Annotated in this window: 50 protein-coding genes (2 of these 50 cut by a window edge); 30 read left to right on the top strand and 20 right to left on the bottom strand. The window is 42.8% G+C overall.

Annotation, left to right across the window (positions count from 1 at the left end; genetic code table 11):
• A protein-coding gene (locus Q9G97_RS05840; RefSeq protein ID WP_201573157.1) for a Smr/MutS family protein crosses the window boundary here: on the top strand, positions 1-184 show its 3' portion. The gene continues 554 nt to the left of window position 1, outside the view; 184 of the gene's 738 nt are visible here — the last part of the coding sequence; its start codon lies off the left edge, out of view; the stop codon is at positions 182-184.
• Between the two features lie 98 nt (positions 185-282).
• Complete coding sequence (locus Q9G97_RS05835; protein ID WP_305900102.1) at positions 283-915, top strand: DNA-3-methyladenine glycosylase; 633 nt, start codon at positions 283-285, stop codon at positions 913-915.
• Between the two features lie 22 nt (positions 916-937).
• On the opposite strand, the gene Q9G97_RS05830 is transcribed toward Q9G97_RS05835, so the two are convergent.
• Complete coding sequence (locus Q9G97_RS05830) at positions 938-2,890, bottom strand: mechanosensitive ion channel family protein (protein WP_305900280.1); 1,953 nt, start codon at positions 2,888-2,890, stop codon at positions 938-940.
• A 433-nt stretch (positions 2,891-3,323) separates the two neighbouring features.
• On the opposite strand from Q9G97_RS05830, the gene Q9G97_RS05825 reads away from it, so the two are divergent.
• From Q9G97_RS05825 to Q9G97_RS05790, 8 genes are all read left to right on the top strand, one after another.
• A complete protein-coding gene (locus tag Q9G97_RS05825; protein WP_305900101.1) occupies positions 3,324-5,228 on the top strand; it encodes a TonB-dependent siderophore receptor in 1,905 nt (634 codons plus the stop codon).
• Positions 5,229-5,488: 260 nt separating this feature from the next.
• Positions 5,489-6,913, top strand: a complete 1,425-nt coding sequence (gene ahcY, locus Q9G97_RS05820; RefSeq protein WP_305900100.1) for an adenosylhomocysteinase — start codon at positions 5,489-5,491, stop codon at positions 6,911-6,913.
• A 47-nt stretch (positions 6,914-6,960) separates the two neighbouring features.
• The gene (locus Q9G97_RS05815) at positions 6,961-7,821 is read left to right on the top strand and encodes a methylenetetrahydrofolate reductase (RefSeq protein ID WP_305900099.1); all 861 of its coding nucleotides are present in this window, start codon (positions 6,961-6,963) and stop codon (positions 7,819-7,821) included.
• Between the two features lie 187 nt (positions 7,822-8,008).
• Positions 8,009-8,953, top strand: a complete 945-nt coding sequence (locus Q9G97_RS05810) for a 16S rRNA (uracil(1498)-N(3))-methyltransferase (protein WP_305900098.1) — start codon at positions 8,009-8,011, stop codon at positions 8,951-8,953.
• Between the two features lie 270 nt (positions 8,954-9,223).
• Entirely contained in the window at positions 9,224-11,017 is a 1,794-nt protein-coding gene (locus Q9G97_RS05805; protein WP_305900097.1) for a bifunctional diguanylate cyclase/phosphodiesterase, read from the top strand.
• Between the two features lie 340 nt (positions 11,018-11,357).
• Complete coding sequence (locus tag Q9G97_RS05800) at positions 11,358-13,151, top strand: acyl-CoA dehydrogenase C-terminal domain-containing protein (protein WP_305900096.1); 1,794 nt, start codon at positions 11,358-11,360, stop codon at positions 13,149-13,151.
• Positions 13,152-13,572: 421 nt separating this feature from the next.
• The gene (locus Q9G97_RS05795; protein ID WP_305900095.1) at positions 13,573-15,357 is read left to right on the top strand and encodes an acyl-CoA dehydrogenase C-terminal domain-containing protein; all 1,785 of its coding nucleotides are present in this window, start codon (positions 13,573-13,575) and stop codon (positions 15,355-15,357) included.
• A gap of 225 nt (positions 15,358-15,582) precedes the next feature.
• A complete protein-coding gene (locus Q9G97_RS05790) occupies positions 15,583-18,051 on the top strand; it encodes a site-specific recombinase (RefSeq protein WP_305900094.1) in 2,469 nt (822 codons plus the stop codon).
• 109 nt (positions 18,052-18,160) lie between these two features.
• On the opposite strand, the gene Q9G97_RS05785 is transcribed toward Q9G97_RS05790, so the two are convergent.
• Both Q9G97_RS05785 and rsmA read right to left on the bottom strand, forming a co-directional pair.
• Positions 18,161-18,997, bottom strand: coding sequence for a symmetrical bis(5'-nucleosyl)-tetraphosphatase (locus Q9G97_RS05785; RefSeq protein ID WP_305900093.1), 837 nt, complete (start codon positions 18,995-18,997; stop codon positions 18,161-18,163).
• A 32-nt stretch (positions 18,998-19,029) separates the two neighbouring features.
• Positions 19,030-19,899: a 16S rRNA (adenine(1518)-N(6)/adenine(1519)-N(6))-dimethyltransferase RsmA gene (gene rsmA, locus Q9G97_RS05780; RefSeq protein WP_305900092.1), complete on the bottom strand. Its 870-nt coding sequence runs from the start codon at positions 19,897-19,899 to the stop codon at positions 19,030-19,032.
• 1,180 nt (positions 19,900-21,079) lie between these two features.
• Here rsmA and Q9G97_RS05775 point away from each other — a divergent pair.
• Positions 21,080-21,535: a hypothetical protein gene (locus tag Q9G97_RS05775; protein WP_305900091.1), complete on the top strand. Its 456-nt coding sequence runs from the start codon at positions 21,080-21,082 to the stop codon at positions 21,533-21,535.
• A 259-nt stretch (positions 21,536-21,794) separates the two neighbouring features.
• Here Q9G97_RS05775 and pdxA read toward each other — a convergent pair whose 3' ends face one another.
• Positions 21,795-22,871 (bottom strand): 4-hydroxythreonine-4-phosphate dehydrogenase PdxA, encoded by a 1,077-nt coding sequence (gene pdxA / locus Q9G97_RS05770; RefSeq protein ID WP_305900090.1) that lies wholly within the window; start codon positions 22,869-22,871, stop codon positions 21,795-21,797.
• Positions 22,872-23,187: 316 nt separating this feature from the next.
• Between pdxA and dnaB the strand changes: the two genes are divergently transcribed.
• From dnaB to argF, 3 genes are all read left to right on the top strand, one after another.
• Positions 23,188-24,588 carry a replicative DNA helicase gene (dnaB, locus tag Q9G97_RS05765; protein WP_201573126.1) on the top strand — a complete coding sequence of 467 codons (1,401 nt, stop codon included), beginning with the start codon at positions 23,188-23,190 and terminating at the stop codon, positions 24,586-24,588.
• A gap of 134 nt (positions 24,589-24,722) precedes the next feature.
• Complete coding sequence (alr, locus tag Q9G97_RS05760; RefSeq protein ID WP_305900089.1) at positions 24,723-25,841, top strand: alanine racemase; 1,119 nt, start codon at positions 24,723-24,725, stop codon at positions 25,839-25,841.
• Between the two features lie 129 nt (positions 25,842-25,970).
• A complete protein-coding gene (gene argF / locus Q9G97_RS05755) occupies positions 25,971-26,891 on the top strand; it encodes an ornithine carbamoyltransferase (RefSeq protein ID WP_305900088.1) in 921 nt (306 codons plus the stop codon).
• 259 nt (positions 26,892-27,150) lie between these two features.
• On the opposite strand, the gene rpiA is transcribed toward argF, so the two are convergent.
• Positions 27,151-27,810 carry a ribose-5-phosphate isomerase RpiA gene (rpiA, locus tag Q9G97_RS05750; protein ID WP_305900087.1) on the bottom strand — a complete coding sequence of 220 codons (660 nt, stop codon included), beginning with the start codon at positions 27,808-27,810 and terminating at the stop codon, positions 27,151-27,153.
• Positions 27,811-28,138: 328 nt separating this feature from the next.
• On the opposite strand from rpiA, the gene ilvA reads away from it, so the two are divergent.
• From ilvA to Q9G97_RS05710, 8 genes are all read left to right on the top strand, one after another.
• The gene (gene ilvA, locus Q9G97_RS05745; RefSeq protein WP_305900086.1) at positions 28,139-29,692 is read left to right on the top strand and encodes a threonine ammonia-lyase, biosynthetic; all 1,554 of its coding nucleotides are present in this window, start codon (positions 28,139-28,141) and stop codon (positions 29,690-29,692) included.
• Between the two features lie 57 nt (positions 29,693-29,749).
• The gene (locus Q9G97_RS05740; RefSeq protein WP_305900085.1) at positions 29,750-30,133 is read left to right on the top strand and encodes an excalibur calcium-binding domain-containing protein; all 384 of its coding nucleotides are present in this window, start codon (positions 29,750-29,752) and stop codon (positions 30,131-30,133) included.
• A gap of 129 nt (positions 30,134-30,262) precedes the next feature.
• On the top strand, positions 30,263-30,703 hold the full coding sequence (locus Q9G97_RS05735) for an RNA-binding S4 domain-containing protein (protein ID WP_305900084.1): 441 nt from the start codon (positions 30,263-30,265) through the stop codon (positions 30,701-30,703).
• A gap of 181 nt (positions 30,704-30,884) precedes the next feature.
• Positions 30,885-31,382 (top strand): low molecular weight protein-tyrosine-phosphatase, encoded by a 498-nt coding sequence (locus tag Q9G97_RS05730; protein WP_201573113.1) that lies wholly within the window; start codon positions 30,885-30,887, stop codon positions 31,380-31,382.
• Positions 31,383-31,441: 59 nt separating this feature from the next.
• Positions 31,442-32,566, top strand: a complete 1,125-nt coding sequence (murB, locus tag Q9G97_RS05725) for a UDP-N-acetylmuramate dehydrogenase (protein ID WP_305900083.1) — start codon at positions 31,442-31,444, stop codon at positions 32,564-32,566.
• Complete coding sequence (locus Q9G97_RS05720) at positions 32,556-33,326, top strand: YdcF family protein (protein ID WP_305900082.1); 771 nt, start codon at positions 32,556-32,558, stop codon at positions 33,324-33,326. Before murB ends, Q9G97_RS05720 begins: the two co-directional genes overlap by 11 nt.
• Positions 33,327-33,509: 183 nt before the next feature.
• Positions 33,510-33,806 carry a cbb3-type cytochrome oxidase assembly protein CcoS gene (gene ccoS, locus Q9G97_RS05715; protein ID WP_305900081.1) on the top strand — a complete coding sequence of 99 codons (297 nt, stop codon included), beginning with the start codon at positions 33,510-33,512 and terminating at the stop codon, positions 33,804-33,806.
• A gap of 43 nt (positions 33,807-33,849) precedes the next feature.
• Complete coding sequence (locus Q9G97_RS05710) at positions 33,850-34,683, top strand: sulfite exporter TauE/SafE family protein (protein WP_305900080.1); 834 nt, start codon at positions 33,850-33,852, stop codon at positions 34,681-34,683.
• 146 nt (positions 34,684-34,829) lie between these two features.
• On the opposite strand, the gene Q9G97_RS05705 is transcribed toward Q9G97_RS05710, so the two are convergent.
• Together Q9G97_RS05705 and Q9G97_RS05700 are read right to left on the bottom strand one after the other, a co-directional pair.
• On the bottom strand, positions 34,830-35,984 hold the full coding sequence (locus tag Q9G97_RS05705; protein ID WP_305900079.1) for a DEAD/DEAH box helicase: 1,155 nt from the start codon (positions 35,982-35,984) through the stop codon (positions 34,830-34,832).
• 26 nt (positions 35,985-36,010) lie between these two features.
• Positions 36,011-36,226, bottom strand: coding sequence for a cold-shock protein (locus Q9G97_RS05700; RefSeq protein WP_305900078.1), 216 nt, complete (start codon positions 36,224-36,226; stop codon positions 36,011-36,013).
• Between the two features lie 350 nt (positions 36,227-36,576).
• On the opposite strand from Q9G97_RS05700, the gene aroQ reads away from it, so the two are divergent.
• Both aroQ and Q9G97_RS05690 read left to right on the top strand, forming a co-directional pair.
• On the top strand, positions 36,577-37,128 hold the full coding sequence (gene aroQ / locus Q9G97_RS05695; protein WP_305900077.1) for a type II 3-dehydroquinate dehydratase: 552 nt from the start codon (positions 36,577-36,579) through the stop codon (positions 37,126-37,128).
• A gap of 261 nt (positions 37,129-37,389) precedes the next feature.
• Entirely contained in the window at positions 37,390-38,697 is a 1,308-nt protein-coding gene (locus Q9G97_RS05690) for an AarF/ABC1/UbiB kinase family protein (RefSeq protein WP_305900076.1), read from the top strand.
• Between the two features lie 45 nt (positions 38,698-38,742).
• On the opposite strand, the gene Q9G97_RS05685 is transcribed toward Q9G97_RS05690, so the two are convergent.
• Entirely contained in the window at positions 38,743-39,594 is an 852-nt protein-coding gene (locus Q9G97_RS05685; protein WP_201573098.1) for an ion transporter, read from the bottom strand.
• Between the two features lie 414 nt (positions 39,595-40,008).
• Between Q9G97_RS05685 and Q9G97_RS05680 the strand changes: the two genes are divergently transcribed.
• Positions 40,009-40,764: a YebC/PmpR family DNA-binding transcriptional regulator gene (locus Q9G97_RS05680; RefSeq protein ID WP_305900075.1), complete on the top strand. Its 756-nt coding sequence runs from the start codon at positions 40,009-40,011 to the stop codon at positions 40,762-40,764.
• Positions 40,765-40,846: 82 nt separating this feature from the next.
• On the opposite strand, the gene Q9G97_RS05675 is transcribed toward Q9G97_RS05680, so the two are convergent.
• Together Q9G97_RS05675 and ftsY are read right to left on the bottom strand one after the other, a co-directional pair.
• Positions 40,847-41,434, bottom strand: coding sequence for a methylated-DNA--[protein]-cysteine S-methyltransferase (locus Q9G97_RS05675; protein WP_305900074.1), 588 nt, complete (start codon positions 41,432-41,434; stop codon positions 40,847-40,849).
• 45 nt (positions 41,435-41,479) lie between these two features.
• On the bottom strand, positions 41,480-42,811 hold the full coding sequence (gene ftsY / locus Q9G97_RS05670; protein WP_227680382.1) for a signal recognition particle-docking protein FtsY: 1,332 nt from the start codon (positions 42,809-42,811) through the stop codon (positions 41,480-41,482).
• A 249-nt stretch (positions 42,812-43,060) separates the two neighbouring features.
• Here ftsY and Q9G97_RS05665 point away from each other — a divergent pair, with 249 nt between their 5' ends.
• The 3 genes from Q9G97_RS05665 to Q9G97_RS05655 all read left to right on the top strand — a co-directional run bounded on the left by Q9G97_RS05665 (position 43,061) and on the right by Q9G97_RS05655 (position 46,524).
• Positions 43,061-43,219 carry a hypothetical protein gene (locus Q9G97_RS05665; RefSeq protein WP_201573092.1) on the top strand — a complete coding sequence of 53 codons (159 nt, stop codon included), beginning with the start codon at positions 43,061-43,063 and terminating at the stop codon, positions 43,217-43,219.
• A gap of 217 nt (positions 43,220-43,436) precedes the next feature.
• Positions 43,437-44,867 carry a pitrilysin family protein gene (locus Q9G97_RS05660; RefSeq protein WP_305900073.1) on the top strand — a complete coding sequence of 477 codons (1,431 nt, stop codon included), beginning with the start codon at positions 43,437-43,439 and terminating at the stop codon, positions 44,865-44,867.
• A gap of 91 nt (positions 44,868-44,958) precedes the next feature.
• A complete protein-coding gene (locus Q9G97_RS05655) occupies positions 44,959-46,524 on the top strand; it encodes a pitrilysin family protein (protein ID WP_305900072.1) in 1,566 nt (521 codons plus the stop codon).
• 29 nt (positions 46,525-46,553) lie between these two features.
• Here the strand turns inward: Q9G97_RS05655 and Q9G97_RS05650 are convergent, their stop codons facing one another.
• Both Q9G97_RS05650 and Q9G97_RS05645 read right to left on the bottom strand, forming a co-directional pair.
• A complete protein-coding gene (locus Q9G97_RS05650; protein ID WP_305900071.1) occupies positions 46,554-47,132 on the bottom strand; it encodes a hypothetical protein in 579 nt (192 codons plus the stop codon).
• A gap of 161 nt (positions 47,133-47,293) precedes the next feature.
• Entirely contained in the window at positions 47,294-48,259 is a 966-nt protein-coding gene (locus Q9G97_RS05645; protein ID WP_305900070.1) for a D-Ala-D-Ala carboxypeptidase family metallohydrolase, read from the bottom strand.
• 354 nt (positions 48,260-48,613) lie between these two features.
• Between Q9G97_RS05645 and rodA the strand changes: the two genes are divergently transcribed.
• On the top strand, positions 48,614-49,756 hold the full coding sequence (gene rodA, locus Q9G97_RS05640; protein WP_305900069.1) for a rod shape-determining protein RodA: 1,143 nt from the start codon (positions 48,614-48,616) through the stop codon (positions 49,754-49,756).
• 392 nt (positions 49,757-50,148) lie between these two features.
• A complete protein-coding gene (locus Q9G97_RS05635; RefSeq protein ID WP_201573080.1) occupies positions 50,149-50,754 on the top strand; it encodes a septal ring lytic transglycosylase RlpA family protein in 606 nt (201 codons plus the stop codon).
• A 146-nt stretch (positions 50,755-50,900) separates the two neighbouring features.
• On the opposite strand, the gene radA is transcribed toward Q9G97_RS05635, so the two are convergent.
• From radA to miaA, 8 genes are all read right to left on the bottom strand, one after another.
• Complete coding sequence (gene radA / locus Q9G97_RS05630; protein ID WP_305900068.1) at positions 50,901-52,349, bottom strand: DNA repair protein RadA; 1,449 nt, start codon at positions 52,347-52,349, stop codon at positions 50,901-50,903.
• A 309-nt stretch (positions 52,350-52,658) separates the two neighbouring features.
• A complete protein-coding gene (lptB, locus tag Q9G97_RS05625) occupies positions 52,659-53,369 on the bottom strand; it encodes an LPS export ABC transporter ATP-binding protein (protein ID WP_305900278.1) in 711 nt (236 codons plus the stop codon).
• 212 nt (positions 53,370-53,581) lie between these two features.
• Complete coding sequence (gene lptA, locus Q9G97_RS05620; RefSeq protein ID WP_305900067.1) at positions 53,582-54,109, bottom strand: lipopolysaccharide transport periplasmic protein LptA; 528 nt, start codon at positions 54,107-54,109, stop codon at positions 53,582-53,584.
• 67 nt (positions 54,110-54,176) lie between these two features.
• Complete coding sequence (lptC, locus tag Q9G97_RS05615) at positions 54,177-54,758, bottom strand: LPS export ABC transporter periplasmic protein LptC (RefSeq protein ID WP_305900066.1); 582 nt, start codon at positions 54,756-54,758, stop codon at positions 54,177-54,179.
• A 2-nt stretch (positions 54,759-54,760) separates the two neighbouring features.
• Entirely contained in the window at positions 54,761-55,363 is a 603-nt protein-coding gene (locus tag Q9G97_RS05610) for an HAD family hydrolase (protein WP_305900065.1), read from the bottom strand.
• Positions 55,364-55,480: 117 nt separating this feature from the next.
• A complete protein-coding gene (locus Q9G97_RS05605; protein WP_201573070.1) occupies positions 55,481-56,473 on the bottom strand; it encodes an SIS domain-containing protein in 993 nt (330 codons plus the stop codon).
• Positions 56,474-56,690: 217 nt separating this feature from the next.
• Positions 56,691-57,218, bottom strand: coding sequence for an RNA chaperone Hfq (gene hfq / locus Q9G97_RS05600; RefSeq protein ID WP_201573067.1), 528 nt, complete (start codon positions 57,216-57,218; stop codon positions 56,691-56,693).
• A gap of 429 nt (positions 57,219-57,647) precedes the next feature.
• A protein-coding gene (gene miaA, locus Q9G97_RS05595) for a tRNA (adenosine(37)-N6)-dimethylallyltransferase MiaA (RefSeq protein WP_305900064.1) crosses the window boundary here: on the bottom strand, positions 57,648-57,671 show its final stretch. 1,104 nt of this gene lie beyond the right edge of the window; the window shows 24 of its 1,128 coding nt (coding positions 1,105-1,128); its start codon lies off the right edge, out of view; its stop codon occupies positions 57,648-57,650.

Below are 57,671 nucleotides of genomic sequence, written 5' to 3'. Positions count from 1 at the left end.
TGAAACATCCGTCAAAATTGTCCATGGCAAAGGCTCTGAGGCTATCCTAAAAACTTGCGTTAATGGCTGGTTGCGTCAATTGCCAGAAGTATTAGCGTTTTGTTCAGCGCCACCAAAAGATGGTGGTAATGGTGCGGTTCTAGTACTGCTTAAAAAAACTAAAACTGATGAAAAAGATAAGTAAAGGCTAAGCCTTTTGCACAACGTAAAAAGGACTGCTTAGGCAGTCCTTTTTTGCATATACTGATTGGGCATTTATCACACTATTTAGGATAAAACATTATGACTGTGCAAACGATTAAAACCCTAACAGAGCTAAAAGCACATATTACCTCCCTCATCGCTATCGAACCTAGATTTGCACCAATACATGAACAAGTTGGCGTGCCAAGCTTACGACGTAATACGGGTGGTTTTGATCAACTCATGCGAACGATGGTCGGTCAACAGCTATCGGTTGCGGCGGCCAGTAGTATTTGGAACCGTTTAGTAGATGCTGATCTAACTTCCCCCAAAACTATAAGCCAAGCAGAAGATGATGATTTGAGGGCGCAAGGATTATCCAGACAAAAGATTCGCTACATTCGCTCATTGATTGAGCATGATATAGACTTTATAGCTCTAGAAGCTATGAGCGATGACGAGGTTATAGAAACTCTGACGCAGGTAATAGGCATTGGGCGCTGGACGGCTCAGATGTATCTGCTTTTCTCATTAGGACGCGCGGATATCTTAGCCGTTGATGATTTAGCCATTCGCGTTGCTGCAATGGAGATGCTAGGACTAGCGGAACGTCCAACGCCTAAGCAATTAAAACTTGCCACTCAAGACTGGTCACCTTATCGAAGTGCCGCAAGTCTACTGCTATGGTCGTACTATGGAAAAATGCGCGATCGTCTTGCAGTGCCAGGTTAACACTAGGTTAGGGATTGGCAAATCAGTGCCATGGCTGATTCCAGATAGAGAGACTGTTACTTTTGCCTTTAGGTTTATTGCTAAGCTTAAAATGCTTAAATTTATGTTTTGCTAGTCGAAAGCCACTGCTTTTTTTAGGTTTATCCTTTTTAAATTTATTTAAACTTAAGCCACTTTTATTTTTTGCTACGTTATCGGTCTGCTTATCATCCTTTGTGTTTTTATGTTCAACAGAACTGAACTTCTCACTGAGCTTCTCATTGGTACTTTGACTACTGAGGCGATGCTCATTATCAATACTGCTATGAACATCAGATTTGTTGTTGTCATCTTCAGGTGGCAAATCATCACTAGAATCTACCTTTTCACTAGTGTGCTCAAGCTCGCCTTGATCAACAATGAGCTGCTGCGTTGGCAGCGCATGTTCAACTTTATATTTTTTTACCTGCGTCAATATATTAACCAAAAGCAAGTCTTGCTTGCCATAAAACTCTATAACATCTAATGCGTTAACGTAAGCCCGTAGCTGAATCACATAACAGTCTTGACGTAGCTCCAAAATGTGGGCTTGATTCCACTCTTTGTTGGTGAGCTCATGCTCATCTAGCAGCTTTTCTAAGTCATTAACCATTTTAAATATAACGTCAATATCAGCGCTTCGCTTAATATATAAATTATGCAAGAAGTGAAACATATCTCGTGAGTTAAAATTTTCAATTTGCATCGATGAGAAATCACCATTGGGCACCGTGACGACGGTACGGTTTAAAGTACGTACCCGTGATGAGCGAATGCCAATATCGATGACCGTACCTTCTTGAGTCCCAAACTTACAGTAATCCCCTATGCGCACGGGCGAGTCTGCTACCACGACCACACTACCGACCAAGTTCTCAATGGTTTTTTGTGCACCCAATGCCAATGCCAGACCACCAACCCCAAGTGCGGCGATACCTGTGGTCAGATCAAACCCTAAATTACCAAAGATCACAATCACCGCAAATATCAATAGCAATGCTTTGACGACTTTACGTAGCAGTCCAAGAATTGAAACCCGCTCGGTGTGATTCTTTTTATAGCTTAAATTGACTGCACGCGTAAATAGAACGTCAATGATGCGTAATAGTAGCCAGGTGATAGCTAGCCACGATGCTATCTCCGTAAAACGATTAATCGGCTCTCGCAGGGTTACCGATATTCCAGCGTAAACCATAATCTCCGACAGCATCAGCGCCATAACAACCACTGATAAGGGCAATATTATTTTGTCTGGTAGCGGCAGTGGCTCTTGGCGAAAGTAAGGGTAGACAATCCTCAAAAAGTGATATAACAGCCATACTGCAATATAAGTTAATAAAAAACTACTTACCGTCATTAGTATCGCAGCGATTAAGTCTGTCAACTGATAACCAAATAATTTAGTACCCTCTAACGAGTCAAAAGTATATTTGGAAACTAAAGTGGGTTCGGTATTTTCTAATACCTCAGGTATCGAGGTTAAGGTATCAGTTCCAAACTGCCAATACTGCTCGCCCTTCTCAGAGACCACTCGCTCTAATATGATAGGTACAGACTTGTCATCGATATTGATCGTACCGACTTTTTCTTGACTGGGCTGAAGCTGATCGGTCAAATAACCCTCAGGGGAATTGCTCAGCTGCAAATCAGGTAAAAATCGTCCCCCAGTATCAAGGGCTCGCTTTAGCTGACGTACCGCTATTGTTGGGTTATCGGATTTGGACAAGTTAAGATAATTACTTGCCAGCAGATAGTCGTTTTCACCTAAGGCGCTGATAAACCCTTGTACCGTCTGACGCGGCGTATCACGACCAAATGAGTCTGGTATCGGTGTGCGCACGCTCTCCTCAGAGTTTGTGCTACCAATACCTAATAGACCCGCCTCCGCAGCCAATGCGCTAGTCGGTGATAGACTCAATACTGTCGTTAGTAGTAATATAGCTAACCACAAATACACCTTTATAAATAACATGAACGTAGGTGTTTTAACCGGACTCAAATTGCGCTCAGTAGACAAGACAAACCTCTTAACTTAACAGATTAGACAAAATTATAGGGCTAATGACAAAACTAGGCGCTATGATAACAATTATTTATAACAGTAATGATTTTGATTGTGGCTTTTTATCATAAACAGTTAGCATAAACTGCAAGATTTAGACCTATAAATGAATATTCAAAACCTTCTTTTTTAAAATTCATAGTACTTAATCCTCTATCATGAAATTTTCTCATCATCTGATGAATATTCATTAGGTTAAAAGTGGTTTATATCTATCCTCGTTTTGTAGATAATGAACGCAGTTTTGCTTAATTGCTATCTTTTGTAAAGTTGTCTTTATAACTAGCCATCTTAACGCTACTTTTAACTCTATTTTTTGGAATCCCTTATGGTTTTGTCATCTTTCAACACTTACTTAAGATTGTGTATTTTAGGTGCGCTTAGCGTCTCTGCTATGAATGCTACAGCAGCAACGATTGATTTGATAGCTGTTGGTGATGATGGCCTGCCACAGGTTGAGCTTGATGAAATCGTCGTTACCGCTACGCGCACACCGACCAAAATTAGCAATACGATTGCGCAAACGCGTGTCATTAACAGTGAAGAGCTGCAACAATTTCAAGGTCAAAGTGTAATAGAAGTTTTAAAGCGCCAGCCAGGGTTTAGTTACTATGGCAACGGAGGTATGGATAAAAAAAGTAATTTTTATATGCGCGGCTATGACGGTAAGCAAATTTTAGTCCTTATTGATGGTATTCGTTATAGCTCATTAAATGATGGTAGCGCAACGCTCAATTTATTACCTGCTGATCAAATTGAGCGTATTGAAATATTATACGGAGCCTCAGGTTCAAGCATTTATGGCGCTGATGCTATGGGCGGCGTTATTCAAGTATTTACTAAAGGCAATAATGTAGACAGAAGTAACTTTTCTGTTACAGCTGGTATTGGCTCAAATGCTCAATACCTTTATGGTGCTAGCGCTCAGCTTGCCAATACTAATGGCACATCTTTGAGCTTGTCAGCCAGCCATAATGAAACGAATGGCATAAACGCAACACTACCAACAAATACTTTTAATTACAATGAAGACGATGACGGTTTCGAGAGCAATAACTTTAGTATTGCTCTCAATCAACGCATTAATGAGCAATGGCTTGCAGGCGCTAGTGCCTTATATAGCAAGTCGACCTCTGAATTTGATTCAGGTGCTCAAGATGCCTACACAGATCAGGAAAATGGTGCAGCTCAAGTATTTATTGACTGGCGTTACCTGCCAAGCTCTTCAATAAAGCTACAATACGGCTATGCTATGGATAGCATAAACACTAAAAGCAACTTTAGTAGTGTTTATGATAGCAAGCAAGATCAAGTCAGCTTGTTAGGACAACACCAGCTACCCGTTGGGCAAGGTATATATGGACTTGAATACTTAAAACAGGATCTTGAATCTACTGTATATGATGATGCCAATGATCGCGATGTAAAAAGCGCCTTCTTAGGTTATGTATTGGCCAATAATCAATTTGATGCGCAGGCTAATTTACGTTTTGATGATAATTCACAATATGGAAACGAGACTACATATAACTTAGGTGGTGCTTATAACTTCAATACTAATTTTCGTATCGGTGCTAGCTATGCTAAAGGTTTCCGTGCTCCTAGCTTTTATGATATTTATTCTGGGACTGAAAGTAATATTGATTTAAAAGCTGAAACCAGTGATAATTATGAGGCTTTTATTGAGTATGATACTTTAATGCAAAGCACTCGATTGACAGGCTATCAAAATAAAGTTGATGATCTGATTAATTTTGTAGCTCGATACGATGATGATAATAACTATATTGGCGGCAATAGCCAAAATATTGAAGAAGCAAAAATAAAAGGGCTAACACTGACATCGGATTGGGAAATTGATAGCTATTTATTCGGTGGTAGCTATGACTATCAAAAAGCCAAAGATAATAGCGGTGGCGCTAATGATGGTAATTTTTTACCTATCCGTCCTGAACATAAAGGGTTAGTTTATATTGGTTATCGCTTACCAAGTCTAGACATTCGCGCTGAATACCAATACGTAGATGATTATTATTACAGTATTTCTAATGCTGATTCACAACTTGTTGATAGCTATGGTCTGCTTAATATTAGTGGAAATTATCAACTTACAGATAACTTATCGATGACTGCAAGATTAAATAATATCACTAACGAAAAGTATGTAACCGCGCCAAACTACAATACTGACGGCACTAACTTCTTTACCTCTTTAACCTATAACTGGTACTAAAGTTGTTTGCTCTATTGTTACAAGAGACCATCGATTGATGGTCTTTTTTATGGGTGACAAATTAACGCTCATCTATTACAATAGTGTCCTCCGAGAGGTGTTGCACCATGACCACGAATATTGCATTGAGAGCTAAAATCATGCAAATCATAGGTTGTGTTAGGCTCGGTTAACTGTCGAACGTCCTATTTTTGGTCGCTTACAGCGCAAATAACGGCACCTGCTTTTTATCATACATCTATTAACAATAGGAGCATATGATGGACGCAGTGTCTAATATCCCATCTGTCCATACGATCGACCCCACTTTCACTGATTATAAAGTTGCTGACATTAGCTTAGCAGAATATGGTCGCCGCGAAATCACTCTTGCTGAAGCCGAAATGCCAGCCCTAATGGGTTTGCGTCGTCGCTACGAAGCCGATCAGCCATTACAGGGCGCGAAGATCGTCGGCTGTATTCACATGACTATCCAAACTGCTGTGCTTATCGAGACGCTAATCGCGCTTGGGGCCGAAGTGCGCTGGACTTCATGCAATATTTTCTCAACCCAAGACCATGCTGCTGCTGCTGTCGCTGCTGCTGGCACGCCCGTATTCGCTTGGAAGGGTGAGACGGACGCGGAGTACGAATGGTGCTTACGTCAGCAAATCTTTGTAGGCGGTGAAGAGTCAGGTCAACTTTGGGATGCCAACTTAATCCTAGATGATGGCGGTGATTTAACGGCACTTATTCATAACGAGTATCCGCAAATGCTGGATATCATTCATGGTATCTCTGAAGAGACTACCACTGGTGTACATCGTTTAATCGAGATGTTGAATCAAGGCACGCTAAAAGTACCTGCTATCAACGTCAACGATGCGGTTACTAAGTCTAAAAACGACAACAAATACGGCTGCCGTCATAGCTTAAATGATGCGATCAAACGCGGTACGGATATGTTCCTCGCTGGTCGTCGCGCTTTAGTGATCGGTTATGGTGATGTTGGTAAAGGTTCAGCCCAGAGCTTACGTCAAGAAGGCATGATCGTACGCGTATCAGAAGTCGATCCTATCTGTGCGATGCAGGCTTGTATGGATGGCTATGAAGTATTATCACCCTATATCGATGGCGATAACACTGGCGGTGCTGAAGGCATCAATACCCGTCTGCTAGAAGATACGGACATGATTGTTACTACAACGGGTAACTACCATGTGTGTGACAAACACATGCTAGCGGCTCTAAAGCCTGGCGCTGTGGTCTGCAACATCGGTCATTTCGATACCGAAATCGATACCCAATTCATGCGTGACAACTGGCGCTGGGAAGAAGTTAAGCCACAAGTGCATCAAATCTTCCGCTCAGAAGATGTTAATGATTATCTCATTCTGCTTGCTGAAGGTCGTCTAGTCAATTTAGGTAATGCAACGGGTCACCCATCACGCGTGATGGACGGCTCATTCGCTAACCAAGTACTAGCGCAGATGTATCTGTTCGAAGAAAAATTCGCTCAGCTACCCGTCGATGAGCGTTTTGACAACTTATACGTCAGAGTACTACCGAAGAAGCTTGATGAAGAAGTTGCTGCCGCTATGGTTGCCGGCTTCAACGGTACGCTGACTAAGCTCACCACTAAGCAAGCTGAATACTTAGGTGTGCCTGTTGAAGGTCCGTTCAAACCTGAAGCTTATAAATACTAATATGAATGCTTATTTAACTGTTGGTATTAATAACAAGGAGCGCGACTGTGAGTAAGCCTGCTTTCTCTTTTGAATTTTTTCCTGCAAAGTCGGAAGTTGGCCATGAAAAGCTGCTTGGCACTTACGATGAGCTAAACAAGCTAGCACCAGGGTACTTTTCAGTCACTTATGGCGCTGGCGGCTCTACTCGTAGTCGTACGCTAAAGATCGTCAAGGAGTTGTGTGCGCGTGGCACGACTCCTGTGGCGCCGCACATCTCCTGTATTGGCGATGATAAACACGAGGTTGCCGAGCTATTAGAACTCTATAAAAGCTTAGGCATTGATCGATTGGTTGCGTTGCGTGGCGATTTGCCCTCAGGTCAAGTGGGTATGGGTCAGCTACCTTTTGCCCTAGATTTGGTCAAGTTCATTCGTGAGCATTCAGGAGATCATTTCCATATCGAAGTCGCTGCCTACCCTGAGATGCATCCGCAAGCCAAAAGCTTTTTGTTCGATATTGAGAATCTAGTTAATAAGTACAAGGCTGGCGCTAATGCTGCTATTACTCAGTTCTTTTATAATGCGGATAGCTACTTATATTTGCGTGATGCCTTAGAGCAACGTGGTATCGATATGGACACACAGCCATTGGTTGCTGGTATTATGCCCATTACTAACTCTAGCAATTTAATGCGCTTTGCCGATAGCTGTGGTGCTGATATACCGCGTTATATACGCAAGCAGCTTGCTGATTTTGGCGATGACCGCACGGCTATTCGCGAGTTTGGCTTTGAGGTAGTCCATCGTTTGTGTGAGCGTTTGATATCTGAAGGTGTGCCTGCCATGCACTTTTATAGCATGAACAAAGTCAATCCTAACAAGCGCTTAGTTGAGTCTTTAGGACTAGTGCCTGAGTTACTCGTATAAGCATTAGACGTTCAAGCTATAAAACTTTTGTCGCTATCAAAGACTGGTCCTCCTAGGAGCGCCAGTTTTTTTATGGCTCTTCAAACCCATAATGATAACTTTATAGAATACTGATTATTGTGTTTATCATAATTATCGTATATTTTGTTATATATTCAAATAACATAAATAATAGGAATAAGATAACGTGCGACGTTTTTTTTATGCAGCTACTGACGTTAATAAAGATGGCGAGTGCGACTTTGCAGCCTTGAGTACTTTCGCTATGGGCACTACCCTGACTTTGACAGAGAGCATCACTCATCACTGGTGTCGTGTATTGCGAGCTAATAGTGGTGATCAAGGTGTTTTGTTCGACGGGTTCGGTGGTGAGTACTTGGTTGAGCTGGCAACTATCAGTAAAAAACAAGCAACCGCTACTGTATTAGCTCATGACGCTGACGATCATACAGCACCTATTATTAGCAAAATAGCGCTAGTAATGAGTCGCGGCGAGCGTATGGATTATGCTATTCAAAAGGCCACCGAGCTTGGCGTTACCGCTGTTCAACTATTGACCAGTCATCATGGTGAAGTCACGCTAAAGCCTGCGCAGGTTGACAAAAAGCTTGCCCACTGGCAACAGATCGCCATTGCCGCTTGTGAGCAGTGTGGACTTAATCGGCCGCCCCTTATACTTGCGCCTATCGCTATCAGTCAATGGTTGCAAAATCCTGATACTGAATTAAACGCTGAAATAAATGACAGTATTGAGCTAAATGATGACTCAAACAATAAAGCGATGTCGACTGATAAAGCCGTGTCAGTGAGCGTTATTGTCGCAAAACTCAGTCAAGATAGTTATTATCAAATATTAGGTCACAAAGCGGATATTAGGCTGATGCTCAGCGTACCATCAGCGGATCAACCGCGCGCGCCTGCGACTCTTAGCTCAGTACTCACATCAGTACTCACACAACCATTACCCTATATTGAGTTACTGATTGGGCCTGAGGGCGGATTGAGTCCAGCTGAATGCCAGCAAGCCGAGCAAGTTAACTTTTTACCTTGGCAAATCGGTAATCGTGTCCTGCGCACAGAGACTGCACCTGTGGTTGCATTGGCTACTTTGCACGCGCTTAGCCATTATTGATAACCAATACTTTAGGGTCAACATATATAGTTCATTTATTTTAGACACACAACCACTTGAGGGGTATGATTATTATGAGAACCTAGGTTTTGTAGTCTCTGTCAGCGTAGGTAGTAAGCCATAACATCTGTACTAGTCACGCGATACCAGAGTGCCTGTCTGTTTTACTTAGCATCCATTAAGAACTAATTAAACTTTTGTCTGTATTTAATGTTCAAAATGTGGTCTAATTGGTCAAATTATTTTACACTCATTTTGTGAGCTTAGATTATGAGTACTATATCCCCACTCTCAAACTCTATTAAGCAGCAGTTGTTTGCGCAATTGTGTGAGCAATTTGATGACGGCATATTCATTTTGGATGCTAATCTTTGTTATATAGGCATTAATCCAGCTTATGAGCTAATGATGGGCTATGATTTAGAGTTCTTACTGGGACGAACCATTGGGGTTTATGCGGCTGAATTTTTATCTGAGTCAGAACGCACACTTTTAAATAGTGTTATTCACCTCCTAAAAAGCACAGGATTTTATGAGCAGGAATTTTCATTGGCGACGCGCTATGGTCAAATGATAGAGTGTCAGATTAGCTGTCGCAGAATAGACGCAGATGGTGAGATTTATTATGTGGGTACGATTCGTGATACCTCAACACTCGTCAAAGATCAAAAAAAAATTACACACTTGATTAACTTTGATCAGGTTTCTGGATTACCCAATCGTAAGTTATTTTTAACTCAGGTCAGCGAGCTATCGCTTAATAGTAGCGACGAGATCGTTATTGTGCGCTTTGATATCGATAATTTTCGCACGCTTACTAATACTCTAGGGATCAGCTGGATAAACCTTTTAATCACTCAATTTGTAAAGCGAGTGACTGCGCAAGAGCTAGAGTATTTAAAATGCTTTTCTCATTTTGGTAGTAATGATTTTGCTATGGTATTTCAGTGTAGTGATGGGCAGATGGTTCAGTATCAGCTTGATAGATTAACGCAAATTTGCGAACAACCCTTTGTATTAAGTAACGCCTCGGATAATGCTTCTACTAACAGTGATACAGTATCGAAAGCTTATGATCCAATAGCTGCTTATGATGTCGTTGATACAGACAATACTCTTGAGGGTAGCTATGTTTATTTGCATCTATCCATTGGCGTTAGCCGTTACCCCAAAGATGATAATCAGCTGCCGAGTCTACTAGCTAAAGCGGAAAAAGCGCTGCATTATGTCAAAGAGCATGATGGGGTAAATATGAGCTGGTATCATGACGAGCTCAATGAGCTAAGCGTAGATGATTTACTGTTAGAAGCAGAATTGCGCAAAGCAATCGCTGATCAGCAGTTTATTCCGCATTATCAACCAAAAGTCGCTTTAGCAACAGGGCAAATCACAGGATTTGAAGCCCTAGTACGCTGGCAACACCCTACCCGTGGCCTGCTTAAGCCTGCTAAATTTATTGAAGCTATTGTCAAACACAAGCTATCCTTTGAGCTGTTTTGTCAATTGGCTAAGCAAATTTCTGAGCATCTAAGCGAGTGGAAGATGTTAGGATTTGAGCAATATATCAGTATCAATGCTGATGCTGCTGAGTTTAATCATCCTGATTTTTTTGGCTTTGTCAGCCATCTGTTTAGCGAGTACGCTATTGATCCTATTCAGTTGCACATAGAAGTCACTGAATCCTCTTTAATGCTACGTCACTCAAAGGTTAAACGGCAACTAACTGCCCTCAAAGACTTAGGCGTCTGTTTAGCACTTGACGACTTTGGTACAGGCTACGCCTCCCTAAGCTACTTGCAAGAGTACCCGTTTGACTTTATCAAAATTGACAAAAGCTTTATGTACAGTATTGTTGATAATAAAACGCAGCAGGCTATCGTAAAAGCTATTTTAGATTTAGCAACAGCTTTAGATATGAGTGCTATTGCTGAGGGTATTGAGACTATAGAGCAGCGTGATATGCTCGCTCAAATGGGCTGTCGCTATGCTCAAGGATATTGGTTTAGTCGCGCTGTCGATGCCAAAGTCGCAACCCAATTGCTAACTGATCAGGTGAGCTACTAGCCTAAATTCTAAGTTCCTTATACCAATCTATAAATTAGTTATGTTCATTATAAAAACCTCTTAAATCATCTATCCCTTTGTACTACCCGCGAATAGCTGTGACTATCAGTACACGCCATAATTAGTATGCAAGTTTGGTTGATGACTTATCAGTATTATCTGCAAACTTGTAAAATCCTCTGTTAACGCCTATCTTTTACACTGTATTTATTACTCTTAATGTAAATCGTATATCCAAGTATCGAATTTAAGCTATTGGTTTAATTATCATAATAATGATTTCTGATAGCTTTTTCGTAATTATCGATACGATTATATAGTCAATAAAGGATAGGACAACATGCAATATAAAGCGCCCTTACGTGATATGAAATTTGTCATGCATGAACTGCTAAATACTGAAGCGCATTATCAATCTATCGATGCTTTTTCCCATATTGAGTCGGACATCGTAGACAGCTACTTAGAAACTGCTGCTAGTTTTGCTGAGAACGAATTATCACCCCTCAACCAAAGCGGTGATGCAGAAGGTTGTCATTTCGATAATGGCGTGGTCACAACGCCCAAAGGTTTTAAAGAAGCTTATAAGCAGTATTGTGAGCTGGGCTTTACCTCGTTGACAGCTGAAGAAGAATTTGGCGGTCAAGCAATGCCGGTGTCACTCAACTCAGCTATTTCTGAGTTTATGGGTACAGCGAACTGGTCATTTGGCATGTATCCTGGACTCTCAGAAGGCTGCATCTCGACCCTTGAGCATCATGGCACTGACGCGCAAAAACAAAAATATCTGCCTAAATTAGTCGCAGGCGTTTGGTCTGGTGTTATGTGTTTAACTGAGCCGCAGTGTGGCTCGGACCTTAATCAAGTACGTAGTAAAGCTGAGCCGAATGGCGATGGTAGCTATAGCATTACAGGTGGTAAGATTTGGATTTCAGCAGGTGAGCATGATATGTCTGAGAACATCATTCATATCGTACTCGCGCGCCTACCAGATGCTCCAGCGGGCACTAAAGGCTTGTCGCTATTCGTTGTTCCTAAGTTTATGGTCAATGAAGACAGCAGCTTAGGCGAGCGCAATGCGGTCTCTTGTGGTTCAATTGAGCACAAAATGGGCATCAAAGCCTCAGCCACTTGTGTTATTAATTATGATAGCGCAACAGGCTACTTAATTGGTGAAGAAAACCGTGGTCTAAACTGTATGTTCACCTTTATGAATGTGGCGCGTATTGGCACGGCTATTCAAGGGGTTACTGCCTCACAGTTTGCCTTTCAAGGTGCATTGGCATTTGCCAAAGAGCGCTTAGCCTTTCGCTCGCTAGATGGTGCTAAGTTCCCTAATAAAGCAGCTGATCCTATCATCGTCCATCCGGCGGTTCGCGATATGTTACTGACGACCAAAGCCTTTGCTGAAGGTGGTCGTGCTTTGATCTGCTATATGTCGCAGTTTGCTGACACCGTTGCCAAAGGTGAAGGCGAGGCGCTTGAATACGCCAATCAAATGTTGTCATTACTGACCCCTATTGGTAAAGCATTCTTGACTGAAACGGGTCTTGAGTCCGCGCATCATGGTGTGCAAGCATTAGGTGGCAGCGGTTATTGTGTTGAATATGGTCTTGAGCAAAACGTTCGTGATACCACGATTGCCTGCATCTATGAGGGTACTACTCAGATTCAATCCCTTGATCTAATCGGTCGTAAAGTACTGAACTCACAAGGTAAGCTATTGGCTAACTTTATCAAAGTTATTGAGCAGTTCTGTGAAGACAACGATAACAATGAGCAAATGAGCCAGTTTACAGCGCCACTTGTGCAGCACCTTGAGCAATGGAGCGAATTAACCGCAGACATCGCTAATCAAGCGGAAGAGAATCCTGAAGCCGTTGGCGGTGCAGCGGTCGATTATATGTACTTTAGTGGTTATGTCACTCTCGCTTATCTATGGGCTCGTATGGCAAAAGTTGCGCAAACTGAGATTGCTAACGGCAATAGCGAAAAAGCGTTTTATGATGCCAAAGTTAAGACGGCACAGTTCTTTTTCGCAAAACTGCTACCGCGTACCTCTACTTATGCTGAGCGTATCGCGACAGGTGTTGAGCCGTACATGAGTATGGATGTTGAGCAGTTTGAGTTTTAATGGCTTAAATATCAATAGCTTAAAGCTATTGATAAGCACGAATATATTGCTTTAAATGTTCTGTTTTAGATATATCAGCAATATACCCATCGGCAATATACTCAGGTATGTTGCCGATTTTGCTATTACGCTATTTAAAAATAAAAGATACTGGCATAAAACAAGTCCAGGCATTAAATCAACAAAAACAGAAATACTTTATTTTTGCGTAATTCAAGAGCTACTGATAACTTTTAGTACACGCATAATTCACGAACCGCTACACAAGTTCGGCGGCTAATTTGCTAAACTTTAACCATCTATTATTTAGCTTATACATAACAGAATATATAGGGCGTATTGAACATTCGACCGTGGCACTGACAGAGACTATTTGTGAATGTTCAATACGCCCTACTAATACCAACAAAAAGGATTTTTTATGTCAGTTTATAATGCTCCTCTTAATGATATGCGCTTTATCTTAAACGATGTATTCAAGGCTCATGAGCTTTGGCAGAATAACGAAAGCTTAGCTCATGTTGACATGGAAACCGTCGATATGATCTTAGAAGAAATGGCCAAATTATCTAAGAATGTCTTATTACCTATCAACCGTAGTGGTGATGAGGAAGGCGCAACCTTTCAGGGTGATGGCGTAGTTACTACCCCTAGTGGTTTTAAAGAAGCCTATAAGCAATACGCTGAATCAGGTTGGGTCGGCTTGGGCGGCAATCCTGAGTACGGTGGTCAAGGCTTCCCTAAAATGGTCACTATGCTGACCGAAGAGATGCTGTTTACCACCAATCAGTCTTTTGCGTTATATCCCAATCTGACGGTTGGCGCAACCTTATGTATGAATGCGGCGGCCTCTGATGAAATCAAACAAATCTATTTAGAAAAAATGTACTCAGGCGACTGGTCAGGCACGATGTGTTTGACTGAACCTCATGCCGGTACAGATTTGGGTATTATTAAGACCAAAGCTGAGCCAAATGATGATGGCAGCTATAACATCTCAGGCACTAAGATTTTTATCACAGGCGGCGAGCATGATCTAACTGATAATATCATTCATTTAGTACTAGCCAAGACGCCTGACGCCCCTGTTGGCTCAAAGGGGATTTCTTTATTCGTTGTGCCTAAATTCTTGGTCAATGATGATGGTAGTTTAGGCGAGCGTAATACTTTAGCCGTGGGCTCTATTGAGCATAAAATGGGTATCAAAGCGTCAGCGACTTGTGTGATGAACTTTGATGGTGCTCGTGGCTGGATGATCGGTGCTGAAAATACTGGTCTATCTTCTATGTTTATTATGATGAACTATGAGCGCGTCACTATGGGTCTACAAGGCCTTGGTGGCTCTGAGCTGGCTTATCAAAACGCCGCCGCTTATGCCCTTGATCGCGCGCAAGGTCGTAGCGATACGCAATTACAGAGTCCAGAAAAGCCTGCCGATGCTATTATTCATCATGCCGATGTACGCCGTATGCTATTGAATGCTAAGGCTAATAGTGAAGCTTCGCGCTGCTTTGCTATGTATGTCGCTCAGCAGCTTGATCTCGAAAAATTCAGTGCCGATCCTGATGTTGCACAAGCTGCCGCTGCTCGTGTTGCTTTATTGACCCCAATCGCTAAAGCCTTCTTGACTGATAAAGCGCTTGAGGCGACCGTTGATTGCCAGCAAGTCTTCGGTGGTCATGGCTATGTACGTGAATGGGGTATGGAGCAGATCGTTCGTGATACTCGCATTGCGCAGATTTATGAAGGTGCCAACGGTATTCAAGCACTCGATCTACTAGGACGTAAGGTTGCCCGTAACGGCGGCAAATATATTGATAACTTCCTAGCCGAGATTCGTGATTATGTGGCGTCAATGAGCGCTGAGCATGGTATCAAACAAGCGACTTTGGGTGCAGCTGATACGGTTGAAGCCTTGACCAAAACGGTGCTGGCGAATATTCAAGATCGCAAGAATGAAATCAATGGTTGTGCGGTTGACTATATGCACGCTGTTGGCTACTTATGCTACTCATACATGTTTGCAATGATGGTAGAAGCAGCTGATGGCCAGCAAGATAAGTTCTATACTGATAAGGCCAAGCTTGCTGATTATTTTGTCGGTCGTATCTTGCCACGTATCGATGCCCATGCGCAGATGGTACAAGCTGGTAGTGATCCGATGATGAACTTTGATTTGGATTATTTTAACGTTGCTGTTAGCTAAGAGTTGCTGTCAGTCAATAATAGCCTTTAGTCTGTAAAACTTATTAAAATAAAAAGGACAGTTTGATACTGTCCTTTTTATTTGCCTGCAATCAAAACAACTACTAACAAAATAATTGACTATAACTGTCTTATTCAGATTAAAATGATGCCAATAGTGTTGCTACCTATTGAGGCGTGAAACGTTGGATAACTCTTGCAATATAACTACGATAAAGGGTCTACTGTGTCAGAGATAAAGCGCATTTTGCAGCAGATTACTGCGCTAAGCGAGGTTCCCGACGCGTCGGTTCTCAAGCGTTTGGTCGATGAATTGCGTGCAGGAGAAAAAGAGCCTGCACTTGCCAATAAAAAGCTGCAAGAGCTTATTGATATTTTGCGTCTGCATCCTGAATATGGCGATGGGCTTGCCAGCTTTGTATTAAAGCTGATTATAAATTTACGTCAAATCGCGCTCTACACTGATACAGGGATCATGTCGGATCAAGGCTTTTTTAGTAGCTTACGCCGCCTGATTGGTCATCGATTTTTGCCCTTATTGCCCCAAGAAGAATCTGTCGTTGAGCTGGTAGGTTATTTATTCGATAAGCCGCAAGATGAACGCTGGCTGGCTAATATAGAAAAAGATAAATGGGATACGCTGGTTAGTTTATTAAAAGTTAAAGAGGACCATCTAACTTTGGTCGCTACTGCCAAAAACAGCATCTTAAACGCTATTGTTATTTTATCTTATCGCATCAGCGGTATAGGTCTACATCCTGATTTGATGGAATCGTATCCTGAGATATTGAACTATTCAGCCGCTTTTGTCGCGCAAAATCAAGAAGCGGTGCTGTTTGTGAATCAATACCGTCAAGCGCATGAGCTAGATACCTTAACGGATATTACTCCTGAACAAGCGGTCAATCCAGCACCCTTACTTGTGATGCTCGAGCAGTGTGAAGATATCGTCGCTACTATACGTAAACGTATCTATAAGACAGGTATCTCCATTCACTTAACCAATATGATGCTACGTCTTGATCAAAGCTTGCGGCGGGTACGTATCCTGGCGGAGCTGGTAACCGATGATCGTAGTAAGCGCGATAAGGCCATTATTGAGCTGATTGAGACCTTGATTACTACGGCTAATAATCGCTATAGCATAGGCTATTTGATTGATAATAGTACCAAGCTACTCTCGCGCAAAGTCACTGAGAATGCTAGCCGCGTTGGTGAACATTACATCAGCACCGATAAATCAGGCTATCAAAAGATGTTCAAAAAAGCCTCAATCGGTGGCTTTATCATTGCCTTTATGGCTACTATTAAGATACTGGCCTATCACTTAGCACTCGCACCTATAGGTCGCGCTTTTATTAATAGTATGATTTATGGCTTGGGCTTTGTCTTTATTCATGTGGTACATGGCACAGTAGCCACTAAGCAGCCGGCAATGACAGCGGCTGCGATCGCCTCTACTATTTCAGACAGCTCAGGCAAAAAATCCCATCAGCTTACCAAGCTGTCTGAGCTGGTCGTCGATATTATGCGTACACAGTTTATCGCGATTATGGGTAATGTCATGCTCGCCATCCCTGTCGCCTTAATTATCTCATTTGTCTGGCTACAATATACTGGCGAATCAATGATTGACACCAGAAAGGCGGTGCACCTGCTACATGATTTAGACCCGTTTCGCTCGCTGGCTCTACCGCATGCGGCTATCGCTGGTGTTTATCTATTTTTATCAGGCTTGATTGCAGGCTACTATGATAATTTGGCCGTTTATAATCAGATTGGCGCTCGTATTCGTCGGCATTGGCTCTTGCAATATCTGCTGCCCAAATCATGGTTACAGCGCTTAGGCGGCTTTGTAGAAGCGAATCTTGGCGCGATTATGGGTAATTTCTTATTTGGTGTGTTTTTAGGAAGCACGGCGACCATTGGCTATATATTCGGCTTGCCCATTGACATTCGCCATATTGCCTTCGCTTCGGCGAATCTTGCTCATGGCTTATTCAATATATCAGCATCAGATATGAGCTGGCATTTATTACTATTATCAGTATTAGGCGTGGCTTTAATCGGTATAGTCAATTTAATGGTTAGCTTTTCATTAGCCTTATTTGTCGCGCTACGCTCAAAAGAAGTACGCTTCTTTGAATGGGGACGCTTAACCAAATTAGTGATTGGGCACATCTTTAGTCATCCCTCAGACTTTTTTTGGCCACGTGATAAGCCTATGCAGTATGCGAAAATAGACAGCCAGGGCCATATGATATTTGAGGATAATTCTGCACAAAAAAGCGGTAAAGCGATTCCAAGTAACTATGTTATGAGGCGCTTATCTGATGTCAAAATACCACCTGAAATCGTGCAAGTGGTCGCTAATGGTAGTACGCTAAATACTGATATTAATTATGATACTGATGTTGATACTGGCGTTGACAGTGGTATTGATACTGGATCAGTAAATAATAGTGCTAGCACGCAAGCAACCAAAGCATCCAAAAAGGTTGTGAACTTAGATGACGGCCTAATAGATGAAGAGCTAACCAGCACACCCTTTACCAGTGATATCCAATATAATCAAGCTACCAAAACCTTAGATGCCGAAGACCACTTAAATAATCCGACGAATCCTGAGAAAAAAGCAAGCGGTGATGCCAAAACACCCCTACCAAAACCTAAAAAACCGCCTAAACTACCCTAGATAAGTTTATGGCGGTCACTACCGTTGTTAACAAAATTTGGTACAAACAGAATCCGATGTGGACAAAATTTAATAGAACTAGTCTGATGCCACTAGCATTGTCTAACGGTTACGATTTTGGACAATGGGCGCTTGATCTAATGACTTGTCCATCAATTAACCGATAAGCTAATAGGTCATTACCCCAAACGCAGCCACCATCTAATGCACGCGCATGAGGCAGATCGACATTGCCTTTTAGCGCTGCCCAATGTCCAAACAGTATCTTACGCTCACGCGGGACTTGCCAAGCAAACCAAGGTAGATAGCCATTTAACATCGGCTCATCAAGACTCCCTGTAAAGCTAAATTCCAGCATGCCATCCTGCTGACATAAACGCATACGGGTAAAGTAATTGGCGATAGCACGCATCTTAGTATAGCCATGGATATCGTCATTCCACTCGTCCGCCCTCTTACTATAAAGATTGGGCAACAAGCGCTTGAGCTGCGTGATACTACCTCGAAGCTGGGCTTGTAATTGCTGGGCATAGCCCTCTGCTTGCTTAATAGTCCAATGCGGCGGAATACCTGCGTGCACAAGTACCGTATGCGCATCAGGATAGGCCAAAATCGGCTGATAACGTAACCAGTTCAATAGCTCATCGCAATCATCTGCGGCAAATATAGGCGCGGTTTTATCCTTTTTCTTAATATTAGTCGCACCAAGCCAGACCGCAAGCAAGTTTAAATCATGATTGCCAAGCACTGTGGCAGCGGCACCACTCTCACATAACTTTTTGACATCGCGTAAAGTATTTAGTGAGTCCTCACCGCGAGCGACTAAGTCACCTGCAAACCATAGTTTATCTTGCTTGGGATCGAAGTCTAAAGTTTTAAGCAGTTGTTCAAAAGCGCCGTAGCAACCTTGCAAATCACCAATGACATACTGATGGCGAAAACTCATAAAACCTCAAAAATTATTTATTATAGTTAAAATTACTCTACTATCTCGACCGACTTAGCCTGATTGCTCAAGGCCACAAAGTCACTCACGCTTAATGTCTCTGGACGTGCTTGTGGGTCTATATTGCAAGCTGCAAAATCATCTTCGCTAAGCGTTGGTAGTAAGGTTGATTTTTTAAAGATAGCGCGTAAAGTTTTGCGGCGATGATTAAAAGTCTCACGCACCACAATAGCAAAATAGTCCTCATCTTGGGCGACTATAGGCTTAATCACATGTGGGGTCAGACGAAACACGGCGCTGGTGACTTTAGGCGGTGGATTAAACGCGCCTCTTGGCACGGTTAATAGATAATCGGTATCGCAATGATACTGCATAATGACAGATAGACGCCCATATATCTTGCTACCAACCTCAGCAGTAATACGCTCGACCACCTCTTTTTGGAGCATAAAATGCATGTCTTCAATGACATCAGCGTAGCTTAGCAAGTGAAATAATATCGGCGTCGAGATATTATACGGTAAGTTACCCACGACCCGCAGCTTGCCACGATCAGTGCTGTATAGCTCACGGTAATCGACATCCATAGCATTGGCTTTGATAATAGTGAAATTCGGATGGCTGTTCGCGCCAATACGAATCCGTAAACTATCCGCCAAGTCACGATCCAACTCAACTACAGTCATTGCGTCAACCTCGGCTAATAGCGGCTCAGTCAACGCACCCATACCAGGACCAATCTCAATTAAATTATCATCACGCTCAAGGCGTATGCTATTGACGATCTCACGGATAACGCTGCCATCATGTAAGAAGTTTTGCCCAAAGCGCTTACGCGGCTGGTGCTTGGCAGTACGCAAGCTATTGGTAAGTGACTCAGTATCGAATGTAGGTTTAGACATAAAGGATTCTTACTTAAGATAATAAAATGGTTTTGGTGCTAATTGACGTTAAAAAACTTAGCAATTTTTGATGTCAAATTATAGCACAGCTCGTAATTGAGCTGTATTTTTGAAATATTATTATCGATAGGCTATCGATGCTTTAGCGCGATCGATACAATTGCTTTTTTCGTTCTCAAGTTATCTACGATCATGTTTTTTTAGGAACAATGACGTAGATTGTCGTGCTGAATTATAAAAAAATAATTTCATAAATTTGCTATTTATTAAGCTCATTTTCAACAGATTTTATATCCTCACGTACCGCCATGTTTTTAGCCCTATTTCTTGCGCCCAAAATTTAGCTGTATATCTATCACCTGCTACTGGTCTTATATTAAATGGCTTGTAGTGCAGGAAGTGAGTTAGGTTATGAGAATATTGAAAGACTAAAGAGAATGAGCTTAATAAATGATCTTCAATAGAATTGTAAGGTGATGTTTTATCTACTTGCAGACTACAAGGCCTCTATCAACTTGCTCTTTAATTCTGTCGACTCTAGTAGCTTTTAACTCTTCATCTGAAGGAAGTGAGCTTATATCCGATATATTTCTTAGATATTGGATTTCGGCATATAAAGCAGATGATGTATAGAGTTGCCAATTAGAAAAATTATCTGGATCTAGAAGGTGTGCTGTTCCTCCCTGAGCCTCACACACTAAAGCGAACTGATAGAAGGTATCACCTACCGTTTCATACTCATATGACTCAGCCGTTGCAGTGGTATTTAAGATTGACCAACATATTAGTCCAATTAAAACCTTCTCACTAAATAAGTAATTCAAAATAACCCTCTAGAAAATGAATAAATGTATAAGTCAGTATTCTACATCAGTTGAAATTGTTTAGAGAATTAAAAGTTAAATGTCCCATGTTTCATGACGTCTGTTATGAGAACAATCGACCTTTTTTACTGATAATTACGCTCTGTGGGTGTGTTAAATTTTACAATACCTATTGGCTAGGGTGTGAACTTCTTAACGCTCAGTTTTGGGCAGTGCTATTCTCAACTACCATTATCGACTAGAATTGCCTATAAATAGTAATCGGTGCGCTATACAGGCATCGAACTGTATGATTAAAATTTCCCAAGTTAATTCCTACGAGATTAACGGTAAGGTCAGATGTAAGGACAGTTATAATGAAACATATCAAACACTTTGTAAATTCTCGTGGAGACCATACTTGGGATTTTACGTACTACTATAATGAAGTAGTACCTGAGATACTTAAAAGCAGGAAAGATTTAAGCCCGATTTTATCAAGTGATTTAAATGGAATAGACGATATAGAGAAGACGCTTAATAAAGGCATAATCAAGTCGATTTATTATGATTTAGAAAATGATAGGATATCATTGAAGATTGAGCAAAGATATGGCAAAGATTTAATAGAAATCATCTATTCTGATATTATAAATGTTGACATTAATTGTCAAATATTGCCAATGACCATAATGGCACATGAAGTAGACGTAACGCCTGATAATAATATTATACATTCACTATTTTTATTAGGTGATACAGAAATAGTTCTTGAATGCGAAAAAATAGAAATGAAAATAGTCCTCTTGAAAAGTTCACAACTCAAACTCTAAGTTACTACGTCGGCTAATTGATTATGTTTAAATCAAGGCATATATTTTGGGTTTAACTCATCAAAATAAATAGTAAGAAACTTTGACTATACCCCAACGGAACCTATTATTTCGCTCTTAAAATCCATTAACTAACCACTTAAAACAGACTGGTATAACGGAACCACTTATATCAGGGCATATTTGATGGTTTATAAGTAGGCATTGCTGATGCCAATGTTCCCTACTACTGCATGACAAATCTCGCTAAGGCATCGACTTATGCAAGAGGTCTATTAACAAGTGCTTTATTTGCCATATCATCCGCCATCACTAGAGCCTGATGAAGACTAGTAGAGCTAGTACCCGTGCGACCTGCCAAATCAAGAGCTGTACCATGATCGACTGAGGTACGAATATAAGGTAGCCCTAAGGTTAGATTAACCGTATCACCAAATCCATGTGATTTAAGCACAGGCAGTCCTTGATCATGGAACATGGCGATAACCGCATCACAGTCTGCTAAATGTCTTGGGGTAAATAAAGTATCGGCTGGCATGGCCTCCGAGATATTGACGCCTTTATCAATGAACTCTTGCAAGACAGGATTGATAATTTCGATCTCCTCCATGCCCAAATGTCCACCCTCGCCTGCATGTGGATTGAGACCACAAACTAGAATGCGCGGATCAGCCATGCCGAACTTTGAATGCATATCATCAAGGACGATTTGTACCGTTTGACGTACATTGTCTTTGGTAATAGCAGCAGGGATATCTTTGAGCGCCAAATGAGTCGTAACTAGAGCGACTTTCATAGATGGATTAGCGAGCATCATAACGACTTTATCACGATTACTTTGCTGCATAAAAAACTCAGTATGCCCGCTAAACATCGTACCATCGAGCAATTTGATATCGGCATCAATTAGCGCAGACTTTTGCAAGGGGCCAGTGACAATAGCCGCTACTGCATTATTAATCGCTAGTTGATGCGCTACTTCTAGTTGCTGCGCAACCATAGCCGCGTTATTGATATCAATTTGACCTGCAACAACTGGTGCAGCGGTGGCAATATCGATTAAGATAAAATCTTTACTAGCATCAGTATTTAATTGTGAGAGTTCATCGATAAAAGACTCGTTTTCACTGGTTACTACCTGCCAACTAGGACCAGTGGCAAGCACGCCAGCTTTTAGTAGAGCATCGGCACGCGCCTGCATAGCTCGACTATCTGCTGTCACCCAAACAGGCCGATCAAAACCTTGCAGCTTATCCTCATTTGCCAATAACAGCACCACATCCATTCCTATCCCAGCAGGCTCGCCCGTCGTCAATAATAGTGGCAGTTTTTGCATAAAAATTCCTTATTTTAAATTAATATTATTGTACTTTTAATTTTTAAACTGATTTGAGTAGGCGCCATTGACGACTAGCCAATGTAGATAAAGTTGCTGTTAAAAAGTTACTATCAAAAGTAACTATCAGCAGTCCTTAAAATGCCATAATGTGTTAAGCTTTCGCTTTTGATTGTAGCATCAATTAAGCAAAATTTAGACGCGTTTTGGTAGGACTGTCTTATAGATTTTTTGAGCCAATAACCTAAAAAAAGCTAGTGTGACAGCGCTACAAATACTGAACTTGTGTATTGATAAAGAGAATAACTAGACACTTATGGCAGATACTGATAAAAAAGATGACTTACTCAATCAACAACCGCCACACAACATTGATATTGAAAAGGCACTGTTAGCCTCACTTATGAGTATCGAAGAGGCGTATGACAAAATTGCCGATATCGTCAGCAAAGATGACTTTTATGCGGGACGCCATCAGCATATTTTTGCAGCGATTGCGCATCTGGCAGCGGTCAATGAGCCTTATGATACGGTGATGGTGCACGATTGGCTGGAGGCGCAAAAGCTACTCAAAAACGCCGGCGGTGATAGTTATCTAGCAGATATCTTAAGTCAAAGCCCAGCGACGTTATTTAACTTGACTGCCTATGCCCAACGCGTGCGTGAGCTGTCGACTCTACGCCAATTGATTACTACGGGTAATGAGATGTTGAGCCTTGCCTATAATCCAAAAGATCAGTCGGTAAGCGATATCTTGGATAGTGTTGAGGCGACTATCTTTAGTATTAATGAGCAGCACAATAAACGCGCTGAGCAGCGCGGCCCTGTTGGCATCACTTCGGTATTGACCAACGTCATTGACAAGATTCAAGAGCTCAAATCCAATCCTGATGGCATGATCGGTCTGCAAACGCCTTTTACGGAGCTGAACAATAAAACCCAAGGTCTGCAAGCAGGCGATCTAGTCATTGTTGCCGCGCGTCCTTCTATGGGTAAGACCACTTTTGCAATGAACTTAGCAGAGGGCGTCTTATTTAATGAAAATCTGCCTGTCGTCGTATTCTCTATGGAGATGCCTGCTGAGTCTATCGTTATGCGTCTGCTATCCTCTTGGGGCGCTATCAATCAGACTCATCTGCGTTCAGGTCAGATGAACGAGGATGAGTGGGCAAAGATGATGAACGCTATTCAGCATTTACAATCTAAGCATCTCTATATCGATGATAGCACTGCCCTGCCGCCCTCAGAGCTGCGCTCACGCTGTCGTCGTATCGCCAAAAATCATGACGGCAAACTGGGCGCTATCATTGTCGATTACTTGCAGTTGATGAAAGTGCCGAATCTGGACGGTAACCGTGTCGGTGAGATATCAGAGATTTCCCGTAGTCTAAAGGCTTTGGCGCGTGAGCTTGAGTGTCCCGTTATTGCCTTATCTCAGCTTAACCGTAGCCTTGAGAACCGTCCTAATAAGCGCCCTATTATGTCAGATCTACGCGAATCTGGTGCTATTGAGCAGGATGCTGATTTGATCATGTTTATCTATCGTGATGAAGTTTATAACGAGAATACTGATCATAAAGGCGTGGCCGAAGTCATCATTGGTAAGCAGCGTAATGGCCCTATCGGTACGCTACGCTTGGCCTTTGAAGGTCAATATACGCGCTTTACTAACTTGACCCCTGAATACTATCAAGGCGTCAATTTTGATGATGAATAGCGCTTAATAGCTTATTAATTATCAACAAAACTCTTAAACGCTCATCTTCAGCCGCTGTTAATAGTAAATCGCTAGGATTAACCATAGCTTTGACTATTAATAGCTTAAAAATATCGTTATATAAGAAGACTACTATGCGTACTGCTACCGTAACCATCAAGCCCGCTGCCCTCACTCATAACTTACTACAAGTCAAAAAACGCGCACCGAACTCTAAAGTGCTTGCCATGGTAAAAGCCAACGCTTATGGTCATGGCATCAAAGTTGTCTTGCCCGCCTTACAACAAGCCGATGGTATCGGCGTAGCAAGCTTTACAGAAGCGCTAGAGGCGAGAGATCTAGGTTGGCAAAAAGCTATTGGCTTAGTTGAGGGTGTATTTAGCGCTGGAGAGTGGCAACAAGCGATTGATCATGATTGCAGTTGTGTGATTCATCATCTACCCCAGCTTAATTGGGCGCTGGATAATATACCTAAAGATGATAGCCCAACGCGCACCGTATGGCTAAAATATAACACAGGTATGAATCGCCTAGGTTTTGACGATGATACTGTCATTGATGCCGCACAACAGCTATCTGACGCAGGCTATCAGCTGATTTTGACCACTCATTTTGCGAATGCGGATGATTTTGAGCATCCATTAAATACAGTGCAAATACAGCGCTTTAATAAAATATTAAAAGTATTACAGCAGGCCATTGATGCCGATATCCAAGGCTCGTTATGCAACTCAGCAGGATTAGTTAATTTCCCTGAGCATCATCACGATTGGGTACGTCCAGGTATCATGCTTTATGGTAGCTCTCCTGTCACTCATAAATGCGCTGCTGAGCTAGATTTACAACCTGCTATGGATTTTAGTGCCCGTATTATGGCCATACAAACTGTCAAAGCGGGCGACTCAATAGGTTATGGCAGTCGTTGGTTCGCCACAGAGGATACTCAAACCGCGCTAGTCAGTATTGGCTATGGCGATGGCTATCCAAGAGTAGTGAGCGCTGACGCTTATGTTTGCGTGATAGATAGTAAAACCGCACAAAGCCAGCGCTGCCCTATTCGAGGTCGCGTCGCTATGGATATGATTGCCATAGATATCAGTGCTGCTAGTCATATTACTTTGGACAGTGAAGTACGCCTTTGGGGAGATGCGCCACATGTTGATGAAGTAGCCACATACGCAGGTACTATTGGTTATGAGCTGCTGTGTAGACTTAGTACTCGTCCAAAACGAGCTGTTCATATTGAACCGTAAATCGCTATAAAATTGGGCGTTTACATTGAAATTAATTAGGCTATACTAAAAGTTTGTTATTAGGATGTTTAAATCATTAAGTATGATAACGTCTATTTTCACTGACTCTGTTCGACTGCTAGGATTGCTATGAGCTTGCGCCATTTTTTGACTTTATCTGATTTGAGTAAAAAAGAACTAGAAGACCTAATCAAACGAGCCAGCGTACTACGTAAAATGCAACACGCTGGCGAGGTTTATCAGCCTTTTGTTGGGCGTACGCTGGGGATGATATTTGAGAAATCCTCTACGCGTACCCGCATCTCCTTTGAGACGGGCATGGGTCAGTTCGGCGGTAGCGCGATATTCTTATCGCCTAATGATACTCAGCTCGGTCGCGGTGAGCCATTAGAAGACTCAGCTCGCGTCATATCTAGCATGGTTGATATTATTATGATCCGCACCTTTGGGCATGAAAAGGTAGAAACCTTTGCTGAGTATTCAAGTGTTCCTATTATCAACGCGCTAACGGATGATTTTCATCCCTGTCAGCTACTCGCTGATATGCAAACTTATTATGAACATCGTGGCAGTATCGAAAATAAAACCGTCACTTGGGTTGGTGATGGCAATAATATGTGCGCCTCCTTTATGCAAGCAGCACACCAGTTTGGCTTTGAGCTACGAGTAGCTGCGCCCTACGGGTTTGAGCCTGATGCGGCACTAATGAAGCGTTTCGCGCATTGCGTGAGCTTAGTGCCCAATGTGCAAGATGCTGCAAAAGACTCTAATTTAATTGTCACTGACGTTTGGGCAAGCATGGGTCAAGAGTCTGAGCAAAATACCCGCGCCCGTCGTTTTGCACCTTATCAAGTGACCCCATCGTTATTAGACAGAGCCGATCCTGATGTCGTGTTTATGCACTGCTTGCCTGCCCATCGCGGAGAAGAGATCTCCCACGATATGCTCGATGATCCACGCTCAGTGGTTTGGGATGAAGCGGAAAACCGCCTGCATGCTCAAAAGGCATTGATGGAGTTTTTATTAAAGGATAAAATTAAGCTGGCTTAGACTTGTATTATTGTGACTTGTATTATTGTGAATAGTAAAAAGGCAGATTACCTTAATAGTAACCTGCCTTTTTAAAATGAAAAAACTAGTAACAAGGTCTGTTTTCAGTCAATAGTTATAAATCATAGCAAGAGAGTATTATGAGTAATGAAAAATTAAAAAAGTCATATAAGGACATCGTAATACAGTTTCTATTATTTGGTACTGTTATGGGGCTTGGTGTCCTTGGTTTGTATTTTATGAAATAAAGATAGCTTGATTAGGGCGTCAAAATCTCAACCCCGGAGCTACTTGCCTTCAATAACACATCCGCTTGATTGGCGGCAAAAATACCATTACAGACTACCCCAACGATATTATTCAACTGCTGCTCAAGCGCGATTGGGTCGCTGACGTCTAAATCATAAGTATCTAAGATCACATTGCCATAATCAGTGACAAAGTCCTCACGGTAGACAGGCTCACCGCCCAGTTGCACCAGCTGACGGGCGACATAAGAGCGCGCCTGTGGTAGTACCTCAATGGGCACAGGGAACGCGCGCCCCAACACCTCAACGCTCTTGCTAGCATCGACCATACAGATAAATTTATTAGACGCAGCTGCTACTATCTTTTCGCGAGTCAATGCGCCGCCGCCGCCTTTGATAAGTTGCAAATCGCTATTGACCTCATCTGCGCCATCAATATAAACATCTAATGTACCTGCAAAGTTGAGATCGACAATATCGATGCCTAATGCACGCAGTTTATCTTCGGTCACCTGCGAGCTGGCAACCGCACCTGCTAGCCTAACGGTCGGCAGCAGTTCAATAAGACAGTTAACGGTACTGCCTGTGCCTACACCGAGTATCATATCGTCTTCGATATACTGCAGTGCAGCTTTAGCAGCAGCTTGCTTCTGGGCATTCTGATCGCTCATATTAAGTCCTTGGCTAGATAAATTAGGCAATATAAAAGGATGAATCGCGCTTATTATAAACGATGATAATCATAGATGTGCGCTCAATCTGTTGATTAAGTTATTATAGTCAAGGAATTTTAAAACTGATACAAGGCGACTGCTTGCAGATAGTATACCGAGTACATCCAATACATATAAGGCGGGTAACACCGTAGCAGTTTAAAAGTGCGCTAACTATATCTTAAATAATTTTGCGCGCAAGCCTTGCAACAAACTCAAAATCAGCATAGGCTAATCCCTTTATTTTTCTACTTTATTAAAATTTTTATCACTTTTAGGAACTACTATGTTGTCACGCTGGGTACGAGCCATTTTGCAAGCCACTGTTTATGATGTTGCCATTCAGACCCCACTTGAGCCTGCACCCAAATTAACTCAACGTTTCAACAATGACATTCGCCTAAAGCGCGAAGACTTGCAGCCTGTGTTTTCTTTTAAACTACGTGGCGCTTATAACCGTATTAGTCAATTGAGCGCTGAGCAAAAAGCGCGTGGCGTTATTTGTGCTTCGGCAGGCAATCATGCACAGGGCGTCGCCTACTCTGCTCGCAAGCTTAATTTGAATAACATTATCGTGATGCCGACCACTACTCCAGATATCAAAGTGGATGCGGTGATAGCGCTTGGCGGTAATGTCGATTTGCACGGTGACAGCTTTGATGAAGCCAATCGCTATGCCATTAATCGTGCCGAAACAGAGGGCTTGACCTACGTGCCACCTTACGATGATGAGCTAGTAATCGCAGGCCAAGGCACGATTGCGCTTGAGCTATCTCAGCAGTGGCGCAATATGGATTATGTCTTTGTGGCAGTAGGCGGTGGTGGTCTGATATCAGGCATAGCTGCATTTCTAGGTGAGGTTGCACCCCATGTCAAAGTCATCGCGGTAGAAGCTGATCAGTCTGCCTGTCTAAAAGCAGCACTTGAAGCGGGCGAGCGGGTCAAATTAGAACAAGTTGGTCTGTTTGTCGATGGCGTCGCGGTTGCCCAAATTGGCGAATTGCCCTTTGAGGTCGTGCGCATGCAAAAGAGCGATGATTCAGGGCCATTGGTAGAACCTGAGGTGATCACTTGTAGTAATGATGAAGTCTGCGCCGCTATCAAAGACATCTTTGAAGAGAACCGCAGCATCGTCGAGCCCGCAGGCGCATTGTCTGTCGCTGGTATGAAAAAGTATATTAAAGCGCACGGCTTAAATAATAAAAACTGCGTCGGTATCATTTGCGGTGCTAATATGAACTTTGATCGTTTGCGTTATATCGCTGAACGTACTGAGATCGGTGAGAAAAAAGAAGCGATCTTTGCCGTGACTATTCCTGAAAAGACAGGTGCATTTTTGGATTTCTGCCGTAGCCTGCATGGACGTAACATTACTGAATTTAACTATCGTGCCGATAATAAATTATCACCTGACTCTTTAGATCCTGCGGCTATCTTCGTTGGTATTGCTCTAAAAGAAGGTGAGGCAGAGCGACAAACGATCAGCAAGCAATTAGCAGCTGACGGTTATACCGCATATGACCTCACCGATGATGAAATCGCCAAATCCCATATCCGTCATCTGATAGGTGGTCATGCTCATGTCGAGAACGAGCAATTATTAAAAATATCTTTTCCTGAGCGTCCCGGTGCCCTACTGACCTTTTTGGAAAAACTTGGCGATGATTTTAATATTACTCTATTTCATTATCGCAACCACGGCGCAGCTGAGGGTCGTGTACTCGTTGGATTACAAGCTTCAGCAAGCAATTCACGCCAGCTACAAGATGCGCTACTCGATATAGGCTATGACTGTACGGTTCTCAATGACAATATTGGCTATCAGCTGTTTTTAAAATAAAGTCTCATTCGATATAGATTGTAAAACTTTGGCGTCCATCGAGTTTGGATAAAAATTATGAGAAATTTTTTTATTGTCTTAATCTTGATAGTATTAGCACTGGTGGGGTTTAGAATTTACCAATCTTATTCGTCAACTGCTGTGTCGACGACTGACGAGCGCGTGGCTAGTCGCGCTAATGTGATACTAACATCAGACAATTCTGTCTATAGCGATGGCTTTACAGACAGTGACAACATAGCACCGACCTATGTGGATTTGGGTTCAAATAAACCTCCAACCTATACAGCACAAGACATGATCAGCTTTAGCTGTGATGGCAGGCAGCATTGTGCGCAAATGACATCCTGTGCTGAGGCGACTTATTTTAATAATTATTGTCCTGATACTAAAATGGATGGCAATTATGATGGCGTCCCTTGCGAGCAGCAGTGGTGTTAGCCCTCTAAAGTTGTAATCAAAACACAATACCCAAAGTTAATAAAATTGATTCTAATTATTAACGCCTACTTTTAATTGGTAAATAAACCACCATTATCATCTTATATGATTGATATTAATGAGGTTTTGATGAAGAAGCATAATAAAAATCATAATCAGCCCAGCCATAGTGAGCCCGATGCTATGCGTATGCGCGTTGATAAATGGCTATGGGCAGCGCGTTTTTATCGGACGCGTAACCTTGCCAAAGAGGCCATTGAAAGCGGACGAGTGCATTATGCAGGAAGCCGAGTCAAGACTAGTAAAGAGATTGCGGTTGGCGATGAGCTGCAAATTCGCCAAGGCTCAGCTACCGCTATGACCGAAAAGACTGTCATTGTTGAGGCATTAACGGCGCAGCGCGGTAATGCAACAGCGGCTCAGGTGCTTTATTCTGAGACTGAGGAGAGTGAAAACCGCCGTGCTTACTATTCTGAACAACGTAAATTAGCTAATTTGGCTCGTCCTGATAATAAGCCTAACAAAAAAGAGCGTCGCGATCTGCAACGTTTTAGACAGGGTCAAGACTAAACTCTATCTATAACCCTATTAGTTAGCCGCTCTTCTTGCCATTATCGCTATTAATCGTTACGCTAGGCGCTCATATTTATGCTCAGAGCGCGCTTAAGGGTAAGCTTGTAAGTAAGCTACTGCCTTTTATGCTTTCTTACTATTGCTCTATTCTAATAAATTATTATAAATAGGTCACTTTATGCTGATAAAAGATTCCACCCCCACCTCTATACTATTAGTCTGTCTAGGCAATATCTGTCGCTCCCCTACCGCCGAAGAAGTCTTTCGCCAGCAGATAGCTGTCGCGGGTCTCAATATAAAAATTGACTCAGCGGGTACGGGTGATTGGCATATAGGTCATGCACCCGACGTGCGTGCGCAGCGGCATGCCAAAGCTAATGGCTACAACATTAGTAAGCTGGTCGCCCGTCAAGTCACGGCTGATGATTTTTATAACTTTGATTTGATTTTGGCAATGGACGCGCAAAACTTAGCGGACTTGCAAACTATAAAAGACAATATTGCAGCTCCTACAAAACCCTTGGCGCGCTTGGCGTTATTTAGTGAAGAAGATCCTACTTATGGCGGCGATGATGTGCCCGATCCGTATCAAGGCGATGCAGATGCTTTTGATGAGGTGATTGAGCGTGTTGAGTCAAGCGCACAAGCTTGGATTGAGAGCTGGAAAATGTCTTAAAGCGCATCGCCCTTAATATAAGTTATATATCCATATTCATCTATTGAACGGATCGCCCTATGATTACCGCCTTGCGCGCCACCGCTAGTGCCCAAAATAGCCATGCTCAATACGATCTCTCTCATATCAATACTATGGCGTTAGCTTGTGTTGCTGATACTGCGGTAATTTTGAATTCTGAAGCTCAGCTTGATGAGTTTATGGCTTGCTACAAAGGTGAGAGCTTGTCGGATAATTCTGAGCCACCGTTATTTGTGCTCTCAGGTGGTAGCAATGTATTGTTGCCAGATCAGCTACAGGCTACTGTCCTAAGGCCTTTAATAAGCGGGATTACGGTCATTGATGAGACTTCAGAGTCTATCGATATCGAGGTGATGGCGGGTGAGAATTGGCATGATTTAGTGGTTTATACGGTCAATAATGGCTGGTATGGGCTGGAAAACTTAGCTTTGATACCGGGATTGACAGGCGCAGCTCCTGTACAAAATATCGGCGCTTATGGGGTGCAGTTAGAGGACTGCCTACTGTCGGTGCGCGCTTATCATATGCCGACGCATAGTTGGCATAACTTATCTAGGATAGACTGTCAGTTTGGCTATCGTGATAGTCTCTTTAAGCGCGCGCCGAATACTTGGCTTATTACTCGGGTGAATTTTCGCTTGCATAAAGATGCCTCAAGAGTATCGGCAGGCTATGGTGATGTGCAAAGCGTAGCGCAAGATTATGCTTTGCTACAAGGACGCAGCCAAGCTCAGCCAATCGATGTGATGCAAGCTATCATTGATATCCGTAAGCTTAAGCTTCCTGATCCTAGTGTTCTGCCGAACTGTGGTAGTTTTTTTCAAAACCCTATTATCGGTCATGATGAGTTCACCGCACTACAAGCCAGCTATCCTAATATCGTCGGCTATCCATTAGCTGATGGCACAGTTAAAGTCGCCGCAGGCTGGCTGATTGAACAAGCAGGATTAAAGGGTGGCGGTATTGCCCCTATTATGACCCATCAACAACAGGCGTTAGTCCTGACCAATCACAGCCCTTACAAAGCGACGCAAGCTGAGGTCGCGCAAGCGCAAGCTTATATTGCTGATTGCGTCTATCAAAAGTTTGCGATATCTTTAGCGCGTGAGCCTGTATGGGTCAATATAGATGGTTCAATTGGATCGGGCGAAAATGGTCACTAAGCGATCTTGGTCGACGCGATTGTGGCGCTATTATTTGCGCTCAGCTGAGCGTACTATAAAGGTATTACGGATTATTAATATTACCTTTGTACTTGGCTCTACGCTTATTATTATCCTGCTTATTAGCTTGTTTACGCCTTTATTCTCAAGGTCTGTGGTCTATCTATTGCAGCATTTGCCACTACCCGCCATGACGGGTGCTGCTACGAGCTCGCCGCCTACAGCCTATGTGGTGCTTGGTGGCGGCTTGACTAACGATGCGGATAACGAGATTATCCTCAATGCGTATAGTCTTAATCGCGTACGCACCTTAGCTACCGCCTACCATGACTTGCCTTTACCTATTGTACTAAGCGGTGCTGAAGCGCCTTGGCTTGGACAGTGGCTCAACGAGCATGGTATCGATGGTCTAATCAGTGAAAATGCCAGTATGAATACTTGTGAGAACGCCCGTTTTACGGCTAAGCGCATTCCCCTACATCATATTTATCTGGTCACTGACAGTTATCATATGGCGCGTGCTAGACGTCAGTTTGCCTTGAGTAATATTAATAGCACCCCTATCGACGCACCCCTTCCTGTTCCTCGCGATTGGACGCAGCCTGCACAAAACTTAAGCCACTCTAGACGTGCTGTCTATGAAGTCGCCGCCTACTTGCGTGATGTACTACGTCCACAACCTGACTGTCGTAGCGCTGATGAAGTCAGTACTGAGCAACTACTCACCCCTAGAGGTCGTGTCAATAAAGCGCCTGAATAGCCTTTGTCATCTTTACTAACAATACTAACTCTTTTATAGCTTAGGCTCAGACAATGGCTTAGCCAATTGAGCGACTAGGCTAAAAAAGGCGTATAATAGAGCCTATTTATTTTATTCATACTACGCCTGGTTATATTCATACTGCTTCTAATTCTATCCATACTGCTCCTAAAGAGGACCGTGATGCTCAGTATATTCTTATTAATACCTTTGAGCCTGATGCTGTTCGTGGTGGCTATCTGGGCGGTCCGCTATGCCGTCAAATCCAATCAATTTGAGGATTTAGACAATGCCTCGCAGCGTATTATCTTAGATGATCGTCAAGAGCGTCGGCAAACCATGCAAGAACATACCCCTGCCGCCAGCACTGTAGATAATACTGACATCGAAGTTGAAACTATCGAAAATCATGACCCTATTAATGAGCCACAGCAAGATAATAAAATCGTCACTGAAAAAGTCATTAATAAAAAACTTTAATCTTGTAAGCCCCAGTATTCATTGACGCTAGGAGATGCTTTTTATGACCACAGCATTATTGGTTGCCGCATTATTGATGGGATTTTTTGGCTCACCGCATTGCTTAGGTATGTGTGGTGGGCTGGTCGCGGCTTTTAGCCTTTCTATGAAAGATGTTAGCCCTGCCAAGCGTCGTGCGCTGATTGCTACTTACCACTTTGGTCGCCTATCCAGCTACGCTGTATTAGGTTTAGCGGCTGGCTTTATTGGTACTACCGTACTAGAGCCATTAATGAAGGGCAACAGTACACCGCGCATTCTATTAGGCTTAGTATTAGTATTTGTCGGTTTCACTATGCTGGGCGCGCCGTTTTTGACGAAGCTTGAACGAGTCGGTATGCGCTTTTGGCAGTTGCTTAGCCCAATCCGTCAAAAAGTCTTCCCTCTAAACACTTATCCGCGGGCGTTAGCGGCTGGTTTATTATGGGGATACTTACCTTGCGGCTTAGTCTATGGTGCCTTGCTTATTGCAGTCGTAGCTCATGATCCACTAAGTGGTGCGGCGCTCATGTTTGTCTTTGGCTTAGGGACTGTACCAATGTTAGTTGCCACCCATGAAACGGTGAACTGGCTACGTGATAAGATCGGGCGTTTGCGTCTACGACAAATAAATGGCGCTATCATGGTGTTATCAGGTTTAGCCGTTGTGGTAGTGCCTATGGTAATGGCAAACATGCATAGTGGACATGATATGTCTGCTATGCCTAGTCATGGTTCGGGCGATCATATGCAAATGACTGATACACAAATGATGGATATGAGTCATAACAATAGGGATCGTGACAATATGGACCATAATGCTCATGAAGGCATGAACCATAGCAATATGAGTAACTGATCTTTAAAACTTTTGAAACTCTAAATAAGATTTGTACGATAAAAATAAAGGCCTTAACGTCTAAATGAAGTTAAGGCCTTTATTTTTTTGAGCACTTAAGGTTTAAACCTTACGCAAGCACAGTAGTTATATACTGATATACCTGCTTACTCTTGCCACTGCTCAAGACTAAACTTAGTATCTAAGTGCTTTTCAAGTGCTGGTATATTAAAGGCATCATCTTCACTGACAAAGCTAATACTAATACCTGTTTGGCCTGCGCGACCCGTACGACCTATACGGTGTACGTAATCATCAGGCTGATCAGGTAGCGTATAATTAACCACATGACTGATATCATCGACATGTATACCACGCCCTGCGACATCAGTTGCCACTAATATCGACGCATGACCATCTTTGAAACGTTGTAGATACTTCTCACGTTTTTGTTGAATAACATCACCTGATAACATCACCACTCTATTGCCTTGGCGCAGCTTATGATAAAGACGCTTGACCTGATCTTTGCGATTGGCAAAGACAATGACTTTTTCGACATTACTATCGCTAATAATGCGTTGCAGCGCGGCAAGCTTCTGGTTTTCTGTCAGCAAGTAAAAGTGCTGATCGACCAGCTCACTCGTTTTGTGCTCAGGCTCAATTTCAACGAACTGCGGCTCATGTAACCAACGATAAGCCAAATTCATCACATCTTGATTGAAAGTTGCGGAGAATAAAAGACTTTGGCGATCGGTATTGGGTGGCATCCGACCAACCAGACGCTTGATATCAGGGATAAATCCCATGTCTAGCATACGATCGGCTTCATCTAGTACCAGCACCTCTACTCGATCTAAATAGACCATACCTTTATTCATCAGATCAATCAGACGACCAGGCGTTGCGATCAGTACGTCGACATAGTTGCGCTCAAGCTCATGCTGCTGAGTCTCATAATTAGTGCCGCCCATGATGCAAACGCTATGCAAATCTGTGTATTTGGTCAGCTCGACACAATCGTCAAATATCTGCTGAGCAAGCTCACGCGTCGGCGCCATAATGACGGCTCGTGGCTCCGCTAGATAGCGTTCTTCATCACTAGCAAAAGGGCGCTTAAGCAGCGCCTCCATAATAGTAATCAAAAAAGTCGCCGTCTTACCAGTGCCTGTTTGCGCCTGACCAATAGCGTCTTGATGGGCTAAGGTATAAGGTAATATTTTTGCTTGAATAGGCGTCAGCTCAGTAAAACCTAAGTCATTGACCGCCTTGAGAGTCGCTGATGACAGTGGTAAATCATCAAATGTACTAAAATTACTCAAAAAATTATCCTTATGTGGTGAGTCGCTTACTCTTCAAGTTTTCTAACTTCTTCAGCTTGTAAGCCTTTTTCACCTTCAACCACGGTAAATTCTACTTTTTCACCATCTTTTAAAGAGCGGTAACCGTCACCTTGAATGGCACGAAAATGTACAAAAATATCTTCACCACTATCGCGTTGAATAAAGCCAAAGCCTTTTGAATCATTGAACCACTTAACGATACCTTGTTCACGATCTGACATAGTAATGCTTCCTAAAAAGTGGACTTAGTTTCTAATTTCCTTGCAACATTGCATCTAAGTGGAAACTAAGATCATAGAATCATCTGTAACAAACTTGTAATGTTTATGACATAAAAAATATCATAGCACGGGTTTTTGGTAACACAAAGACTTTTAGCATGATTTTGAGTGATCCACTATATAATGCTGTAATTTTTTAATTATTTGTTAGCTCAGCTGTTATTATAAGAGGGCTGTTATAAGAGGGCTCTAGCAGCGTTATAATAGTATCGCTGTAGCAGTACCGTTATAATAACAATAGTCATAAATGGCTGATTACCTACCCTATTTTTCATATTTTAGAGGCTTTTATGAGTACCTCCTCAGCACATTCAGTCGAAAATAGCGCTGATACCAAACCCAAACCCAATACCAAGGATAAAACTACGGCTACACTCAATCGTAAGCTGCTATTAGTTAATGGGGTTAATCTAAATTTACTCGGCAAGCGTGAGCCTGAGATATATGGCTTCACTACTTTGGCGGACATTGAGGACACTTTAGTAACCCTTGCGGCTGAACATGGTATTGAGCTCATTTGTATCCAGTCCAATTATGAGGGTAAACTCATTGATGATATTCAGCATTATGGTCTACTCGCTGATGAGGATACACAAATTGACGCTGTCATTATTAATCCTGCCGCTTTTACGCATACCTCAGTGGCGCTACGTGATGCTTTGCTTGCCACCCAAAAGCCCTTTATCGAAGTGCATTTATCCAACGTTCATGCTCGTGAGAGTTTCCGCCAGCACTCTTATCTTAGCGATGTAGCCGTTGGTGTGATTACGGGTCTTGGCTCATTGGGCTATCAGATGGCACTAGAGTATTGGCTAACCACTCTTTATAAAATAGAGCTATAAAGTTCATGATTTCTATGTACCAGTTCTATGCTACTCTCAACTTGATGCAAGTTGTTAAAAAATAATCACCGTTAAAAATAGCGTGAATTTTCTATAAAAACAGCTAGGTAATAATGATTGACATAAAAACACTTAGCTTATCCTTGTAATACCAATCATAAGCCTGCACTTATAAGGTTATGGAAATAACTCAACGCAATAGATTTGAGCTGATTTGATAAATAAGTTTTAGTATTAATAACCCAATACACGGTGATATGAATGGCAAAGTCGTCTGGAAAACGCTTTATAAAACTCGCAGGCATGACGGCAAGCATCGCTGGTAAAGCGGCGAAAAACTCCTTAAAACACCTCTCTAGTGACGAAGAAAAACGTCTGCAAGCACGCTCAGAGCTGATGCAAGACGTGGGTGTGCAGATCGCTGAGACTTTAGGTGAGATGAAAGGGGCAGTTATGAAAGTGGGGCAAATTGCTTCACAATATAAAGACGTATTCCCGCCTGAGGTGGCAACTGCGCTTGAAAAACTGCAAAAAGACGCGCCGCCTATGCCTTACTCGCAGATAAAGGCGCAGGTTGAACGCGAGCTAAAAGCACCTATTAATGAGCTATTTATTGAATTTGAAGAACAGCCTTTTGCGGCTGCCTCCATCGGGCAAGTGCATAGAGCAACCCTGCCCTCAGGGCAAAAAGTAGTGATAAAAGTGCAGTATCCTGATGTCGATGACAACTGTGATAGCGATCTAAAACAAGTGCGCATGGCGCTTAAGATTGCAGGCGTGCTCAATATGAGCCGTGAGCTACAAGACAAGCTATTTAATGAGATTCGCCAAAGCTTACATGATGAGCTTGACTATACCAAAGAGGCGCACAATTTACAGGTGTTTGGCGCGTTTCATGCCAATGATGAAGGCCTTGTTATTCCTAAAGTCATTGAGAGCCATTCAGCCAAACGGGTGCTTACTTTGACTGAAGAGATGGGCGAATCCCTAGCCGTTGCTGCTACTTGGGACAATGAAATTAAGCAAAAAATCGCCACACGTCTATTCCATTTTAGTGCAGGTCAGCTATTTGGCTTATATCGTATGCACTGTGACCCGCATCCTGGTAACTTTGCTTTCCGCGAGGATGGCAGCTTAATCGCTTATGATTTTGGCGGTATTCGTAGCTATAGTGATAGCGAAGTTAAACTATTTCGTAGATTTGCCAAACATGCAATAACCAGTGACGTCACCGCTCTTGAGCAAGATTTGATTGCTTTGGGTGTACGCCGTGATGATGAAAAGGATGTACCAGGTGAGTTTTATCAAAGATGGCTTGATATCGGTCTCAAACCTCTATCTATTCCGCCTTATCAAGAAGGCGCTTTTAACTTTGCTACTAGCCAAGTTCACCATGAGGCCATGACTCAAATGCGTACTGCACTTAAGTATTTCGGTCAGTTTCAACCCTCAGCGACCACTATGATGCTCGATCGCACCGTCTCAGGACAGTATTGGAATTTGGTAAATTTAGGCGTTGAGATTGATCTCTCGCCTTTGGTGGTTGAGTATTTAGACATGCCGTCTTAATCCCCATAAAGCCCAGTAGCTATGTTTTATAGCATAGCTATCTTGCTATACATGCAAAGCATGACCACAGCGATCGCAAAACTCTGCGTTCACCGCATGACCAAATTTACCACAGTTAGGACAAGCGATAGGATTCAGTTGTGGACGCATATTACGTGCCAGCTCAGCAGTAAAGATACCTGTTGGTACGGCAATAATGGCATAACCGGTTATCATCACCATAGAAGCGATCGCCTGCCCGACAGGCGTCTTTGGTGACATATCACCGTAACCCGTCGTAGTCACCGTCACCACCGCCCAATAAATAGATAGTGGTATGCTAGTAAAGCCATTTTCAGGCCCCTCCACCACATAGACAATTGAACCAAAAATGGTCACAAGCAATACTAAAGACAAAAAGAAAACCGTTATCTTTTGCTGACTGGTTTTGAGAGCTGATGCCAAAAATCCTGCCTGCTGCATATAAGCTTTGAGCTTAAGCACGCGAAAGACTCGCAAAATACGCAAGATACGAATCACTAATAGATACTGGATACCGACGAACGTTGAGCCTAAGTATAGTAGCAATAAGCTTAAATAGCTGGGTAATACAGACAATAGATCAACGATACCAAAAAAGCTAAAAGTATAACGAATACGATTGGGCGCTGAAAATAGCCGCAATAAATATTCAGTGGTAAATAAAATAGTAAAAAACCACTCAGCATAATAAAATAGTGTGCCATATTGCAATCGCATATACAGCACGCTATCGAGCATAACGACAGCCACACTGGTCAAAATAGCGATTAGTAACACAATATCAAAAAACTTACCCGAACGAGTATCCGTGCCTTCAACAATGATATGAATGCGATTTCTCAGATGGGTGATGGCTTCAGTAGTAGTCTGCTTCATAGGATAGTCAGTAATCTCATAACATCAAAGTCTTTATAGTGCTGAATGATATAGGGTGTAACCGTTAGGATTAAATCAGAGTGGCCAAACGATGCAAAAGTCATTTATACTAGCTCGCATGTTTATAGACGCCTGTTCAATTAGTCGCATCTTATTTGCCACAGTGTAACAAAAAACAGCTGTCAACAATATACAAATCGCTACCCTGAGCGTAAGCTTGCGATATAAGTAGACAGCCTTTTAAGATCTCTATACTTATGATGCAGGCGCATAGTCACTAGCTTATAAAAAAACTCTTAATTTCTATAAAAACACTAGATTTTATTAACAATTTTTATTTTAATAGATAGCGTAGCTTTGTTAGATTCGTATTGAATCTAGGTTTTAATCGCTAAGTAAACCGAAGGATATAATATGGCAGGTCATTCCAAATGGGCAAACATTAAACATCGTAAAGCCCGTCAAGATGCCGTAAAAGGCAAAGTATTTACCAAAATTATTCGTGAGATTGTCTCAGCTGCCAAGCAAGGTGATCCCGATCCCGATAAAAACCCACGTTTGCGTGCCGTTATCGAAAAAGCCCTTTCAGTCAATATGACCCGCGATACGATTAATCGCGCGGTTGATCGCGGTACAGGCGGCGGTGACAATGACAATATGGATGAGGTCAGCTACGAGGGTTATGGTGTTGGCGGTGTGGCCGTATTGGTCGAGACAATGACCGACAACCTCAATCGTACGGTCAGTGAAGTACGTCATGCTTTTACCAAATGTGATGGTAATCTTGGTACATCAGGCTCTGTCGCTTATATGTTCACTAAGCGTGGCGAAATTAGCTTCAACGATGTCAGCTTGGAGGATGAAGTTATGCTAGTGGCCTTAGATGCGGGCGCTACTGACATAGAGAACGATGGCGAGACATTACTAGTCATCACCGAGTGGGAAAATCTCGGGCAAGTCAAAGATGCGCTAAACGATGCAGGGCTAGTCTCTGATAATGCTGAGGTTACGATGTCACCCTCAACTAGCGCTGATATCGATAATGTCGATGACGCTTTAAAGATTATGAAAATGATCGATATGTTAGAAGATGCCGATGATGTGCAAGAAGTTTATAGCAATGTGAATTTCTCTGACTCGGTGATGGCGGAGCTTGAGAACCAAGAGTAATGGTGTTGAGAATCAAAAGTTTAAACTAAAAAAGCCAAATGCTATCAAAGCATTTGGCTTTTTTATTAGGTAAAGAAATAAATTAAGGCTTACACTTAACTCCTTCCAAAGCAAGTAGATATTCCTTTTTATCCAGACCACCCGTATAGCCGCCAAGTTTGCCATCGCTAGCAATCACTCTATGACACGGAATGATAAGGCTAAACGGGTTCTTGCTGTTCGCATTAGCCACTGCCCGAAAGCCTTTAGGGTTATCGATACGCTCGGCAAGTGTGGCATAGCTTATCGTTTCACCAAAGCTAATATCTTGCAATCCTCGCCATACTTTTTGTTGAAACTCAGTACCTAAAGATAAATCTAATGGCAAATCAAAGCACTCTCGCTTTTCTTGAGCATATTCATCAATCTGTATTAGCGCCTCTATCAGTAAGGCTTGCACAGGATCATCTATGTTTAGGCTATTTTTATCAATGAACTTAAAATCAGCATCCGTTAGATTATAATACTTTTTGAGTTTGGTAAATGATTTGGAGTCCGTCCACCACTGGTCTTTGGCCAGCCAGCTTACCTCAGCAAGTTTTGGCTGAACCTGTTCATCTTTACAACCTCCTATATCATGAGCCATTACCACTAGGATATAAGTTTGCAGCTTGGTCGTGGTTACAATCATAATGGCTCCTTAAGCTTAGGTTATGTCAATTATTATCTTCACTATCTACTCTTTATCATCGGTCTCAAACAGGGCGGCGACGAACTGCTTAGGACTAAAGGCGCGTAGATCATCTATCGACTCACCGACTCCTATATAACGAATAGGCACATCAGTAGTTTCAGCAATATTAAAGACGACACCACCTTTTGCGGTACCATCGAGTTTGGTAATGGTAATCCCTGTTAACGGCACAACTTTATTAAATAGCTCAACTTGATTAATCGCGTTTTGGCCTGTGCCTGCATCAAGAACAATCATCCCTTCATGCGGCGCACTTGGATCAGCTTTACGCATAACCCGTACGACTTTTTCCAACTCATTCATCAAGTAGGCTTTGTTCTGCAAGCGTCCAGCCGTATCCGCAATTAACACATCGATGTTTTTGGCTTTAGCCGACTGCATAGCGTCAAAAATAACAGAGGCGCTATCTGAGCCATGACCTTGAGCGACCACTGGAATATCATTGCGCTCACCCCAAATCTGTAGCTGCTCGGTCGCCGCCGCACGGAACGTATCACCAGCGGCTAGCATTACGGACTTGCCCTCGCCTTGTAATCGCTTAGCCAGCTTGCCGATAGTGGTAGTTTTGCCTACGCCATTAACTCCGACTACTAAAATCACAAAGGGCTTTTTGGTGGTATCGATTATTAGGGGCGCGACTTTAGGTGTGAGAATATCAACCAGCTCAGTTTGCAGCGCTTTATAGAGCGAATGCGCATAAATCAAATCACCACGATCAGTCTGTTCGGTCAAATTCTTGATAATACGATTGGTCGCATTGACCCCGATATCAGCGACCAATAGCTGATCTTCGACCTCTTCTAACAGCTCATCATCGATCTCTTTACCACCGATTAAGATATTGACCATACCGCCAGCCAAATTCTTACGCGACTTGCTCAGTCCCGACTTCATCCGATTGAACCAGCTGCCTTTTTGACTGCCTTGTGGCTCATCATCCTGCTGCTCTGTTGCAGAGTCGGCATTATCTCCTAACTGTGCCTGTAGCGGCATTTTCGGTATATCAATTTGCGCTGATTCATCTTCAACATTGTGATGGCTAATCGCAACCTGTTCATTCTTATCAAGTTGGGTCTTATCAAGCTCAGGCGTAATCAAAGGAGCACCCAGAGCTATATTGCCTACCGCTGTTACGCTAGATAAGTCTCTATCGACTATATCTTTACTATCTTCTACGGTTGCAACGTCAGGCTCATCAACAATAGCGACAGACTGCGCAGGCATACTGGGTAGCGTGATATCATCGTCATCTAATTCATCAAGACTGCCGTCAAGGTTAATGACGACACGACTGCTATTATTAGTATTATTCATAAATTTGACCTAAATGTTATCAAGAGTTTTTATTCAGTGATTTTGACTTATAATAAAATGCGCTTGGTATAAATTGTATTTTGCCTAGTTTAGCATAACTCTAGGTATGCTCAGCATTCATCCTAGTCAATTGAGTAAGATGAGCTTAAGATTAGGACACAAAATTATGACCTTAAGTTTGCCAGTTATCCCCTATGCTTACGCCATGTTTGCATGTTTGACGGGCTCATAATAGTATAAGGAAAAGCCATGTTATCAACTTCTAAGAAAAAGCTAACTCATAAAGTCACCGCTATAAGCGCAGCCGTTTTGCTAACGATTATAACGGTATCTGCGACTGGCTGTAGCACTACGCAAGAGTTTAAACCCACAGCTAGCATTATGGTTGGTGCGAGTAAGTCTTTATAATCCAATTTTTAAGTATTGTATAGGATGGACTCATCATTGAATAAAATTGTTTATACCCTTGTTTTATCGATATCATGTTTTTCGGTATCGGGTTGTAGTACGCTAAGAGCGTTAGAGCCTACCGCAATTTTGATTACTGATATAGCAAAAGCTCTCTAGTTTTTAATACTCAAATTGAACGCTCATATTTTATCATCATTTATAAGTAGAAAAGTCTATGTCGTCATCTCATATCTTACAGGTAGCTTTTGCCTTAGCACTCACCACCGCGCTTAGTGCTTGCCAAACGCTTACCTCAGATGTCTCTACACCCAGTACTGTAGCTGCTATGCAAAATAATGAGGCGTCGTCGGCCTTGGCTATAGACCTATCTGGTCGTCATGAGTATAAGCTGGATAACGGGCTTAAAATCATTGTCAAAGAAGATCACCGCGCGCCTGTGGTGATGACCCAAATATGGTATAACGTCGGCTCTACCGATGAGCCAATCGATAAAGGCGGAATCTCGCATTTGCTAGAGCACATGATGTTCAAGGGCACCAGTGCAGTATCTAGCGATGATTATGAGCGTTTGATTGCAAAATTTGGTGGCACCAATAATGCTTTTACTAGCTACGATTACACAGGCTACTATGAGCTGTTCCCAGCTAATCGCTTGCCATTAGCATTAGAGCTAGAAGCGGATCGAATGACCAATTTGTTATTTGATGAAAGTGAATTTGCTAAGGAGCATCAGGTGGTGATGGAGGAGCGCCGTCAGCGTACCGATGATAACCCTTTAGCAAAAGCGTACGAATCCTTTCGATTGCTCGCAATGCCTGATAGCCCTAAAGGTGAATCAGTCATTGGGCCAATGAATGAGCTGGAATCTATCACTTTACCCGAGCTAAAAGACTGGTATAGCACTTGGTATGCGCCCAATAATGCAACTTTGGTTATCGTAGGGGATGTAGAGCCAAGTGAGGTATTGGCACAAGTAAAACGCTATTTTGGTCAGCTGACACCAAGCGAGCTGCCAGCGCGGCCAGCAGTGACCCAGCAAGGGTTTCGCGGTTATAAAAAAGTAGAGTCCGAGCAAGCGGTACAAGTGCCAGTATTATTGATGGGTTACAACGTACCAAGTTTGCTGACTATTGGCAGTGCTAATGAAAAGCAAGCTTATGCGCTATCACTGGCACAGGACGTATTAGATGGTGGTCTATCAGCAAGACTTGAGAGTCACCTCATTCGCGAGCAAGGTCTGCTTGCCACTGTTGGCACCTCCTATGACTTGCTAGATCGTGGTGATGGTTTATTTTTAATTCAAGCGACACCCCGCGCAGGCGTCAGCTTAGAGCAGGCGCAACAAGCTATTACTAATGAGATCAATAAATTAGCAATAGACCCTATCGCAGCGGATGAGATCAATCGTGCCAAAACAAATACTGTCACAAGCCTAGTGTACGCGCAAGACAGCATGGCAGGACAAGCGCGGATGATTGGATCCATGCAGTCTATCGGTCTCGATGATCGATTGCTTGCCAGCTTACCTGCTAAGTTAGATCGCGTATCGGTCGCGGATATTCAAGCGGCTAGTAAAAAGTATTTGGTCAATGACAATTTGACGGTGATGCAAGTGATACCGCCGAAAGACGCAGCGAGTAAATAAAAATAGCCCTAACCTTGCTATACATTTAATCGCCATTTATCAATACCTCTAAAAATATCGCTATCCAGTCTGTAAATAAGAAGAAACCATAATGTCAAAATTAAAAATAACCGCTACTGTTAATAAGATATCAAGTAATCAAGTATCCATTAATAAAACATCAAGCCCAAATTATAAATCGTTATCCGCTTTAAGCGCAGCTCTATTCATGAGTTTTGCAGCGTTAAATATGCAAGCGCATGCGGCTGAAGCTGCATTTGAATCTGAGAGAGCGGCTGCTATGGTGGATGCTGACGCGCCTATCGCAGCCCTAGCGACGCTCACTAGCCTTGATGATGTCCAGCCTTTGAGCGTTACTGTTCCTAGTATTGAGCACTTCACGACTCAAGCTGGCGTGCGCGTATCATTCGTGCAGGCAGCGGCTCTGCCTATCGTCGATATTGACTTGCGCTTTAACGCAGGTAGCGCTCGCGATGGTGATGTACGCATGGATGATTCAAATGGCTTTGGTATTGCCAGCATGAGCGCCACTATGCTGACCCAAGGCACGCAAAATTTAGCGGAGGATGACTTTACTCGCGCGGTTGAGACTTTAGGCATTAACCTAAACAGCAGCGCTTATAAAGATATGTTTATCGTATCCTTGCGTAGTCTCTCTGATGACGAGCATCTCTTGCCTGCTGTAGATCTGATGACTCAGATGCTAACGACACCGACCTTTGACAAAGAGATCCTAGCGCGTAACAAGGCCAGATTATTAGTTGGATTACAACAGCAAAAGCAAGACCCTAGCAGTCTTGCCAGCCTTGCCTTTGATAAAGCCTTGTACGGCGAGCACCCTTATGCTCACCCCTCATCAGGTACTCTTGAGAGCGTGCCAAGTATTGAGCGCCAAGACTTAATCGCTTTTAAAGATCGCTATTTAGTAGCGGCGAATGCGTCGCTAGCGATGACGGGGAATATGACTTTAGAGCAAGCACGTATGATTGCTGAGACTATTACAGCCAACCTTCCGCTTGGTCAAGCCGCAGGCACGCTACCTGAACCCAAAGCCTTGAGCCAAGCTCAGCGCATCCATATCGATTTCCCAAGTACCCAAACTACGGTGCTGATGGGTCAATTAGGTAATAAACGCGCCACTGACGCGCAAGCCCAGCAACAGCAGACCAACTTTGCGGTGGGTAATGAGGTGTTAGCAGGAGGCGACTTTAATGCGCGGTTGATGACTGAGATAAGACAAAACCTTGGACTGACTTATGGCATATCAGGCTCAATGAGTCCAATGCTGACGCGCGGCCCTTATCAAATCGGCTTTTCAACGCGTAATGATAAAGCTCGCACCGCTATAGACGCCAGTATAAAAGTGATAGATGATACTTTAGACCAAGGGATAACAGCGTCTGAGATGCGACTAACTACTGATAATCTAAAAAACAGCTTTCCGATGAGCTTTGCGAGTAATGCAGGTATCAATAATTTACTAGGTATGATGAATTTTTATCAGCTGCCTGATAATTATTTGACGGACTATATGAATCGTATCGATAAAGTTAACCTTACCGATGTCAATCAAACCTTAAACAACACCCTTAACCCTGACAAGTTCTTGATCGTGACCGTAGGACAAGATAGTCCTTGGAATGCAGATTTAGAATAAAAATATGACGACAACTTTCTAAAGCGCGACTACTCTTTGACTTCAATCTTTACATCATAATTGAGGCGCCCAGGCTTATACTTAGATCCAATATAGTTCAGCCGAATCACATGCTTATCATAGGACTCCACTAGATAATCGCCGTTAGCGAAATTGTGCAAGGTCGGTACAATCAGCAGCGCTTCAATTTGATCGGTGTTAAGGGTAACTTTGAGGCGTTGATTGACCTCTGGATATAGATAGTAGTCACAAGAACTGTCCACCATCACCTCGTTTACTCGTTCTATCACATCATTGTCAGTCTCTTTTTGCAGTATCTTGGGACACAGATCAGGGCGCTTGGCCGCTAGGCGTGCATAAGAGTTGATAATGTTGTCTTCAATGTCAGCGATATCTTGCTGTCTTTGTAATTCAAGAGCCGCCTCTTTAGTAGTCGTATCGGCAAGCTCTTCACTAGTATTCTCAGCCAAACAACCACTGGTTAATAATAATGTGCAAGTCATAATACTACTACCACTTACACGCATTATTTTTGAGCTTAGAGAATAGTATTTTTTTAGCGGATAGAGACTGGTGTTGGTTAATAATATTAGACTTACTTTATTCATAAATTACACTTACTATAGCGGCTACTATTTGTAAGTCCATTTTAATCATAATTTCACCAACATTCGTCTACTATAGGTGACTTGCCCGTCAATTAACTTGTCAGATACTGACACCTCTTATGCTAGAGCGTTTTAAGTAGCACGGGCTTTAGAACTTATTGTCAATAACGACACGCTGAGCTACTACTGGAATGCTGAAAACCCCACTTGCGATGGCCTTCGGTATCTAAATGAATAGCACCTGTCGAGTATAGACCTAAACCAAAGTTGTAACCGACCCCTTGGTATTGCCAAAACTGACATAGATTATCTTGTAGCTTGCTGATACGCCATAAGTCATCCTGATACTCAGGCACCCAAATGTCCATCGCTCCTCCAGTCATATGCTTGCTCGCATCCGCACCGCCTGCACAAGCATTGAGACTTGGGCTTCGATATACTGAACGTATCTCAGCTGAGGCTGGTAGTACCCCTTGAGATTTTAGATCGTTATAGAGTCGTAGCGTCGGTACAATGTTTGCCCAAAGCTCTTGTGGCGGTAATTGGTAAGGCTCATAGCCGCACTTATCCCAGCTACGGGCGGTGGTTAGCAGCTGGTTCAGCGGTGGTACGTTTTGCGCTCCTAGCCGTGCGCTTAGATAACGCTTGTAATTATTTACCTGTTCAGCTCGCCAGCTATTACTACCCAGCCAACTGCCAAAGTCCATACTCATACTGGCAGTGTTATTATAGCCGTAGCGAGTGTTGTTGCTGCTGCCGTAGCTTGAAGGATAGGCGGTCGCATAGCGAGTATTATAACTGGGCGGGCTTACGTAAACGCGCTTGCTCTCTTCTATTGATACCCTAGCATCAAACTCATATTGTTGCTGTTTTTGCTCGATAAGACCTTGCATACTGTCACTGTTTACAGTATTTGAAGTCGTTGAGGTAATATAAGCATTGATAGTATCACCGCCTCCTGAGCGAACTTGAATTCTGCGCTCATTATCGATACTTAACACCGCGGCATAAGTGCTGATACTACTGGCACCAATCGTAAGCACTACTATAGGTTTAATTGCCAGTTTGAACCAAGTTGACAGGGGCCTTAGTGCAGGCAAAGTACAATGGTTGTTTATATTTTTCATGATTAACAGCTACCCCTAAAAACTTATATCAATACTGTTTGTGATACTATCAAATTTTTACAAGGCAGGCTAAACTATCGCCGCGTAATGAGTAGTAACTGGTTTATAATTAACACTTATACTGACGGTTCTTGATAGTATTGTGACTTTATTACGCTAAAGTTACTTTTAGACAGTTAACAGATTATTTGGGCACATAAACGCAATAATAAGCGTTTATGTGCTCTTAAATAAGCTAAGCCATTAAACTTGTATAGTAACGACGAGCACTATTTTATAGGTTTGTCCTTATATAGCCATTGTATTTAATATGATCATTGTATCTACCTTGAGACTCTACACCAAATTTTGCCTATGTCCATTAATCCGCAGTATCGTTTTTCACGCCAAAGTCATCATTTAGGCCAACGTCAAGAGCCGACGCTATGGCAACGCATTCATATTGATCCTTGGTTAACCTTGTTACTACTGACTATTTGTTGTATCGGTTTGACTATCCTTTATAGCGCTTCCATTCAAGATAATGCCATGGTCCTGCGTCAGGTTATCAGCTATGGTGTGGCCTTTATTGTCATGTTTGTTATGGCACAGATACCTCCTAGCATTTATCGTACCTTTACGCCTATTTTTTATATGCTGGGCCTAGTCCTACTGGTGTTAGTAGATATCATTGGTGAAGTACGTATGGGTGCTCAGCGTTGGATAAATCTGCCGGGGTTTGGTAGCGTTCAGCCCTCAGAGTTTATGAAGCTTGGTATGCCGATGATGTGTGCGTGGTATTTATCCAAGCGTGAATTGCCGCCGACGTTTTCAAGTATCGGTGTCGTTTTGGCTTTGATTATCGTGCCAGTACTCCTTATTGCCAAAGAGCCTGATTTGGGAACCTCGCTACTCGTTGCTGCCAGTGGACTCTTTGTATTGTTTTTAGCAGGTCTATCGTGGTGGATGATCGCTGGAGCGGTGGCGTTGTCTGTACCGATAGTTACTATTGCTTGGCAATTTTTGTTGCATGATTATCAGCGTACTCGAGTATTAACGCTGTTCAACCCTGAGGGCGACGCCCAAGGTGCTGGTTGGAATATTATCCAGTCTAAGACAGCTATTGGCTCTGGTGGTTTGACAGGCAAAGGGTATTTGGATGGGACGCAGTCACATTTACACTTTTTGCCTGAAGGTCATACTGACTTTATTATCGCAGCATTTTCAGAGGAGTTTGGGTTACTTGGCGTCCTATTACTTATGTTCGTCTATGCCTGCCTTTTACTGCGAGCACTATACATAGCGTTTACTCATCCTGATACTTATAGTCGACTATTGGCAGGTGCTATCGCTATGTCGTTTTTTGTCTATATATTTGTCAATGTTGGGATGGTCGGTGGTATTTTACCTGTCGTCGGCGTTCCGCTACCTTTTATCAGCTACGGTGGTACGGCTATCGTCACTTTGATGGCAGGCTTTGGACTACTGATGTCCATTCACACTCATAAGACTGGATAAAAGCTCAGTTTTACTTACATCATTTAAATCTTGTTTTTTACATAATTTTGCGTTACTCTCTTTTTAATGTATTTCTTATACACAATCTGTACATATATACCTATAAAGGTATCAATTAATTATATTCAAGTTGTAGCGCATCCGTATAGTTGGCACTTAAAATTTTAAAGCTATTACTTAAATAATTCATTAGTAATCATTCATCATAGAATATAAATTAATCAAGTATGAGTGATAACACTAATACAATGAACGTAAGCCAACGCTAGGTTTTACAACCTTCAAATTAATAAATTAAAACTTACTAAATCTTAAAATCTGACTTAGTTCAGCATGTGACAACCCATTAGCGGTTAAGCAGATTTTAAGATTTAAGTTATAGAGGCTCAACTATGTATAAGCGTTTATCTGGTTTACTTACCGTGTCAGTGTGTTTATTCGCCGGCTCTACGATAGCGTCTACTGCTAACGCGGCTGAAACAAAAGCGGCTCTTGCGCAAGACAACTCCGCTCATATCGATCGTGTCCTTGGTGAGTTGACCCGCCAGCATGATAGTGCATCAAGTTTGGTTAAGTCAGCGCGTCAACCAGCCTCTTTGGCGCTCAATAGCTCATTATTAGCTACTAATACCTCGCAGTCATCTAACGATGAAGATGTATTAGAACGTTTGACCGCTGTCGCTTCAAACTCAGTGAGCAAATTCAAGCAGACAGGTCTTGCTTCTTGGTATGGTCGTAAGTTTCATGGTCGCAAAACTGCCAGTGGTGAGACTTTCGATATGAATGGCTTAACTGCAGCTCATCGCTCACTACCATTGAACTGCTATGTAAAAGTAACTAACAAAACCAATGGCAAAAGCGTAGTAGTCAAGGTCAATGATCGTGGCCCGTTTCATGGTAATCGCGTGATGGACTTATCTTACGGTGCGGCCAAACAACTAGGCATCACTAGTAAGGGTGTTGGCAACGTCTCTATCGAGCGCGTTTCAGGACCCTAATCTCACTTTTTAATACTGTAAATTTATAAAGTTTGATTGTTTATTCAATTAAACGGCTCAATTAAAAACCGCCAAACTGATATCAGCTTGGCGGTTTTTGTATTCTAGTTTATAAATCTGTATTTTAGCTCATAAATTAGAATGACTTATATCTCAAAGGCTTTTTCGATAGCATCGTCTAAGCGTTCAACAGCAATGATATTTATACCTTTAAATTGAGCTGAATTGGCCGCTGGTGCGTTAGATTTTGGCACAATAGCATGCTTAAAACCATGCTTCATTGCCTCTTTTAGACGCTCTTGCCCATTAGGTACAGGGCGTATCTCGCCCGATAAGCCTACTTCACCGAATACCGCTAATGAGGATGGCAGCGCGCGCTCTTTAATGCTCGAAGCACAGGCAAGCAGTACCGCCAGATCAGAGCCCGTCTCGATGACCTTTACCCCGCCGACGACATTGACATACACATCTTGACCACTTGTATGAATACCACCGTGACGATGCATAACTGCCAACAGCATAGACAAGCGCTGAAAATCAAGCCCTAGCGCCATTCGTCTTGGCTGACCTTGCGAGTCATCGACCAACGCTTGTACTTCAACCAATAACGGCCTTGTACCTTCGCGACTGACCATAACCACTGAGCCTGCCACAGGCTTGTCATAGCGGCTCAAAAATATAGCTGAGGGATTGGCAACTTCTTTGAGACCCATATCCGTCATGCCAAAGATACCTAGCTCATTGACCGCGCCAAAGCGGTTTTTGACTGCGCGAATCATGCGAAAACGAGAGTCGGATTGACCTTCAAAATATAGTACCGTATCCACCATATGCTCAAGTACCCTTGGCCCTGCCAACGTACCTTCTTTAGTCACGTGACCGACCAAGAATAGCGCCGTACCCGTTTGCTTGGCATAACGAGTCAAAATAGCTGCCGACTCGCGAATCTGACTGACTCCGCCTGGCGCAGAATTGATGGCATCGGTATAGATGGTCTGAATCGAGTCAATGATAGCAATAGCAGGCTGCTCTTGGGTGAGCGCGGCACAGATAGTCTCGACATTGGTTTCAGCCAGCACCCTGAGTCTATCCGCTGGCAGATCTAAGCGTTTAGCCCGCATAGCGACTTGTGCTAATGACTCCTCACCTGTGACATACAACGCACTGCCTGCAAGCGAATCAGCCCGCGCCATGTTAGTCGCCGTCTGTAGCAAAATGGTTGATTTGCCGATACCTGGATCACCACCTATCAGCACCACTGAACCTGCAACTAGCCCACCACCTAATACTCGGTCAAACTCGCTGATACCCGTTGGCATACGCGCATCTAAAGTGACGCTAACCGCATTGAGCGGCATGACAGCGCTGTGCGTGCCTGAATAGTTGCCAGAGCCTGCATTACTTGTCTCTGTATTACGAGGCGTAGCACGAGTAGCGGGTCTAGGCTTGGCAGTGCCTTTATTATGATGGGGCATACTGACATTAGGCGCTTCGACTAAGGTATTCCACTCACCGCAATCAGAGCACTGCCCTGCCCACTTACCAAAATGCGCCCCACAGTTTTGGCAAACATAGCTACTAGTATTTTTTGCCATAACAGTTAAGCCTTATATAAAGTATGAAATAGGGTGCAGAAATACTAAATTTAATGAATAAAAGGAGATTATGACATGAGTTATAAAGTCATCACTAACATTAGAATAGATAAAGAAAAATTAATATAAAGAAAATTTGATAGGCAACTTACTTATAGCTATAAGCAAATTAAATAGACTTGCCTTTGTATATAGGGTCAATATAAGGGTTTTTAAAGACAATAATAGAACAAGATGAAAGATAGAAATAATCTACATCATTGATTAAAACGATTCTAGAAAACAGACCTAAAAGCGATCAAGAATAATCTAAACCTGAAAGTCTTTGCCTAAATAGACAGATTTGACCAATTCATTATCCAAAATCTCTTTTGGTGTGCCCTCAGCGATGATAGCGCCTTCGGAGACGATATAGGCTTTTTCGCAAATAGCTAAAGTATCACGGACGTTATGATCAGTAATAAGCACGCCAATACCACGATTTTTTAGCGCTAAGATAACGTCTTTGATATCACCTACTGAGATAGGATCGACCCCAGCAAACGGCTCATCTAATAGTATAAACTTCGGATCAGCAGCTAGCGCACGAGCAATCTCACAGCGGCGACGCTCTCCACCTGATACACTCATGCCAAGGGAATGACGGACATGTTGTAAATGGAACTCACCGATGAGTTTTTCAAGCTCAAGGCGTTGTTCCTTGGCAGATAACTCTTTGCGAGTTTGTAGAATAGCTAAAATATTATCTTCGATAGACAGTTTGCGAAAGATAGAGGCTTCTTGGGGCAAATAGCCAATGCCAGCGCGGGCGCGCTCATGCATCGCGTATTTGGAGAGATCCATTTTGCCCAAAGTAACGCGTCCTTTATCCATATTGACCAGCCCGACTACCATATAAAAGCTAGTGGTCTTGCCAGCACCATTAGGGCCTAACAAACCTACTACTTGTCCTTGCTCAACTGAGAACGAGACGTCTTTTACTACCCAGCGCTTGCTGTAGCGCTTGCCTAAATTTTGCATAACCAAACGTATAGACGGCTCGCTGTTATCAGTATTGGCTATATGGTTAGTATTGCTATCACTCATGAATTACTCTTATTAGCATAAAATTGTAGGCGAGGTTGTTGACTAGTTTAATAGCTAAAAGCTGCTTGATTAAGAACCTAGCCGTTAGAAAGCTTAGCCGCTGAAACGCATCGAAGTTAAAAATGTCGAGGTTAGAAATGTTGCAATTAGCGCAAGCTGCTCTGGCTAGTATTACTGTTCGGCGGAAATACTAGCTCAACGCGCTGATTGCCGCCAGCAGTAGCTTCTACATCACCCGCTTTGAGACTGTAGCGGATAACATTACCTGCAAAGCTTGCGCCATTTTGCACTAGCTTTGCATTGCCTGTTAGAGTGATGATGCCATTGACCGCATTATAATCAATCTTATTAGCTTGACCCTTAGCCAAACCTTTCTCTTGAGTGACCACTTGTTGCATGGTCGCTGGACGGCCAGTAGCCACCGCTGAATTGATACTACGACCCTGTGATAGATTGACCGTAATGTCATCAGCAGTCATCTTAAAAGTACCTTGGGTGATGACCACTGTACCTGTATAGCTAGTAATACCAGTGCGCTCACTATAAGTCGCCTTATCCGCTAACAGCTTAATCGGCTGGTTGGCATCTGAGGGCAGCGCATGGCTGTAGATAGGCAGCGCTAGTAGCATAACGATCGGTAGCGCGCGTAGGGCAGACAGTCGAGTTAATTTCATAAAAGAGTGCTCTTTTTTAATTAGTATTGATAATAGGGTCTGCTACTGTTTAATAACCAGCATTAGATTAAAACAACGCTTTATCTTGACGCTCGGCAGGCGTAAAGCTTACGGCTACTTGACCGAACTCATATTCACCCGTCTCAAGATTGGCTTTCATGCTAGCTGCCTCAAAACGATTGAGCCCTTGTTCAACTTTTACGGGCTCATCGCTATAGACTTGCCTTGACTTGGTATTACCCTTTAACGCAGCACCAGTCACTTTAATCGGCTCTATATCGGAGCTGACTTTATCTTCACTAAGTAGACTAAAGCCGCCATACAGATGCAGATCGCCAGACGCTTGGTTAATGGTCGCGGTACCCGATTGGATAATATAGCGCTGCTCATCCGAGGGCTGCCAATTCATGGTAATACCAGACATCACATCTTCATTAGTCTGAGGATTGTGAGTGAGTGATTCAGCGTTTAGCTCATACTCAGTCTCGCCTTGCTCATTGGTCTGGACTGCTTTTATATCAGTCGCTTCATAGTCGACCTCTGATGCTTCAATATTTATTGGCGGCTCTATTTTACCTTGCTGTTGAAAAAACCAACCCGCAATACCAGCAATAATTAACGCTAAAACAATCAGCACCTTAGTATTCACGATTATTTATCCTGTGTTTTGGTTGGGGCTGTCATACTAGCGCTTGGGCTATTTGTAGTAGGCCCTAGCTCATCTAAAGTGTACCGCGCAATAAAGTCCTGATAATGACCATGTCCCTTTAGGATCAGATCACACACCTCACGCACTGCACCATAACCGCCTGCTCGCGTGGTTACCATGTCGCAGCGATTAATTACCTCAGAATGCGCGTTAGGCACGGTCGCGGCAAAACCAACGGTTTGTAGTGCCTTAATATCGGGCAAGTCATCACCCATATAAGCACAATCTGCCGCGCTAATATTGAGATTCTCTATACTAGCTAACAGCTCGGTTAACGCAATCAGCTTATCATCACGCCCTTGTACCACATAGTCGATGCCAATCTCTTGGGCGCGTTTATCGACCATAGGACTACTACGACCCGTGATAATAGCGGTCAAAATACCATAGCGAGCTAATGACTTGATGCCGACACCATCTTGTACTGAAAATGCCTTGGTCTCTACGCCATTGGCATCATAAATAATCTGACCATTAGACAGTATACCATCGACATCCAGTACCAATAGCTTTACCTGAGCCGCTTTTTTGATCAAGTCTTGCATAATAGCTCTCTTATACTTTTAATTATGTTTTTGGTATTTCAGCTTAAAGACTATTGCACTCTAAATACTTGTTGTACTCTAAGCCCTATCTATAATTGAAATAATAATAGGTGACGGTTACTTAACACCCGCTTGTAATAAATCATGTACCGTAATGATGGCCTCTAAATGACTGTGCTCATCCATGACCAATAATTGACTGATGGCGTTCTCATTCATAACGCTTAGCGCATCTGATGCGCGCATGGTTTTAGTGACTTGACGCGGGTTGGTGGTCATTATTTTATAGATAGGAGTATCAAGATCGATCCCCTTCTCAAGGCCACGCCGCAGATCGCCATCAGTAAACACGCCAACTACCTTTTTATCTTCATCTGTCACCACTGTCATACCCAAGCGACCATGACTCATAGTGAATAGCGCCTCTTTTAGCGGCGCTTGTTGATCGACTATAGGCAGATGCTCGAAGCTGGTATGCATCAAATCCTCAACGCGGGTCAATAGCTGACGACCTAGCGCGCCTGCAGGATGCGACAAAGCAAAATCTTCTGAAGTGAAATTACGCGCATGCACCAAAGCGACTGCCAAGGCATCACCTAAGGCGAGCGTTGCAGTAGTGCTCGATGTCGGCGCTAGATTCAGCGGACAGGCCTCTTGTGATTTGCCCAATGTCAGCACGATATCAGCTGCACTTGGTAGCATGCCACGATGGTCACGACTGATACTGATCAGCGGAATACCTAAGCGTTTGACCACGGGTAGCAAAGTCTTGATCTCATCGGACTCACCAGAGTTGGAGATGGCTAACAACACATCACCTTTGACCAGCATACCCAAATCGCCATGACCTGCCTCACCTGGATGCATAAAAAACGCAGGCGTGCCCGTTGAGGCAAAAGTTGCAGCAATCTTGCGCCCGATCAATCCCGACTTGCCCATACCCGTCACGACAACTCGGCCTGCGCACGCCAAAATGATATCGCAAGCCTGTGCGAAGCGATCATCAATCTGCTCAGTCAGTAGGCTCAAAGCGGCACGCTCAGTATTGATGGCCTCTATAGCCGTGGTAATATACTGCTCATGACTTAAAGATCGATTGGGCTGACTCATAAATTCACTCAAAACTCATTGTTGATAAAGCATTTTACTATAATAAAGCTGATATAAATAGGCGCAGATGCTGGAGTATTGGTAGTACCTTATTATCGAAAGTCATAAGATAAAATTATGCCATAAAAAAACCTACTATTACGATAGTAGGTTTAATGCTAAGTAGCTGAGAATATAAATTTGAGCTCTACGGAGTACAAAATTCATTACTCAGAATTTAGCTATTATCAGAATCATCATTAGCTTTATCTTCAAAGCTTGAAGTATCTGCTGGCGTCTCAAAGCCACGCTCCTGTCCAAAACCACCACGCTCTTGTCCAAAGCCGCCGCGCTCCTGTCCAAAACCACCGCGCTCCTGTCCTTGATTAAAGCCACCGCGATTGAAGCCACTACGGTTTGAGGCAAAGCCACGCTCTTCGAAACCACTAGTGCCCGTATTAGCACTGCCACGCTCAAAACCACTGCTAGGGTTGCTACCTTGATAGCCCGTGCTAGTTGATGATGCCTGTGCACTGCTACTACTGGCCGCGGTGCCAGTACGTGGATTACGTGCTGGCACAACCGTTGAAATGGCATGCTTATAAACCATTTGGCTGACAGTATTCTTGAGTAACACCACGTACTGATCAAAAGATTCAATTTGACCTTGTAGTTTAATACCGTTAACTAAAAAAATAGATACGGGAATGCGATCTTTACGCAATGAATTCAAAAACGGATCTTGTAGGGTTTGTCCTTTTGACATGGAATCTCTCCTTATTATTATAATGTTATATTTTGAGTATAGCGCTTTACTTATTTAACATGAAACAGAGTTACAAGTATTGACCTCAAAATTGGCAGTTCGAAAACAGTTTTAGTGACACTAAGGTCATTATAATGATTATACAAGACTGACAAAATGTTTTTTATGGGTAAAACGTATCCAAATAGGCCTTCATTTCACTTAACTGTTATTTCTTGACTGCTATTGTAGATTTACATCTAACTACTTGTTTTTAAATGGCATTAGTATAGCTAACACTTAAAAACTGTTTCAAATGATTATGATATATAATGCTCAATTAAAATTAAATGCTAAAGCGGTCATCAGTATAGCAGTTTCTATAGCGTTTATTTGCAACTTATTATCAGAGCAAAATATGCTATCAATAGCTTAAAAAATCATTTCCCATTAATCTCTATGCAAACTTGTCCT

Source organism: Psychrobacter sp. M13, from assembly GCF_030718935.1.
GTDB classification, from domain to species: Bacteria; Pseudomonadota; Gammaproteobacteria; order Pseudomonadales; family Moraxellaceae; genus Psychrobacter; species Psychrobacter immobilis_G.
This window is presented reverse-complemented; position numbering and strand designations above follow the sequence as displayed.

What these genes read in the sequence shown, in the direction of transcription:
- Q9G97_RS05835 (WP_305900102.1), top strand. Translation starts at nt 283, where the DNA reads ATGACTGTGCAAACGATTAAAACCCTAACAGAGCTAAAAGCACATATT.
- Q9G97_RS05825 (WP_305900101.1), top strand. Translation starts at nt 3,324, where the DNA reads ATGGTTTTGTCATCTTTCAACACTTACTTAAGATTGTGTATTTTAGGT.
- ahcY (WP_305900100.1), top strand. Translation starts at nt 5,489, where the DNA reads ATGGACGCAGTGTCTAATATCCCATCTGTCCATACGATCGACCCCACT.
- Q9G97_RS05805 (WP_305900097.1), top strand. Translation starts at nt 9,224, where the DNA reads ATGAGTACTATATCCCCACTCTCAAACTCTATTAAGCAGCAGTTGTTT.
- Q9G97_RS05800 (WP_305900096.1), top strand. Translation starts at nt 11,358, where the DNA reads ATGCAATATAAAGCGCCCTTACGTGATATGAAATTTGTCATGCATGAA.
- Q9G97_RS05795 (WP_305900095.1), top strand. Translation starts at nt 13,573, where the DNA reads ATGTCAGTTTATAATGCTCCTCTTAATGATATGCGCTTTATCTTAAAC.
- Q9G97_RS05785 (WP_305900093.1), bottom strand. Translation starts at nt 18,997, where the DNA reads ATGAGTTTTCGCCATCAGTATGTCATTGGTGATTTGCAAGGTTGCTAC.
- rsmA (WP_305900092.1), bottom strand. Translation starts at nt 19,899, where the DNA reads ATGTCTAAACCTACATTCGATACTGAGTCACTTACCAATAGCTTGCGT.
- Q9G97_RS05775 (WP_305900091.1), top strand. Translation starts at nt 21,080, where the DNA reads ATGAAACATATCAAACACTTTGTAAATTCTCGTGGAGACCATACTTGG.
- pdxA (WP_305900090.1), bottom strand. Translation starts at nt 22,871, where the DNA reads ATGCAAAAACTGCCACTATTATTGACGACGGGCGAGCCTGCTGGGATA.
- dnaB (WP_201573126.1), top strand. Translation starts at nt 23,188, where the DNA reads ATGGCAGATACTGATAAAAAAGATGACTTACTCAATCAACAACCGCCA.
- alr (WP_305900089.1), top strand. Translation starts at nt 24,723, where the DNA reads ATGCGTACTGCTACCGTAACCATCAAGCCCGCTGCCCTCACTCATAAC.
- argF (WP_305900088.1), top strand. Translation starts at nt 25,971, where the DNA reads ATGAGCTTGCGCCATTTTTTGACTTTATCTGATTTGAGTAAAAAAGAA.
- rpiA (WP_305900087.1), bottom strand. Translation starts at nt 27,810, where the DNA reads ATGAGCGATCAGAATGCCCAGAAGCAAGCTGCTGCTAAAGCTGCACTG.
- ilvA (WP_305900086.1), top strand. Translation starts at nt 28,139, where the DNA reads ATGTTGTCACGCTGGGTACGAGCCATTTTGCAAGCCACTGTTTATGAT.
- Q9G97_RS05740 (WP_305900085.1), top strand. Translation starts at nt 29,750, where the DNA reads ATGAGAAATTTTTTTATTGTCTTAATCTTGATAGTATTAGCACTGGTG.
- Q9G97_RS05735 (WP_305900084.1), top strand. Translation starts at nt 30,263, where the DNA reads ATGAAGAAGCATAATAAAAATCATAATCAGCCCAGCCATAGTGAGCCC.
- Q9G97_RS05730 (WP_201573113.1), top strand. Translation starts at nt 30,885, where the DNA reads ATGCTGATAAAAGATTCCACCCCCACCTCTATACTATTAGTCTGTCTA.
- murB (WP_305900083.1), top strand. Translation starts at nt 31,442, where the DNA reads ATGATTACCGCCTTGCGCGCCACCGCTAGTGCCCAAAATAGCCATGCT.
- Q9G97_RS05720 (WP_305900082.1), top strand. Translation starts at nt 32,556, where the DNA reads ATGGTCACTAAGCGATCTTGGTCGACGCGATTGTGGCGCTATTATTTG.
- ccoS (WP_305900081.1), top strand. Translation starts at nt 33,510, where the DNA reads ATGCTCAGTATATTCTTATTAATACCTTTGAGCCTGATGCTGTTCGTG.
- Q9G97_RS05710 (WP_305900080.1), top strand. Translation starts at nt 33,850, where the DNA reads ATGACCACAGCATTATTGGTTGCCGCATTATTGATGGGATTTTTTGGC.
- Q9G97_RS05700 (WP_305900078.1), bottom strand. Translation starts at nt 36,226, where the DNA reads ATGTCAGATCGTGAACAAGGTATCGTTAAGTGGTTCAATGATTCAAAA.
- aroQ (WP_305900077.1), top strand. Translation starts at nt 36,577, where the DNA reads ATGAGTACCTCCTCAGCACATTCAGTCGAAAATAGCGCTGATACCAAA.
- Q9G97_RS05690 (WP_305900076.1), top strand. Translation starts at nt 37,390, where the DNA reads ATGGCAAAGTCGTCTGGAAAACGCTTTATAAAACTCGCAGGCATGACG.
- Q9G97_RS05685 (WP_201573098.1), bottom strand. Translation starts at nt 39,594, where the DNA reads ATGAAGCAGACTACTACTGAAGCCATCACCCATCTGAGAAATCGCATT.
- Q9G97_RS05680 (WP_305900075.1), top strand. Translation starts at nt 40,009, where the DNA reads ATGGCAGGTCATTCCAAATGGGCAAACATTAAACATCGTAAAGCCCGT.
- Q9G97_RS05675 (WP_305900074.1), bottom strand. Translation starts at nt 41,434, where the DNA reads ATGATTGTAACCACGACCAAGCTGCAAACTTATATCCTAGTGGTAATG.
- ftsY (WP_227680382.1), bottom strand. Translation starts at nt 42,811, where the DNA reads ATGAATAATACTAATAATAGCAGTCGTGTCGTCATTAACCTTGACGGC.
- Q9G97_RS05665 (WP_201573092.1), top strand. Translation starts at nt 43,061, where the DNA reads ATGTTATCAACTTCTAAGAAAAAGCTAACTCATAAAGTCACCGCTATA.
- Q9G97_RS05660 (WP_305900073.1), top strand. Translation starts at nt 43,437, where the DNA reads ATGTCGTCATCTCATATCTTACAGGTAGCTTTTGCCTTAGCACTCACC.
- Q9G97_RS05655 (WP_305900072.1), top strand. Translation starts at nt 44,959, where the DNA reads ATGTCAAAATTAAAAATAACCGCTACTGTTAATAAGATATCAAGTAAT.
- Q9G97_RS05650 (WP_305900071.1), bottom strand. Translation starts at nt 47,132, where the DNA reads ATGAATAAAGTAAGTCTAATATTATTAACCAACACCAGTCTCTATCCG.
- Q9G97_RS05645 (WP_305900070.1), bottom strand. Translation starts at nt 48,259, where the DNA reads ATGAAAAATATAAACAACCATTGTACTTTGCCTGCACTAAGGCCCCTG.
- rodA (WP_305900069.1), top strand. Translation starts at nt 48,614, where the DNA reads ATGTCCATTAATCCGCAGTATCGTTTTTCACGCCAAAGTCATCATTTA.
- Q9G97_RS05635 (WP_201573080.1), top strand. Translation starts at nt 50,149, where the DNA reads ATGTATAAGCGTTTATCTGGTTTACTTACCGTGTCAGTGTGTTTATTC.
- radA (WP_305900068.1), bottom strand. Translation starts at nt 52,349, where the DNA reads ATGGCAAAAAATACTAGTAGCTATGTTTGCCAAAACTGTGGGGCGCAT.
- lptB (WP_305900278.1), bottom strand. Translation starts at nt 53,369, where the DNA reads ATGCAAAATTTAGGCAAGCGCTACAGCAAGCGCTGGGTAGTAAAAGAC.
- lptA (WP_305900067.1), bottom strand. Translation starts at nt 54,109, where the DNA reads ATGAAATTAACTCGACTGTCTGCCCTACGCGCGCTACCGATCGTTATG.
- Q9G97_RS05610 (WP_305900065.1), bottom strand. Translation starts at nt 55,363, where the DNA reads ATGCAAGACTTGATCAAAAAAGCGGCTCAGGTAAAGCTATTGGTACTG.
- Q9G97_RS05605 (WP_201573070.1), bottom strand. Translation starts at nt 56,473, where the DNA reads ATGAGTCAGCCCAATCGATCTTTAAGTCATGAGCAGTATATTACCACG.
- hfq (WP_201573067.1), bottom strand. Translation starts at nt 57,218, where the DNA reads ATGTCAAAAGGACAAACCCTACAAGATCCGTTTTTGAATTCATTGCGT.